Genomic DNA, 57,671 nt, shown 5'->3' with positions numbered 1-57,671 from the left:
TTTTATTGCTGGAATGGCATTACCCATGGCTACTCCTGTTCCAGCTTCACGAATCATGCTTTCATCATTTAAATTATCTCCGATAGCCGCAATTTCGTCACGTTTAATATTTTTTAGTTTGGCGTAATCAAGAAGGGCGATCCCTTTTTGTGCTTGGTGAGCATTGATTTCAATATTAGATGATGAACTAGAAGTAACAACTAAATCCTCAATTTTTGCCACTTCTTTTTTAACATTATCAAAGGCTTCATGACCACGTGAATCAAATGCAATGATTTTCATTACTTCAACATCAGGATCATGTAATAGGTCCTCAAAATGGTCAACTTGTTTCATGTTCATGATAGTCTTATTTCCGGCAGAGATTGCGACTGCTTGTTTAAAATCAAGTAAAGGATTTAGATCGACCATTAAATGCGCTACATTAGAAATACGCTGGTTAAGGTCTTCAGTATAAACTTGATCAGCAGTGATGATTTCAAAATAAAATCCTGCCTGATGTAATAATTCAACAAGTTTTAAAGCCTTAGAAGTTGGGATTTTATGTTTGACCATTAATTTGCCGTCTTCATCGAAAACTAGGGCTCCATTTAAATTGATAAAACCAGTATGTAAACCAGCATCTTTTAGAACTGCGCGAGATTCACGTGGAGCTCGACCGGTAGCAATTAAAAATTCAGTACCGTTATTTTGTGCATTTTTCACAGCTTGAATATTTGCTTCAGAAACGGACATATTAGAATTAAATAATGTACCATCAAGATCGCAAGCCACCAATTTGATCATAAAATTTCCTCCCAATTACTATTAAATTAATGATACCATAAAGGAGATTAGAAAAGAGGGTGTAAGACTTGGCTAAAGAATTAATCGGTAATGACTGGGATAAAATTTTAGATCCAGTTTTTGCAAGTGATAAGTATCACGAATTACATAATTTTTTAAAAGAAGAATATTCTACTAAACGTATTTTTCCAGATATGTATCATATTTTTACTGCTTTTAAATTAACACCGTTTAACAAAACTAAAGTAGTGATTTTGGGCCAAGATCCATATCATAATCCGGGACAAGCAAATGGCATGAGCTTTTCAGTTATGCCAGGTACACCATTGCCACCATCACTTAGAAATATTTATAAGGAACTTTATGATGATGTTGGTGCTCGTCCGGTTAACCATGGCTATTTAAAGAAATGGGCCGACCAAGGCGTCTTGCTTTTAAATGCTGTGCTAACTGTTCCTTATGGTCATGCTAACGGCCATCAAGGTAAGGGATGGGAAGATGTAACAGACACTGCGATTAAGGCTTTAAGTGAACGTGGAAAGATTGTTTTTATTTTATGGGGTAGATTTGCTCAAAATAAAATCCCATTAATTGATCAAAGTAAGAATTTTATTATAAAATCATCTCATCCGAGTCCATTTTCAGCTGATCGAGGATTTTTTGGTTCTCGACCATTTTCACGTTGTAATACGGCATTGCTTGATTTTGGCGAGACGCCTATTGATTGGCAATTGCCAGAAACAGTGAATAAATCTGATTTAGCATAAGAGGTATATATATGAGTGTATTTTCATTATTTAAAAAGCAAGTTGAAGCAGCAAAAGACAAAAAAAGAATTGTTTTTCCTGAAAGTGACGATTTAAGAATTTTGACTGCCGTTTCTAATTTGAATAAAGACGGGATAGTTGAGCCAATTTTAATTGGCAAAAAAGAAAATGTCGCCAAAATAGCGGAAGAAAATAATTTGGATCTTACCGGGGTAAAGATTTATGATCCAAATAATTATGCGGATTTAGATAAAATGGTAAAGGCATTTATAGCAGCTAGAAGAAAAGATACTAGTGCAGCCGAGGCTAAAGCCAAATTAGCTAAGGAAAACTATTTCGGTACAATGTTAGTAAAGATGGACTTAGCAGATGGAATGGTATCCGGTGCAGCTCATTCAACCGCCAATACTGTTTTGCCGGCTTTGCAATTAATCCATGCTGCTGAAGGGATGCATCGTGTATCTGGCGCCTTTGTAATGGAAAAAGGTGATGAAAGATATATTTTTGCTGATTGTGCAATTAATATTGAGCCTGATGAAGAGACTTTGGCTGAAATTGGTTATCAATCAGCACAAACAGCTAAGATGGCTGAAATTGATCCTAAAGTAGCCTTTTTAAGCTTTTCTACTAAAGGTTCAGCTGAAGGACCAATGGTTGATAAGGCTCATGATGCAGCTGCAATGTTCCAAAAGAGTCATCCGGAAATTCCAGCAGATGGTGAATTGCAATTTGATGCCGCATTTGTTCCAGCTGTTGGTGAAAAGAAGGCACCTGGTTCTAAAGTAGCAGGACATGCAAATGTCTTTGTCTTCCCAGAGCTTCAATCAGGAAATATTGCATACAAGATGGTTCAACGTTTGGGCGGCTTCACTGCTGTAGGTCCAATCTTACAAGGTTTGGCTGCACCAGTTAATGACTTATCTCGTGGCTGTAGTGAACAAGATATTTATGATTTAGCAATTGTTACAGCTGCTCAAGCTTTAGCAAAGGATGAAAAATAATGACTAAGTTAGAAATTAATTCTGCAGAGGAGATGCAAAAGTTAGGTGCATCTTTGGCCAAAACGGCTAAGCCGCATGATTTGCTCTTATTAAATGGTGATTTGGGTGCCGGGAAAACCACTCTTACGCAGGGCTTAGGACGCACACTAGGCGTACATCGACCTGTAAAAAGCCCAACTTTTACTATTGTGCGTGAATACCGTGAAGCTAAATTACCGCTTTTCCATATGGACTTTTATCGTTTAGAGAATGATGATTTATCATCAATTGACTTAGATGGCTATTTGGCTGAACCTGGCTTGGTAGTAATTGAATGGCCTCAGTTGGTAATGACCGATTTGCCTGATGAATATTTGCAACTAACTATTACACGAGTAGATGATAGTTGGGATTCAACTAAGCGTGTAGTTGAATTGAATGCACATGGTGAACGCAACGAAGAATGGGTTAAGGATGCTTTAACCGAATACGAAAAATAATATAAAAAATGATCTAGGATTATTCATGTCCTAGATCATTTTTTATATTTGATAAATCAAATTTTTAATTGCTTCGTCACCGAATTTTTTATTTTGATTAATTAAAATTCCTGCACATGCTTCACTATCACTTAGAGCATTGTGATGGTGCCATAGTTCTACATCTAAAGCATCTGAAACTGTATCTAACTTATGATTAGGTAGTTCAGGCTCAAATAACTTGCTTGTAGCTAAAGTATCGATGACCAAATAATGAGGTTCTTCGATGTTATAACGAGCTAGGCTTTGACGCATCACGTTGGTATCAAATCTAGCATTATGAGCAGCGACTAACATACCTGGTTGATATAACCCCTTTATTTTTGGCCAAACCTCAGCCATGGTCGGTGCATTTTTGACATCATCGGCAGTAATTTGATGTACTTGAATATTGCGAGCATCAAAAGACATTTGCGGATTAATCACTGTGTAAAAACGATCTACAATCTTATTGTCTCTAACCATTACTAAAGCTAAAGAACAAGCACTTTCAGGAAAATGATTAGCTGTTTCAAAATCCATTGCAATAAAATTCATAATTTTCTCCTTTGAAAATAAAGTATCACATTATTATGGGTGAAGCTAGGCTCTATATGATGTAAAATAAAACAAGAAACTATAAGGGGGCAAAATTGTGGAATTACTTGATCTGAAAAAACAAGGAATTAATATTAAAGAGCAAATTCCATTAAGTAGATATACTTTTACTAAAACTGGTGGGGAAGCGGAATACTTAGCCTTTCCTAAGAGCACTGATGAAGTAGAAAAATTAGTGAAAGTTACTCGTGAAAATAAGATTCCATTAACGATTATTGGTAATGCCTCAAACCTGATTATTCGCGATGGCGGAATAGATGGTTTAGTTATTATTTTAACGGATTTAAAAGAAATAAAAGTAAAAGATAATAAAGTAACAGCTGATGCAGGCGCAAAAATTGTTGATACTGCTTTTACAGCAGCCCATCATGGACTAAGCGGCATGGAATTTGCTGCAGGAATTCCAGGTAGTATAGGCGGTGGCGTATTTATGAATGCCGGGGCCTATGGCGGTGAAATGCAAGAAGTAGTAGAAAGTGTCAATGTTTTAACAAGAGCCGGAGAATTTAAGACTTATTCCAATAAAGAAATGGAATTCAGTTATCGTCATTCTTTAGTGCAGGATAATGGGGACATCGTACTTAGCGCTACCTTCTCATTAACTCCAGGAGATAGGTTGGAAATCTTAGATCATATGCATTATTTAAATGCATTGCGTCGCTATAAGCAACCGCTTGAGTATCCTTCATGTGGTAGTGTATTTAAACGACCAACAGGTCACTTCGTAGGGCCAATGATTATTAAAGCAGGTTTGCAAGGTAAACAAGTTGGTGGTGCTCAAGATTCAACCAAACACGCTGGCTTTATTGTTAATAAGGGCGGAGCTACTGCCACAGATTATCTTAATTTGATTCATTTGATTCAAAAAGTAATCAAAGAAAAATATGATATTGATTTACATACGGAAGTAAGAATCATCGGTAAAGAAAAATAGAATAGATTAACTAAAACAAACTACAGGCTATCAAACTTGTAGCTGTTTTTCATGTGGGGATGGAAATGGATATTATTAAGTTAAAGCACATTACTAAGCAATATGATGATGGTTTCGTTGCGCTTAAGAATATTAATTTAACAATTGAATCGGGAAAATTTTATTCTTTGCTTGGCCCAAGTGGATCTGGTAAATCAACTATTTTGCGTATTATTGCTGGCTTTTCACAACCAAGTAGTGGGCAAGTCTTTTTCGATGGAAAAGACATTACAGATTTAGATGCAGCTAAGCGACATATTAATACTGTCTTTCAGAATTATGCACTTTTTCCGCATTTAAATGTCTTTGAAAATGTTGCTTTTGGGCTAAAGATTAAAAAGCAACCGATGGATAAAATTAAGCCCGCTGTTAAAGAGGCCCTCCATATGGTGCGCCTGGATGGGTATGCTAATCGTGAGATTTCTGAACTTAGTGGTGGTCAACAACAGCGTGTCGCAATTGCCCGGGCAATTGTTAATGAACCAAAAGTGTTGCTACTTGATGAATCGCTGTCGGCTCTTGATAAGCGTTTACGTAAAGACATGCAATTTGAATTGAGAGCTATTCAAAAGAAGCTTGGGATTACTTTTATTTTTGTTACTCATGATCAAGAGGAAGCTCTTTCGATGAGTGACGAAATTTTTGTTTTAAACGATGGCATGATCCAACAAAGCGGTAGTCCTGTTGCGATCTACGATGAACCGGTTAATGATTTTGTTGCGCGTTTTATTGGCGATTCTAATATCTTATCAGGACGAATGATTAAAGATTATGAAGTTGAATTTGCTAATAATAAGTTTAAATGTGCGGATGGTGGGATTAAACCAAACGAAAAGGTTGAAGTGGTAATTCGGCCTGAAGATTTGGATATTGTTGCACCTGAAAAAGGCAATATTGTAGTTACTGCGCAAACACAATTATTTTTAGGTGATCACTTTGAGATCAAAGCTGTAGATGCTAATGAAAATGAGTGGCTAATTCATTCAACTAATGGAGTGAAATTGGGTGAACGCGTGGGCTTGTTCTTTGATCCCGAAGATATTCACGTTATGCGGCTTAATGAAAGTCAGGAAGACTTTGATGCGCGGATAGAGAAGTATGAGGGGGATGAAAATGAAAACTAAAAAAGCTTTCTTTTTAGTCCCATATTTGGCTTGGATTATTTTATTTGTCATTTTGCCAATTTTGCTTATTTTATGGTATTCGTTCACAGATAGTAGTCATAGCTTTACTTTAAGTAATTACGTTACATTTTTTAAGAACGGTACTTTTCTTAAAATGATGATTAATTCGTTTTGGTATGCCTTTTTAATTACTTTAATTACACTACTGATTTCGTATCCTGCGGCTTATTTTTTAACCAAGATGAAAAATCAACAGTTATGGCTTTTGTTAATTATTTTGCCAACTTGGATTAATTTATTATTGAAAGCATATGCTTTTATTGGGATTTTGGGTAATAACGGTCTAGTAAATAAGTTTTTGCACTTGTTTGGCATCGGCCCCGTAAATATTTTATTTACCGACTTCGCTTTTATTTTTGTTGCAACTTACATTGAAATTCCATTCATGATTTTGCCAATTTTTAATGCAATTAAAGAAATCTCGCCAGCGGTAATCCAAGCATCAGAAGATCTGGGAGCAAGCAAGTGGCAAACATTTCGCTATGTATTATGGCCATTGTCCCGTCCTGGAGTTGAAAGTGGTGTGCAAGCGATCTTTATTCCATCGTTATCACTATTTATGTTGACGCGTTTAATTGGTGGTAACAAAGTTATAACTTTAGGTACCGCAATCGAAGAGTATTTCATGACAACCATGAATTGGAACATGGGTGCCACGATTGGTGTGGTTTTGATCGTATTGATGATATTGGTAATGCTTCTTACCAATAAGAAGACTAAGAGAAAGAAGGTTAATCTATGAGAAACAAGCATTTAATAGCTAGAATCTATCTTTCTTTCACATTGGTTTTATTATATGTGCCTATTTTTTATTTGATTTATTTCTCTTTTTCAAGTGGAAAAAATATGAATAAGTTTGAGCATTTTACTTTTGCTCATTATCAAACTTTATTTCAAGATAATCGTTTACTAGCAATATTTTTAGAGACGATTTTATTGGCACTTCTCTCTAGTTTAATTGCGACGATTATTGGTACTTTTGGTGCGATTGCGATTAGTGCCATGAAAAAAGAAGCACATAAAAATACTACTTTAGCATTAAATAATGTATTGATGGTTTCACCTGACGTGATTATTGGTGCTAGTTTTTTGATTTTCTTTACTGCATTAGGAATAGGATTAAATTTCGGCTCCGTTTTACTTAGTCACATTGCTTTTTCTATTCCAATCGTAGTTTTGATGGTCTTGCCGCGACTTAACGAAATGGACTACTCTCTGATCGATGCCGCACGAGATTTAGGTGCTAATTCATGGCAAGTGTTTAGTCACGTATTGATTCCGACGATCATGCCGGGCATTTTTTCCGGTTTATTCATGGCATTAACATATTCACTAGATGATTTTGCCGTGACATTTTTTGTTACTGGAAATGGCTTTTCAACTTTGTCTGTAGAAATCTATTCAAGAGCACGTCAAGGGATTGATCTAGAAGTTAATGCCTTAAGTACAGTGATGTTTTTGTTCGTCTTACTTTTAGTAGGAATATATTACTTTATTACCACTAAAAAGAGCAGACGCAAGAATCATAGGGTAATAGGAGGATTGGTCAAATGAAAAAAATCATCATTGCCATTGGAGCAATTCTTCTAGCATGTTTAGGACTTGCGTTTTGGGCTCATCAATTAGAAAAGCCGGCTGCTGCAGGTAACGGACAAAACTTAATCATTTACAATTGGGGCGATTATTTAGATCCGCAATTAGTAAAAAAGTTTGAAAAGCAGACTGGTTATCATGTGGTATATGAAACCTTTGATTCTAATGAAGCAATGTATACCAAGATTAAGCAGGGAGGAACAGCTTACGATCTAACTATTCCTTCTGAATATATGGTTACCAAAATGCGCAAGGCTCATTTACTAGATCAACTGGATAAAAAAGAAATCCCTAATATGAAATATATCGGCAAGAGTTTTTTGCACAAATCTTTTGATCAAAACAATGATTACTCAGTCCCTTATTTCTGGGGAACGTTGGGAATTGTTTATAATGATAAATTTGTCAAAAAAGGTGCCATTAAAAATTGGAATGATCTTTGGTCTAAAAAATATCGCAATCAGATCTTATTAGTGGATTCTGCTAGGGATGCGATGGGAATATCTTTAGTTTCATTAGGCTATTCTATGAATACTACGAGCAGTTTAAGATTACGTCTAGCGCAAACAAAGCTAGATAGTTTAGGTACTAATATTAAAGCGATTATATCTGATGAGATGAAGATGTATATGATTCAAAATGAAGCCGCTATTGGGTTAACCTGGTCAGGGGAAGCACATGAAATGATGGAAAATAATCCACATCTACACTATATTGTGCCAGAACAAGGCTCCAACTTGTGGTTTGATAACTTTGTTATTCCTAAAACTGCCAAAAATAAAAAAGCGGCTCTTCAATTTATCAATTTTATGCTTAAACCTGAAAATGCGGCACAAAATGCGGAATATGTAGGATATGCAACGCCAAATATTAAGGCGCAGCATTTGTTGCCAAAGAGAGTAAGAGAAGATAAGCAATTTTATCCTGATGAAAAAACGCTGCGAAACTTGCAAGTCTTTAAAGATTTAGGTCCTAAGAAGACGCAAGAATATAATGACCTGTTTTTAGAATTTAAGATGTATGCCCGTTAAAAGTGGATATATTTTTACAGCCGGTCAGTTATAATCAAGATAGAAAGGAGTCGTAAATGCATTTTAATTTCTCTAACTTATTTACATGGAATAATTTTTCGATTGCTCTCGATATTTTAATCATTTGGTATTTAGTTTATCGCTTGATTATGCTAATTCGGGGTACCAAAGCGGTGCAATTAGCCAAAGGGATAGTTTTTATCTTTATTGTGAGAATTATCGCTGGTTTATTACAATTGCATGCCGTAACGTATATAGTCGATCAAATTGTATCCTGGGCAGTAATTGGAATTATTGTAATATTCCAACCAGAAATTAGACGTGGACTAGAAAGATTAGGTCGGACACCAATTTTTAGTGGGCGTGGTGAAAGTGCTCATGCTAAGTCTGTGAAGATGGTGCAAGAATTGGACAAGGCTATTCAGTATATGTCTAAAAGACGTATCGGTGCATTGATTACTATCCAGCAGGATACGGGTTTGGATGATTATATTGAAACTGGGATTAAGCTTGATGCTGACATTACCGGTGAATTATTAATCAATATTTTCATTCCTAATACGCCACTTCATGACGGTGCGGTTATTATTAATAATAACCGAATTGCAGTAGCAGCAGCTTATTTGCCCTTATCTGATAGCAGCATGATTCCGAAAAGATTGGGAACTAGACACCGTGCAGCCGTCGGAATTTCTGAAGTTACAGATGCTGTGACAATTGTAGTATCAGAAGAAACCGGTGGCGTTACAATTACTAAAAATGGACGCTTCTTACTAGATTTAACTAGAGAAGAGTATCTTAAATATCTTAATGCGCAACTGGTACCTAAAGAAGAAAAGAAAATTCCTTGGATTCGTCGAGTAATTAACAAAGTTTGGAAATGGGGTGCGGGCCGATGAAAGATTTTTGGGATAAACGTTGGTTTATCAGAGTGGTCTCGCTATTATTTGCTATTTTGTTAGTAGTTTATATTGATTCAACCCAAACGGGTTTTGTCACTCAAGGTGAACCAAAGAAAACTCGGCAAACAGCTAGTGAAACTCAGACAATTAGTGTACCCTTGCAAGTATCTGTAGATACTGATAAGTATTACGTAGTTGGCTATCCCGAAAAAGTTAAGATTACTTTAGAGGGATCAAATGCATTGGTGACTTCAACTGTTAATACTCAAAGTTTTAGAGCATATATTGATTTAACTCATAAAAAGACAGGAAAACAAACGGTTAAAGTTCAAGTTACTGGACTCAATAGTCAACTTTCGTATACGATTAACCCGGCTACCGTTAATGTAGACATTGAACGACGAAAATCTAGTACCATGCCAGTGCAAATAGAGTATAATAAAAATGCTGTTGCAGATGGATATGATATTGGAACGGCCAGCGTCGATCCACAAAAAGTTGAAGTCACAGGAGCAAAAGGCGAAGTTAATCAAATTGATCAAATTGTAGCTAAATTAGGTTTGCCTAATGGCATTAATCACTCCTATGAGAGACAAGTGATGTTGGTAGCTGAAGATAATAAGGGGCGTCAGCTAAATGTGGTAATTAATCCATCTACAGTAAGAGCAAGACTTCCTATTTCTTTATCACATAAAAAGGTCAAATTGAATTTGAAACCTAAAAACGAAGATAGGAATAAGGTATATTCGGTGACAGCTAAGAATGATGAAGTTACTCTCTATGGGCAAGAGTCAACATTAGCTAAAATAAAGAAATTGGATGTTGATGTTGATTTGAAGGAGATTCATTCTTCAACAGTGAAGAACTATCCTTTGGTATTGCCTAAGGGTGTTGCTCGAGCTGACCCTTCATATGTACAGATAGTGATTAAAGTGAAGAGCGTAAATAATTAAATTTAGGTAGCAAGAAAGGTTGTTTATTAAATGCTTAAATATTTCGGAACTGATGGTGTTCGTGGCGTAGCTAATCAAGGCTTAACTCCAGAAATGGCTTTTAAATTAGGTCGTGATGGTGGATATGTTTTGACTAAGAACAAAAAGGAAGGCGAACAAGCTAAAGTTTTAGTTTCTCGCGATACTCGTATTTCTGGTCAAATGCTTGAATATGCACTTATTTCAGGTCTTCTTTCAGTGGGTATTGAAGTTCTTGAAGTTGGTGTAATTACTACTCCAGGGCTTTCATACTTGGTTAGAGCACAAGGTGCAGATGCTGGTGTCCAAATTTCAGCATCTCACAACCCTGTTGAAGACAATGGTATTAAATTCTTTGGTAGCGATGGCTTGAAACTTTCAGACGAAATGGAAGAAGAAATTGAAAAGTTAATTGATGCTAAGGAAGATACTTTACCACGTCCTTCTGCAGAAGGCTTAGGTACTGTTACTGACTTCCATGAAGGTAGTGCTAAGTACTTACAATTTATCGAAAATACTATTCCAGAAGATTTAAGTGGTATTAAAGTAGTAATTGATGGTGCTAATGGTGCTTCAAGTGCTCTTATTTCTAGATTGTTTGCTGACTGTGGCGTAGACTTTACTACTATTTACACTCATCCAAATGGTTTAAACATCAATGATCACTGTGGTGCAACTCATACTGAGAACTTACAAAAAGAAGTTGTTAAGCAAGGTGCACAACTTGGCTTGGCATTTGATGGGGATGCCGATCGTTGTATTGCTGTTGACGAAAACGGTAATGAAGTTGACGGTGACCACATTATGTACGTTATCGGTTCATATTTAGCTGAACATGGACGTCTTAAGAAGGATACTATCGTTACAACTGTAATGAGTAACCTCGGATTTACTAAGGCTCTTGAAAAGGAAGGCTTAAAGAATATCCGTACTCAAGTTGGTGACCGTTACGTTTCTGAAGAAATGCGTGCTCATGGTTACAACCTTGGTGGTGAACAATCAGGTCACATTATTATGAGCGACTATCACAATACTGGTGATGGTATGCTTAGTGGTCTTCATTTAATGCTTGTAATGAAGAAGACTGGCAAGTCACTTAGTGAACTTTTAAAGGACTTCAAGGATTACCCACAATGCTTAGTAAATGTTCCAGTTAAGGATAAGAAGAGCTGGAAAGAACATCAACCAATTCTTGATGTAATTGCTGAAGTTGAAAAAGATATGAACGGCAATGGTCGTGTACTTGTTCGTCCTTCAGGTACACAAGATCTTCTTAGAGTAATGGCAGAAGGTCCTACTCAAGAAGAAACTGATGCATATGTTGACCGCATCGTTAAAGTAGTTGAAAAGGAAATGGGTAAGTAATAATTATTTATTCAAACTAAAAGTCGTGAGTTGGCTCACGGCTTTTTGTATAATTAAAAATAGCTTTGTTTTTTAGTCAAGGGAGGAATAAAAATGGCGATAAAATTAATTGCAGTTGATTTGGACGGCACTTTATTATCAAGTAGTAATACAATTTTACCGGAAACGCAAAGAATGCTCAGGGTCGCTTCTGAAAATGGAATAAAAGTAGTACTAGCAACAGGTCGACCACTTTCAGGCGTTTTATCATTTGCAAAGCAATTGGGATTATCAGGTGATGACCAATATGCAATTGTTTTTAATGGAGCGGTTATTCAAACTATTGCTGGTAAAGTATTGATGAGTCAGGAGCTTAATTATCAAGATTTTAACAACATGCTTCGCTTCCAACGTTTAAGTCATGTTAATGTGCACTTTGAGACTACTAAGTATTTCTTGACCTGTGATCACGATTTATCTGTCCAAATGCAAATTAACGCTGCCTTGACTAACAATATTATGAAAGTAAGAGAACGTAAGGATATTCCACAAGATTTTACCTTTAATAAAGTAGGGTTTACTTCGTGGGAAGGCAGTGATCAAGTTGAAAAACTTTGGAATAATTTGCCATCCTGGGCTTTTGACACATATGATATCGTACGTAGTTTTGATAGTATTATCGAGTTAAATGCGTTAGGTGCTTCTAAAGGGAATGCTTTGATGGATTTGGCAAGCAGACTTAAGATTGATCAAAAAGATGTGATGATCTTTGGTGACCAAGGAAACGATATTTCTATGTTTTCAAATCCTAACTTTATGAAAATAGCAATGGGAAATGCGATCAGCACAATTAAAGATAAAGCTGACTATGTGACAGATGATAATGATCACAATGGTATTGCCAAGGCTTTGAAGAAGTTTGTTTTGTAAGGATAAGTAATGATTAAGTTAATTGCAGTTGATATGGATGGCACTCTTTTGCAGTCCAATAATCAAATTGGTGAAGAGACCAAAGAAGTATTAAAAAAAGCAGATCAATTTGGTATAAAAATTGTGCCAGCATCAGGTCGCCCACTTCCAGGTGTAGTTCCGTATATGGAAGATTTGGGAATAATTGGTCAAGATAATTATGCCGTTTTATATAATGGTGGGTTAGTTCAATCTGTTTCTGGAAAAGTTTTAATTAGTCATCAATTTGATTATGCCGAATTTAAGAAAATGCTGAGCATTCAAGAACAAAATCCTGGGATTAATCTTCACTTTATGAGAAAGCATGATTATGTGACTTTAGATCGATTAATTTCTACGCAAATGGCTAAGATGTCGGCGGTTAGTGCTACTCCTTTTGTAGTTAAAGATTTCGCTGAAATACCTCGTGATTTCACGTTTATTAAAGCTGAATTTACTGGAGAAGAAGACAAGCTGGATCGATTAGGTCAGCAATTTACACCAGATTTTAAACAAAATTATAATGTGGCACGAAGCGATCCAAAAATCTGGGAAATTAATAAAAAGGATGCTTCAAAAGGTAATGCAGTGCATGAATTAGCCCAAAAATTAAATATTAACGATAATGAAGTGATGATTTTCGGTGACCAAGGCAATGATATGTCAATGTTTGAAGTTGCCGATTTTAACAAAGTAGCTATGGGTAATGCCATCGATGCAATTAAAGATAAAGCCGATTTTGTTACCAAGTCTAATGACGAAGCTGGAATAGCATATGCAATTAATAAATTGATTTTTGAAAAAGCAGAAAAAAGGTAGATATATGATATGAAAAGTATAGTAAACATACTATTGCGCCTAATCATGGCTGCTTGTACGGCGATTTCCTTTTTCCTACTGTTAACAAGCAATGTTAGTTTAAAAATTAATGATACGCAGGCAATGGGCAAAGAAGTGATTAATCGAGTTGTTCAGGAGTCTGATAATTCTAACTTAAAAATCGGTGTGCAGTTGCTAGAAGATACAGGGCTAGAGCAAACTTTATTAAATCAATTGCCTAAGAAATATCAAATTGAAATGTCTTATGCTGACTTATATCGATTATGTGAAAAGTATAATGAAAAAGGAAAATTATCAACCACAGATTTAGGATTGACCAGTAAAACAAAATTAGAGGAAATAATTAATGAATATCTAGTAAAACAGATTAATAATAAACTGGATGAAAAATCAGAAGAGATTTCTCATGTTATCATTATTTATGAATATTCTATTTTTGGCGTAGGTTTATTATTTTTGTTAGCAGCTATTCTAATTATTTTTGGTCGTGCTTGGGCCTCAATACCGTTGACAATTGCAGCACTAGGATCATTTGCCGTTTTATGGATTTTCTCTAATGAAGCAATGACATCACTTCAAAGCAGAGTTTATAGTGGTATTTTGGTAACCTTGTCCTCTAATATATGGTTAGGGCTAATAATTGCAATAGGTACTGCTATTGGATGGTCATTTATCGTTAGTCTAATGAAAAGGATAAAATAAAAGATGAAAAAGATTTTGTTTATTTGCCATGGTAATATTTGTCGTTCACCTATGGCGGAAGCAATTATGCAACATTTAATTAAAGAAAATGGATTAGAAAATTCATATTTGGCAGAATCTAAAGCTACAACGCAAGATGCATTAGGTAGATCAATTGATACTAGAGCTCAAAGAGAATTAGAGAAGAATAGGATTCCATACGATCGTAGTCATCGAGCAAGTCAAATGACTGCTGCTGATTATGATAAATATGAATATTTGATTTGTATGGATGAAGAAAATTTTGCAGATATGAATCGCATTACAGGTGGGGATCCTCAACATAAGGAACATAAATTACTAGAGTTTGCAGGCTCGTACCAAGATGTGGATGATCCATGGTATACGAATGATTTTGATACTGCGTATAATGAAATTTATAAGGGATGCGACGCATTAGTTAAAAAATTAGCAAATGAAAAGGATGAGTAAAAGCTCATCCTTTTTTCGTACTTATGATTAAACGCACGATATTTTCGGTAGTACGCTCAATATTTTTGGGTCCGTCTTTTAGTGCTTGACGTATATCTTCAGCTTTATCAAGAATGCCGAAGATAGCGGTAAAACCTTCATCATATAGTTGTTCGATCCCTTCACCCAAATAACCTGCTAGTGAAATAGCGGGAATATTATCTTTTTTAGCGATTTGAGCAACACCATAAGGGGTCTTACCAAATTTAGTTTGAAAATCAGTTCCACCTTCACCGGTGAAAACAAAATCTGCACCTTTAATTTTGACAGCTAAATGAGTTTCGTGAGCGATAAGCTCTACACCATGATGAATTGTGGCATTTGTAAAGGCGAGAAGACCAGCACCAAGGCCGCCCGCAGCTCCGCTTCCCGGAATTGCGGCAACGTCTTTTTTGCAGGTTTGTTGAATGAGTGCGGCATAGTGTGATAAGTTTTGATCTAATTTTTTCACTGCCTGAGCATCTGCACCTTTTTGTGGACCGAAGACGGCAGAAGCACCATTTTGTCCGGTAAGCGGATTAGTAACATCACTAGCTATTAAAACTTGAACGTCTTTTAGTCGAGGATTAATGGCAGAAAGATCTATTTTAGCTATTTGGTTTAAATCACCACCACCAAGTTTTTTAGTTATTTCATGATTATTTTGATCAAAAAATTTTACACCAATTGCTTGTGCCATGCCGGCGCCGCCATCATTAGTACTACTGCCGCCTAAACCAATGATAATTTTATTTACGTTATGCTTTAATGCATCATTAATTAATTCACCAGTACCGTAGGTAGTAGTCTTCATAATAGTTTCAGGAGTTCTATTATTTTTGTCAACGTACGTTAGGCCACTAGCTTGTGCCATTTCGATGATTGCAGTTTTTTGATCACCTAAAATGCCATAATAGGCATTAACTTTTTTGCCTAATGGATCAGTCACATTAAGAAAATGTTTTTGACCATTAGTTGCATCAATTAAAGAATCGGTTGTACCTTCACCGCCGTCAGCCATTGGTACAGAAACTACTTCTGCATCGGGAATGGCTTTTTTTATTCCTTTTTTCATTGCCTGACATACTTCTGAAGCTGTCATGCTTTCTTTGAAAGAGTCAGGCGCTAAGACAAATTTCATTTGAATACCTCGCTTTTCATATATTTTAAAATAATTTGCCCTTTTTTACAAAGTTCTATTGACACCGCTTACAATTTTGGCTATTATAATAACTGTAAGTGAGCGGATTACTGATACGATCAGGTCTTAGCTACTACGAATAGTTATAGTATACTTAGAGTATATTATTTTCGTAGTAGCTTTTTTGTTTATATCAGGGTGGTGAGGAGTATCCGTGAAATTTCTTAAAACATTTAATAATAGTGCTGCTTTAGCCATGAATGATCAAGGTCAAGAAGAGATTGTTTTAGGCAAGGGCGTGGGATTTGGCCTCAAGAAGGGCGATCCGATAGATGAAAGTAAAATTGAGCGTCGTTTTGTTACTAAAGACGAAGTTGACCAAGTTAAGAGGTTTAACCCCAAGACAATGGAAGTCACTGATAAAATAATTCAGTTGGTTGAGCCGCTGCTTCAGGTTAAGTTTAATGACTTTCAATACCTTGCTTTAGCAGATCACATTGACTTTGCAGCTACCAGGGTTAAGGATCATATCGATATTGATCCAGCCAATAATAATTGGGAAGTTAAAAATTTATACCCCAAAGAATATGTGGTAGCTAAAAAGGTGGTAAAGCTAATTAATCAAAACATGCAAATTGAATTACCTGAAAGTGAATCTATTTTTATGACATATCACTTAGTCAATGCTAAAAGTGATGTGGCACAAGTACAGGAAACTGTTCAGATTACTAATTTGATTAATGGAATTATTGATATTATTCAACTGCAATATTCGATGCAGCTCGATACAAGTTCTTTTAATTACAGTCGCTTTATTTCACATTTGCGTATTCTATTGGTTAGATTTTTAAGAAATAAGCATAAGGATGAGGCACCGCTTGATCCAGCGATGCTTGGTTTCATGAAGATCAAATACAGCAGAGCTTATGAAACCGCAGAACGAATCGCAACTTACTTACAAGCCAAGATGAATTGGACATTAGATACAGATGACAAATTTTACTTGGTTTTACATATTTGGCGAGTAACTAGTCGCCAAGAAAACTAAATATCTAAGTTACTTAGGTATGTTACTAAGAGAATTAGGCATTAACCCAAGTTACTGAAAGACGTTGAGCATGATTTATGTTCTTTAGTTTTTGAGTAGCTTGGGTTTTTATTTTGAGGGGGGAAAGACTAATGGCTAAGAATTATGACAATTTGGCCAAAAGCATCATTCAAGATGTTGGTAGTAAAGACAATGTCAATAGTGTTGTTCACTGTGCAACACGTTTACGTTTTAAATTAAAGGATGAAAAAAAGGCAAACGATGATGCCTTAAAAGATACTGACGGTGTTGTTACTGTCGTAAAGGCCGGTGGACAATATCAAGTTGTTATCGGTAATGAGGTTGCTGATGTCTACGATGCTGTATTAAAGGAAGGAGGCTTCCCAGGCGGTGGTCAAGTTCCTGATGACGATGTTGCAGATGATAATTCAAGTTTCATTGATAAAGCTGTTGCCTTAATTTCAGGAATCTTTACTGATATCCTAGCACCACTTAGTGCCGGCGGTATTATCAAAGGTTTAGTTGTTTTAGCAGCTGCAATGGGCTGGCTTTCAAAAACTTCTGGTGCATATCAAATTTTATACGCCGTTGGTGATAGTATCTTCTACTTCTTACCAATATTCTTGGGTGTAACTACTGCTAGAAGATTCCACATGAATCAATTTATTGGTTTAGCCATTGGTGCTGTATTAACTTACCCAACGATGGTTGGTTTAGCTTCAAGTAAAACAGTATTAGGTACTTTGTTCCAAGGTACGCCATTTGCTTCTGAAATTCATACAACTTTCTTTGGCATTCCAGTGGTTACTATGAACTATACTTCAACTGTTTTGCCAGTTATCTTTGCTGTTTGGTTTGGTTCCGTTATCGAACACTGGGCAAAGAAATGGATTCCAACGGTTGTGCAAATGTTCCTTGTACCTGCGCTTACTATTATTATTACTTTACCAGTTGCATTTATTGTTATCGGTCCTGTAATGACTTGGGTTGGTGATGCCATTGGTGCAGTCATGGCCGGTATCTACAACTTTAGTCCAATTGTTGCCGGTGTGGTTGTTGGTGCATTGTGGCAAGTACTTGTTATCTTCGGTGTTCACTGGGGCTTGGTTGCTGTATCAACAACTAATATTGCAGCTTTAGGCTATGATCCAATTTTGGCTCTTACTTGTATGGTTTGTTACGCACAGATTGGTGTTGTATTGGCAATTATTAAACAAACTAAGGACAAGAAGTTAAAAGATACAGCAATAGGTGCCTTCTTCTCAGGACTCTTCGGTGTTACTGAACCAGCAATTTATGGTGTAACTTTACCAAGAAAAACTCCATTTGTTTTAAGTTGTATTGGTGGTGCCGTTTCTGGTGCAATTATGGGTATCTTCCATTCAGTACTTTACATGATGCCTTCAATGGGATTCTTTGCAATTCCTGCCTACATTAATCCAAAAGGTGGTTCAATGATCCCAGTTATTGGTGTTATTGTATCCGCAGTCGTAGCATTTATCGTTGGTTTTATTTTGCAATTAATCTTCGGTAAGAAATCAGTTGATGCTGAATACAACAAGAAACAAGCTCAAAAGGTTGCTGAAGCAGCTAACGAAGCAACAGAAGTTGCTAATAATCCAATTGTTGCTGCAAGTGAAAATGAAGAAAAATTAAATCCATCTACAAAATTAGTTTCACCATTAAACGGTGACGTAAAACCTTTATCAGAAATTAAAGACGAAGTATTCTCAAGTGGTGCCATGGGTCAAGGTGTAGCTATTGAACCAAACGAAGGTGTTCTTCACGCCCCAGCTGATGGTAAGATTGCTCTTGTTTTCCCAACTGGTCACGCTGTTGGAATTAACACTACTGACGGTGCAGAAGTTTTGATGCACATCGGTATGGATACAGTTAACTTACAAGGAAAAGGCTTTAAGACTCTTGTACAAAAAGGCCAAGAAGTTAAGGCTGGCGATCCATTAGTTGAATTTAATATTAAAGATATCAAGGCGGCTGGTTATGAAGTAACTACTCCAGTTGTAGTAACCAATTCAAAGAAATATGAAAGTGTTAACCAAGTTGCTAACGGTGCAGTTAAAGTTGGTCAAGAAATCTTATCTTTGCAAGGTGAAGATGAAGGAGCTAAAGTATCTGGTCAAGTTCAAATTAATTAGGCTATAATGAACTGTAACTGCTTACAATAATAGAAAGAGAGATAAAGATGTCATTTCCAAAGAATTTTTTATGGGGTGGTGCTACCGCTGCTAACCAAATTGAAGGTGCATATGATGTTGATGGTAAGGGTTTATCAGTAACTGATATAACAACTGCCGGTAGTCTTGATGCACCAAGAATGTTGACTTATAAGTTGAATGGTAAGTTAGAAAAAACACCAGCTATGCCAGGTGCGGGGTTGCCTGAAGGAGCTGTTGGTGCGATTGATCCTGATAGTTATTACCCTAACCATGTAGCGATTGATTTTTACCACCACTATAAGGAAGACATTAAGATGTTTGCTGACATGGGTTTTAAAGTTTTCCGTCTTTCAATTGCTTGGACTAGAATTTTCCCAAAGGGCGATGAAGAAAAGCCAAATCAAGCTGGACTTGATTTTTATCGTAATGTCTTTGAAGAATGTAAAAAGTATGGCATTGAACCATTAGTTACTATTTCTCACTATGAAGATCCACTTTACCTCAGTGAAAAGTACCATGACTGGGGCGATCGTAAGATGATCGACATGTACGTTAAATATGCCAAGACTTTGTTTAATGAATACAAGGGATTGGTTAAGTACTGGTTAACTTTCAACGAAATTAATACTACTTTATTAATGCTTAACTCATTCGGAAATAAAGTAGATGATGATAAGGTTTACCAACACGCATATCAAAAGTTGCACTATCAATTTGTAGCAAGTGCTCGTGCAGTTAAGCTGGCTCACGAAATTGATCCAAACTATGTAATAGGTAACATGATTTGTGGTATCGTTGATTATCCACTTACTCCAGATCCAAAGGATATTTTGCTTAACCGTCATATGTGGGAACAAGATATCTTCTATTGTGGGGATGCACAATGTAAGGGTAAGTATCCAACGTTCGCTAAGCGTCTTTGGAAGGAACATAACGTACATCTTGATATTACTGAACAAGACAAGAAAGATATGCTTGAAGGTACTGTCGATATGTACACCTTCTCTTACTACATGAGTAATGTGGTGACTACGCACAAGATTGAAGATAAAGTTGGTGGTAACTTCGCAGCCGGTGCTAAGAACCCATACCTTAAGTATTCTGAATGGGGCTGGGCAACTGATCCAGATGGTTTGCAATATTACCTCGAAGTAATGTACGATCATTACGAATTGCCATTGATGGTTGTAGAAAATGGTCTTGGCGCTGTTGATAAGATTAGCGATGACAGCAAGATTCATGATGATTACAGAATCGACTACTTGAGAATGCATATTGAAGCCATGAATCGTGCGATCGAAGATGGCGTTGATGTTCGTGCTTACACTACTTGGGGCTGTATCGATGAAGTCTCAGCTGGTACTGGTCAAATGTCTAAGCGTTACGGCTTTATCTATGTTGATCGTGATGATAACGGTGAAGGAACTTTAAAGAGAATGCCTAAGGATTCCTTTGATTGGTATAAGAAGGTTATTGCTTCAAACGGTGAAGATTTAGGCTAATTGCATAAAATATGGGTATAAGAAAGAGAGATGATTTGCTCATCTCTCTTTTTGTATATATAGACAGAGTACTTATTTTTAATAAATGTCAATATTCCATACAAAACTAAAGAGTGTATAATAAACTCTATCGATTTTGTATAGGAGTTGACATTTTGAATAGGAATGAGAAAAAGCACAAAAAAGTTTGGCTAACGATAGGGATAGTAGTAGCCGTACTTGTAGCACTAATTGGAGCAGGTGAAGCATACTTTTTTAACGTTGCTTTTACGCCTGGTGAAAAAAGTGTATTAAATAAATATTCGCACAATACGAAAAAAGATCCATTGGCTGCCAAAAAGAAATGGTATGCCAAGGTAAAGAAGCAACACTGGTATATGAAGTCGGCTACAAGTGATTATCGCTTAGATGCAAATTATATTCCAGCTAAGAACTCGCATAAGACTGTAGTGATTCTTCATGGTTTGGGCAACAATAAAGATACCATGGGGCCATATGCAGGCATGTTTCATGAATTAGGCTATAACGTTTTGCTTCCTGATGCTCGTGCACATGGTCAAAGCCAAGGTAAGTACATTGGTTATGGCTGGCCTGAAAAGTATGACGTTCGTAAATGGGTAGAAAAAGATATAGCTAAAGAAGGCAAGAATCAAAAAATAGTAATCTTTGGCGTCAGCATGGGTGGTGCTACTACTATGATGACTAGTGGTATTAAGATGCCTAAGCAGGTTAAGGCTTATATTGAAGATTGTGGTTATACCAGTGTTAAAGATGAATTCTTGCATGAAGCACAAGATCTATACCATATGCCAAAACCTGTAGCTACAGCAGCCGTTGACTTATTGAGCGTTGTTAGCAAGGCAAATCTAGGCTTTTATTTAGGGGATGCATCATCTGTTAAATCAGTGAAAAAGAATAATAAGCCGATGTTCTTTATTCATGGTGGCAACGATCCATTTGTACCAACCAAGATGGTTTATGCAAACTATGCTGCGGCCAAAGGACCCAAGCAGCTGTGGGTAGCCAAAAAGGCAACGCATGCTCGTTCATTTGAAACTTACCCTAAAGAATATGAAAAACGTGTAGATCAATTTTTAAGTAAATATTTGTAAAAAAAGAAGCTAGATCAAATTCTAGCTTCTTTTTGTTGTATTATTTTGTCGCATTAGCAGGTTTTCTGCGTCCAACAATCCAAGTAATGATTAATGCAGCGATAGCTTCAACTATAATCATTGTGATTCTTGCTGGAATCTTGGTACTACCAAGCCATACGTCAAGAATAATAGAACCGATAATGATAATTCCCATCCAAATCCATTGAGATTTGTCAAAGGCAATACCGTATTCTTCTTCACGTCGTCTAATGCCTGGTAAGACTGCACCTAAGCCGATCAAAACGACTACGGCAACAATGTTGATGATTAATTCGTACCACCAAAGCCCTGTACCTTGTTTAACATCTTGTGGTGCAAAACCAAGGATGGTTGCTACGGCAGTAACAACTAACAAGGCAAGACCAACAATCCAAGCAAGTTTATCGTTTTTAATGTAGACATATTTTGATGGGTACTTCTTTGAGTTCTTTCTTACTCTCATGAATGAGTAGAAGATCCAGCAGGTAACACCTGGTGAAACGATTGAGTTCAAGTTAAGCAACCAGTTGAAGATATCGTTCATGTCAGGTAAGAAGATACCTAAGATCATGATGAATGATGAAAGGGCAACAGTTAAGATGTAACCGTTAATTGGTAAGCCGTTTTTGTCCTTCTTACGTAAGAACTTAGGCATGTACTTATCACCAGTGTCGGAGATAAGCATTCTAGTCATGGCATCAAGCAATACGGCAACCAAGGCACAGTTGAACAATAATGATGTCCAAGCCCAGAGGTAAAGCAAGAATTTACCCATGCCGAATTGTTTACCAACCATGTCGAATACGTAGTAAGCACCGTTCATCTTCAAGTCGTTTGGAATGTGGTATGCGTCAAAGTAGATACCAAGTGCAAATGAACCAAGGATAGTTAAGAAAGCAGTCATGATAGCTAAAGTAATCATTGCCTTAGGGAAGTCTGACTTAGGTTTCTTCATCTTAGTTACATATGGTGCAACCAGTTCACACCCGTTCATGGCATAGATTAACATTCCGACGGTTGACCAGTAGTGCAAGTCGAATTTAGGAATGATTGTGTGCCAAGTAAATGGTTGGGTAGCCATGTGACCGCCTGATTTTGCCAAACCAACAAAGGCAAGGAAAACAAACAAGACAGTCATAATGACCATCAAACCACCACCAATACTGGAAAGGAATTCCATTGAGTTGGCAAAGTGGTGTTCAACGACAATGAAAACAATGAACACAACGAAAGTCAAAGCAGCAAACATGGTAGTAGGAATTTTATCTTGGAATCCCTTTGAACCGGTCAATGCCCAACCTAGGTCGACAATGATTTCGTTAGCGGAGTCTACAGCATAAGGAATTGAGGCTGCCCAGTATGTCCAAGCAGTGAAGTAACCTAAAAATTCTCCGTCAGTACCGCGGACCCATGATGAAAGTCCACCACCTTCTTCACTAAACGTAGAACCTAATTGTCCTACCATTAATGAGTAAGGTGTTACATAAAGCAAACACATGATAATCCAAGAGGTGATAACTGGCATCCCTTGGTTTTGGAAGTTGTACATGATATCGTCCAAGCCGATAACAGTACAAAGTGCCATCAAGGTCAAAACTGGCCATGTGATGGCTTTCATTTTTTTAGTTGAAGTTAAATCGTCCAAGTAATTCTCATCCTTTTCTACTTAATAAAATAGTTTACATAAGTTAAGTAGAATTCCTGGCGATTTATTTTTACATTTCTCGTTCATAAATATCCTTTTCATACAATCCCTATTTATTCTACCCGTTGATACTTAACATGACCAGTAGTAAAACGGTTACTATTTTGTACAAAGCACTTTACTTATTTTATGTAAGTATGTATAATACTAATTAAAAGTAAGTAGCACTACAAAAAAAGGAGTGATTTGAATGACAGCACAACTTGTAGCAATTGAAATTATTATTTTGGGATTGAACTTTTTAACCAGAGAAAAAAAGCCTGTCCCTGAGAGAGTTAGAAAGCATAGGTAATTTATATATGGCAAAAACATCACAAATTATTCGTAATAAAAAAGTAGCAAAGTTTTCAACTAGAGAATATACGCGTTGTGAACGCTGTGGACGTCCGCATTCTGTTTACCGGAAGTTTGGACTTTGTAGAGAATGCATGCGTGATTTAGCACATCAAGGTCAACTTCCAGGCGTAAAGAAAGCTAGTTGGTAAAAATAATTATAAAATACATGAAAAAGTTAAACGTAGTCCGCTTTTTTTGTTAAAGTAAAAAGAAGTTATTCAAATCAAACTAAGGGAAAGAGTTATGGAGAAATTTCATTTTACGAAACGAGAAAAGCTTTTTTTGTTGTTAGCTTTATTGGTATTGGTATTTTTATTTATTTCTAGTTCAATGACATATCATGAACAGGAATTGCATGATGGCACAGTTAGTAAATATTTTGGCTGGCTTGAAAATATTGTAGCTGGCTGGAATTTTACATATGGTGGGCGCCTTCATAATGCACAACTAGATGGTAGAGCAGGACTTGCTCAATTTGTTCTGCGTAAGATGGCCCATTTTGGCTCATACTTTTTATTAGGTGGCTTTGGCTATTTAGGCTTGCGCCGCATTTTTAAAATTAAATGGCTAGCTCCAATTTTGACCTGGTTTGCGGCTATTGCTTTTGCGGCTTTTGATGAATATCATCAGTTTTTGACTGGAGATAGAACACCGAGCGTACATGACGTAATATTGGATGCATCTGGTGCCTTAACGGCGATTATTTTAGTAATGTTAATTCTATTTTTGAAAAATAAGTATTCGACGAAGAAAAAATAGTTTTAAATATTTGACACCATTGAATTTTGAGGTGCTGTGAGTTAAGATAATATCGTTAATTAATATTAGAAAAAAGAAAGAAGGATCCTTATGTCAGGACATTCAAAATGGCACAATATTCAAGGCCGCAAGAATGCGCAAGACGCAAAGAGAGGTAAAATTTTCCAAAAGTTATCTCGTGAAATTTATATGGCTGCAAAGAGTGGTGGTCCTGATCCTGATGGGAATCCTACCTTACGTATGGTAATTGATAAGGCACGTTCAAACAACATGCCTAAGGACAACATCAAGCGGGCAATCAAAAAAGCTGAAGGTGGTTCAGAAGAACACTACGATGAAATCACTTATGAAGGTTACGCTCCAGGTGGTGTTGCTGTTTTTGTAGAAGCTTTGACTGATAACAAGAACCGTACTGCTTCAGATGTTCGTGTTGCCTTCACTCGTAATGGTGGTTCACTTGGCGCTACTGGTTCTGTTGCCTACATGTTTGATCGTAAAGGCTACATCGTAATTGACCGTTCAACTACTGATGCTGATGAAGATCAAGTATTGCTTGATGTAATGGATGCTGGTGGTGAAGATCTTCAAACCAGTGATGATGCATTTGAAATCTACACTGATCCAAAGCAATTTGCAGATGTTCGTGACGCACTTATTAAAGATGGTTACAAGCTTGCAGATGCTGAATTGACTATGATTCCACAAAACACCACTCCAGTTCCAGCAGACAAGAAGGAACAATTTGAACACTTAGTTGATGCTCTTGAAGATAGTGACGATGTTCAAAATGTTTACACTGCAGCAGCTGATGAAGACTAATTATTAAATAGATAAATGACTCAACCAATTTGGTTGGGTTATTTTTTTGCTCTTTTTTCTAAAAAAATAAAATTTTTTAAATTTCTCAGAAAAAAATCGCCTTTTTTTGCGTATTAAATAGTGTGAGGCAAAAAAGGGGGATTTTTATGAAAACAAAGGAATTTATCAATGAATTACTCACTTCCGCAATTTCAAGTAAGGCGAGTGATATTTTCTTTTTTCCGAAAAAAGAAACGATGGTTGTACAGTTTCGAACTAACCAAGGTGTAATTACCCAAACCGACCTTTCCTTGAATGAGGGACAAGAAACTATTAACTTCTTTAAATATAGCGCTCAGATGGACATTGCAGAACATCGTAGACCTCAAGTAGGAGCAATGGCTTACGAGGTTGATCAAAAAGAATATTATTTGCGTCTTTCTAGTTTGGGTGACTTTTCAGATCAAGAATCACTGGTCATTAGAATAATTTATGAGATTAAGCAAAGTAAATATTTCTTTCCTCAGCAAATAGAATCGTTAGAAAGATCAGCTTTGCATCGAGGATTGATCGTGACTAGTGGACCCACTGGGTCAGGCAAAACAACTACGATGTATGAAGTCGCAAAAAAATTAAGTCCCAATAAAGTAGTAATGACTATTGAAGATCCAGTTGAAGTTCATGAACCTACTTTTTTGCAGTCACAGGTCAATAATGAAGCCGGAATTGACTATCAAAGTTTATTAAAAGCAGCTTTGAGACACCGTCCAGATATTTTGATTATTGGAGAAATTCGTGATCAAGGTACGGCAAGATTAGCAGTTGATGCAGCTTTGAGTGGACACTTAGTTTTTGCGACGGTTCACGCTAAAAGTACTTTGCAGACTATCTCACGTTTGGAGAGTTTAGGCATCAAAAATGATGAATTAGCTAATTGCTTGACTGCTGTGTCTTACCAAAGGCTGTTGCCTAGTGCAGTAGGGATGCAGTGTCTAATGGATATTGCTAAAGGCGAACTTTTAAATCAGGAATTGCAGCTAAGCGTGCGCAGTGACTTCGTTAATTGGCAAGAGAATATGCAGTTGTTGCGGAAAGGAGGGAAAATCGATGATGAAATATATGAGCAATTCAAAGAAGGATAGGCTAAATAGCGAAGAACAACTCGTTTTTTTAGATTATTTAAAACATAGTTTAGAAAATGGTTTTTCATTGATTAATTCGATAGAGCTGATGCCTGTTTTGTGGCCAAAGAAAAAGAAACTAATGCAAAAACTGGTTAAGCGAATGAAAGATGGGAATAGTTTTAGTGCTGAATTAATTCAACTAGGTTTCTCAAAAACAACGGTGACGCAGGTTAATTTGGCATTGCAGCAAGGAAACTTAATTGAATGTTTGAATCAATTATCTATTCTTAGTCGACTCAAGCAAGAACAAGTTAAAAAATTGCGAGCAGAGTTATCCTATCCATTTGTCCTAGCAATTATGATGGTGATTTTACTTGCTTTTATGCAGTCATTTATTTCTACTCAATTTAGCGATGGTAATGAGCATTCTGGTGATTTGGTAATGCTAGGATTGATTGGAGTTGTACTTGCTGGAATATATTTTTTAGCAAGAATAATTGTTTTACTCAACAAACAGGATTACGACTCAATGCAAAGATTAACTAAATATCCCATTATTGGACCAGTGATTTTGCTATATGTGAATTATTTGCTCGTGTATGACATTGGGATGCTTTTAGCCAGTGGTTTTTCATTGCAAAAAATGTGTGAATACGCATCAAAGCAGGAAAAAGGATCCTTGCAGCAAGCCTTGGGACAAAAAATAGGGCATCAATTAGCTGAAGGAACAAATTTGGAAGAGATCGTAGAACAAGAAGTCTTTTTACCGAATAGCTTGTTAGTTTTGCTTAAAACAGGTTCGGAAAGAAAAAACTTAAGTCAAAGCTGCTTAATGTTAGGGCGTAGCTTATTTATTGATTTAACTCAAAAAATAGAAAAATTAGTTGTTAACGTACAGCCATTTTGTTTTATCTTGATTGGCTTTTGCGTGATTGGCATGTATTTGAAATTATTAATGCCAATGTATTCAATGATGCAAGGACTTTAAGGAGAAAAATATGAAAAAGAAAATGAAGAAATATTTGTTAAATATTTTAGCTAAAAGCCGTAGACAAGAAGGCTTTACTCTAATTGAAATGGTGGTTGTGATTGCTATTATCGTCATTTTGATGGTGTTGATTGTGCCAAATATGTTGAATCAAAAGGAAAAGGCAGAAACGAGAACTTCAGATGCCTTTAAGACTACTTTGCAAACACAGGTGGAAATGTATAAAGATGATGGACACGATACACCTAGCAAATTTGAAGATTTACAGGGTGAATTTTTAACTAAAGATCAAGTAAAAAAGGCAAATAAGAGTTTTAAATTAGAAAATGGCAAAGTTACTGATATTAATAAGAAATAAATATAGAGCTTTTACTTTGATTGAAACGATGATTACTTTAGCTATTTGTTGCGGGATGCTGTTAATTGGCAGTTTACAACTGCAAAAATATCAACACCGTTTAATTTTTGATAATACAGTAAGAGAAGTAAATGCTGCTCTTGATCAAGCATCTCGAATTAGCACGATAAAGGGACATGCCGTTACCGTCATTTTTTCCGAGGATCAACATTATATAAAATTAATCGGTGGTGGTCATGAAAAGCAAGTAAATATTGATAAAAATATTGATATTAAAGGTTTGAACAAATTTGTTTTTACTAAAACTGGACGCTCTGTTCCTGGGACAATAACGTTTAGCGGTTATGGGATGAAAAAAGCTGTGAAATATCAAATGCTATGGGGACGAATGGCAAAATGAAAAAAGTAAAGGGATTTTTTATATTCGAAAGCGCCATTGCCATTATCATTTCACTATTTGCTGTAAGTTGCCTTTACTTAACTGTTGCTGAAAGTCAAAAAAATGGTCGTGAAATGGAATTAAAAACTGATCGTGTCTATGCCTATCATGTGTTAAAGGCCAACAATCTGGATCAGATAACGGTACATGATCACGTTTATGAAAGGATAGGGCAGCATTATCTTAATGATAAAAATACTAACCAAAAATACAAGATTGCAGACTAAAGGATTCATGTTAGCAGAAGTCATCTTTTCTCTTTTTATTACTATCCTGGTCCTTTCCATTTTGCAAAATCTGCTGTTAAGTATTAAAAGAGCCAACATGCATGAAAATCAGCATGTAAATGATATTGCTTATGCATATGTGCAGTTGAATAATTTTATGCATACTGAGGATACGAAAACTGTTTATCCGATCGTGAAAGATTCCAAAAGCAATAGGATAGTTTTTATGCGAGTTAATAAAAATGATGAAAAAGAACAGTATGCGATTGAATATTATTTAAAAAATCATGTTTTAAAGGTATCAAAAGCAGGAGCTGGGCGGGGCGGATATATGCCGCTTATTTTCAATATAAAATCGGCTCAGTTTGTCACTAAAAAAGATCAAATTATCATTCATGTAGTAGAAGAAAATAAAGGAAAATCAGATTTAGTTTTCAAGCTTGATGAAGAACCTAAACCAGAAAGAGAGAAAAAGATTGTTAAAAATAAAAGGAAGCGCATTGCTTAGCAGCATTTTAGTTTTAATTACGACTTTGCTTTTTATCAAAATGTATCAAGAAGTCTATTGCGCAAGCATGGAGAATAATTTGATGATTATCAAATATTTGTCTGGTAAATAACTTTCCTTGCACCTCTTCTTTCCTTTCTTTAAAATAATGAAGGTAATGGAGGGACGTTATGGGAAAATTTGAGAAACTTTTTAATCAATTTTTAGATTGCGTACAAACTTTGCAAAAAGCCCTGAATGTTTCATTTACAGAAGCCTTAGTTGAAACATTTGATAATTTAGAGCAAGGTAAAATCAAAGTCGAAAATGGTGCACCAGATGAACAAACTGTTGCAGAATTAAGTGAAAAATATCAGTCACTTGATTATGATGAGATTAGTCAAAAAGATAAGGCGCAAGTTTTTACTTTTTTAACTTTAAAAGCAATTAATGATGATGGCTTTGATGTTAATAAGATGCCAACACCACCAGCAATTTCAACTGTAATTGCAATGTTAATGCATAAATTGGTGAAGAATGAAAAGGTTGAAATAGTTGATCCTACAATTGGTACTGGAATTCTGCTGTTTTCAATCATTTCACAATTAAAGGCCTTAAACCATTCTAAAGATAACTATCAATTAGTCGGAATTGATAATGATGAAGAAATGCTTAACTTAGCAGATGTGGCAGCACACTTGAATGACTTTGACATTGAACTTTATTGTCAAGATGCATTAATGCCATGGATGTGTTCTAATCCGGATGTAGTAGTAAGCGATTTGCCGATTGGCTATTATCCAGTTGATGAAAATGCTAAAAAATTTGAAAATCGAGCAGAAAAAGGTCATTCATTTGCACACTTACTATTAATTGAACAAATAATTAAGAACTTAAAACCTGCGGGTTATGCATTTTTAGTTGTTCCTAAATCAATTTTATCAGGCAAGATTGGTGCTGATTTTATGCCATGGTTAACGAAAAAGGTATATTTGAAAGCCATTGTCGAATTGCCTGATGATATGTTTAAAAATAAATTTAATCAAAAGTCGATCCTTGTTTTCCAAAATCATGGAGAAGATGCCAAGGCTAGTGAAGTTTTGTTAACTAAACTAGATTCTTTGAAGAAAGAAGAGGCTTTGATTCGTTTTAATGTCAAATTGAACGAGTGGTATACTAAAATCAATCATTAATTCGGGATTACTTAACTTTTATTGAAAGAGGAGGAAATTATTTTTATGAAAAAGGTTTTGGCAATTAACTCTGGTAGTTCATCTTTTAAATATAAATTATTCTCATTGCCAGATGAAAAAGTTATTGCAAGTGGTATGGCTGATCGTGTTGGATTAGACAATGCTTCCTTTGAAATTAAATTGGCTGATGGCAATAAGCATGTAGAAAAAACAGAAATTGCCGATCAAGAAGCTGCAGTTAACTTATTAATTAAATTCTTGAAGCAATTCAATGTAGTAGATGATTTACATGAAATCGTTGGTGTGGGTCACCGTGTAGTTAATGGTGGTGAATACTTTACTGATTCTACTATTATCACTAAGGAAAACTTGCCTAAGATTTATGAATTAGAAGATTACGCTCCACTTCATAACCCAGCTGAAGGCCGTGGAATTGAAGCATTTATGAACGTATTGCCAGAGGTGCCACAAGTAGCTGTATTTGATACTACTTACCACCGCGCTCTTGATCCAGTACATTACTTGTATTCTCTTCCATATGAATATTATGAAAAGTACGGTGTACGTAAATATGGTGCACATGGTACTTCTGTTCGTTATGTTGCTCCACGTGCAGCTGATATGATGGGCAAAGATCTTAAAGACTTAAAATTGATTGTTTGCCACTTAGGTTCAGGTGCTTCAATTACTGCCGTTAAAGATGGAAAATCATATGATACTTCAATGGGCTTTAGTCCACTTGCAGGTATTACTATGGCTACACGCTCAGGTGATATCGATCCATCACTTATCCAACATTTAATGCATGTTGAACATAAATCAATGGATGAAATGATTCATATCTTGAATCACAAATCTGGTTTACTTGGTTTGTCAGGTATTTCTCCAGATATGCGTGATGTTCGTGAAAGCGACACAGATCGTGCTAAGTTAGCTAGAAAAATCTTCATTAATAGAATTGTGCGTTACGTTGGTTCATATATTGCTGAAATGGGCGGCGTTGATGCTATTATCTTTACTGCTGGTATTGGTGAACATGATATGGGCGTACGCAAAGAAGTAATGGATGCTTTCAAATACATGGGCGTTGAACCAGATTACGAAGCAAATGAAGAAAACGGCGAACATTTCATTACTAAGCCAGATTCTAAGGTAAAGGCAATGGTTATTCCAACTAACGAAGAATTAATCATTGAACGTGATGTAGTTCGTTTAACTGATATTAATTAAGCTTTTTATTCGCAGGATTCATTTGTCTATGCTACAATAGTAGAGTCTCAAGGGGATGTTTTGGGATTCGACAGGCGTAGATTCGCATTGACTGCGATTCGTAGGTTACGTCTACGTAAAAACGTTACAGTTAAATATAACTGCAAATAACAAAAATTCTTACGCATTAGCTGCTTAATTTAGCGCATGCGTTGCTCTTTGTCGGTTTACTCGTGGCTGACACTGAGTATCAACTTTAACGAGTTACGTTTAACTACCTCACCTGAATAGTTGAAAAGAGTCTTAACAGGTTAGCTAGCTCATCCTAGCCCTGTTATATGGCGTTTTGGGCTAGTGAAGTTCAAGTAATATAACTATGATCGTAGAGGTCAGTGACGGAATGCGTTTGGACAGGGGTTCAATTCCCCTCATCTCCATACAATAGTAAAAGTCTTGCTAGGATATGATTCCTAGCAAGACTTTTATTTTTATTTATTAATAATAATTAGTTATAGCTTTGCCCTAAAAATAAGTATTAAACATTATAAAAGCTGCTATTTATAATGGAACCTAAAGAAAACTGTTTTTACAGATAATAGGTGAGCGAATGATTAAATACAAAAATAAATACTTTGAAGGGGAAAGGATACTTTATGGCATTAATGATGCATTACCTTTGGTCATGGTGAATCTCCTTTAAAGGAGGTAAATAATGTCAGATTAAAAGATTCAATTTTTACATGGAAGTATCCATTATGGTATGACGATCATGTAGAAGTAGAAAATACTACCTTTGAAATAATGTCTAGGAGTAGAATTTGGTATACTAAAAACATTTCTATTAAGAATAGTGCTTTACAAGCGCCTAAACTATTTAGAAGAGCAAGTCATATTAGATTGGACAATGTTCATTTTGCCAATGCAGAAGAAACGATGTGAACTTGTAATGATATTAGAATTACTAATTCACAAATTAATGGCGACTATTTTGGCAAGGATAGCAAGAATATATATCTAGATCACGTGAGTGTAGTTGGTAATTATGTTTTTGATGGTGCTGAAAATATTGAGGTTCACAATTCAACTTTTGTCTCTAAAGCTGCTTTTTGGAATTGTAAAAATGTGACTATTTATGATTCAACAATTGATGGTGAGTATCTAACTTGGAATACTGAGAATATTAAATTCATTAATTGTAAAATCGAAAGTGATCAAGGATTAAATTATATTGATCATCTTGAAATTAAAAATAGTTCACTTATTAATACTGATTTAGATTTTGAATATGTTTCAGATATGGATGTAGAAGTGACTAGTAAAATTGATAGTGTTAAAAATCCCGTGTCAGGTAAAATTGTAGCGCCAGAAATTGGAATTTTAACTATGGATTCAAATAAGATTGATCCTGAAAAAACGAAAATCAATTGTCCAAAGATAATTTCAAAGGTAAAGCATTCAGATAATAATCAAAAACCAAAGGATTAGTGATAATAATGGAATATGATTTTAAAAATGCACCTGATCGTAGTCATACGGATTCAGTAAAGTGGGATGTTAAGCCAGGTGGAATTAACGATATGGATTGCCGACATGGATTTTAAAACAGCACCGGAAATCATTAAGGCAATGAAAGAAAAAGTTTCATTAGGTGCCTTTGGCTATGAGTGGCCACAAGCTGATTATTTTAATGCGGTAGCGGATTGGTATGAAATAGAACATGGATATCGTCCGCAAACCAATTGGATGATCTTTACCACGGGAGTTGTGCCCGCGATTTCATCGATTGTGCGGCGTGTTTCGCATATTGGCGATAATGTTCTAGTTCAAGAACCTGTTTACAATATTTTTTACAACTCTATTTTGAATAATGGGCGCCATGCTTTATCAAGTAATTTAGTGTTTGATGGTGAACATTACAGCATTGATTGGACAGATTTAGAAGAAAAATTAGCTGATCCACTCACTACGTTAATGATTTTCTGTAATCCTCACAATCCTATTGGTAAGGTTTGGACTAAAGCAGAAGTTCAAAAAATTGCACAATTATGTCAAAAACACCATGTAGTTTTGCTTTCGGATGAGATTCATAGTGACTTAGTCGGAAAAGGACAGGGCTATACACCAGCATTTTCAATTGAAGCTAAAAGCAATGTAATTTCTTTGGTTTCACCAAGCAAGACTTTTAATGTGGCTGCACTTCATGCTGCTTATGAAGAGGGGCATGATTGGCTGAAGAAGTTAAAGCAACAGTTAAATGAGAATTTTGATTATATCAGTCAGTTCATTCAAGAAAATGTTCCTGAGGTAAAAGTTGTCTCTGGGGATGCCACTTATTTGATGTAGATTAATGTACAGAAAGTGACTGATAATTCTGCAGATTTTGCTGCTTTTTTGAGAAAAGAGACAGGTCTAATTGTTTCAGCAGGTAGTGTTTATCGCGGTAACGGACAAGATTTCATTTGGATAAATTTAGCCTGCCCATTAGCAATGGTAAAAGATGGAATGAAGCGATTGGTAGAAGGAATCCGTAAGTATAGCAAATAGGTTTACATGTAAACAAAAAGGTAGATATATAATTAAGAAAAGGGTTTCATTTTTATAGCCTCAAAGTATATACTTTATGTGAGGTGATTTAAATGGAACCATTATTTTTAACCCCGTATTTTAGACCAAAGATTTGGGGTGGACGCAAATTAGATGATATTTTTCACTATGATATTCCAGAAGGAAAAGTCGGTGAGGCTTGGATTATTTCTGGCTATAAGGATGATGCTTCAGTAGTAACTGAAGGTCCACTTAAGGGCATGTCTTTAAGAGATGTTTATTTAAAACATCCAGAATTATTTGGTAATCCTAAGGCTAAGGAATTTCCACTTTTGGTTAAGTTCTTGGATGCCAATGATAATTTATCAGTGCAAGTACACCCAGATGATGATTATGCTAGAAAAGTAGAAAATGATTCCGGCAAGACTGAAAGCTGGTACGTCATGCAAGCAGACCCAGGTGCCTACATTATTTATGGTCATTATGCTAAGACTCGTGAAGAATTAGCTGATATGATCCATAAGGGTGAATGGGACAAGTTGCTCAGAAAAGTTCCAGTTAAGGCTGGCGACTTTTTCTACGTTCCAGCAGGTACAATCCATGCTTTGACTAAGGGTTGCTTGGTAATTGAAACTCAACAATCAAGTGATGTTACTTACCGTCTTTACGATTATGATCGAGTAGACAAGAAGACCGGTAAAAAGCGTGAACTTCATACGCAAAAATCAATTGATGTAACTACTGTACCTCATGTTGATCCTAAGCTAGATATTAAGACCAGCAAGGATCAAGATGCAGAAATTAAGACTTTGGTAGAACCACCAATTTCACCACACTTCTACTTATGGCAAATTGACCTTGATGGTACTTGGAAAACAGGGTTAAAGGATCATCCATATCTTTTAGTTTCAGTCATTAAAGGCGAAGGAAAACTTGAAGCTGATGACAAAACATATGATTTGAAATTAGGAACTAATTTAATTATTCCAAATGAGATGAAGAAATTCACTTTCACTGGTAAAATGAGAATAGTTATGTCTGCACCTGGTGAGGAATAACCGTTTATTTTATCAGATTTAGGAGTGAGAAATTGTGATCTATGTCGCTTGTGGTTCAATAATGGCAGTGATTGGAATTATTTGGTTGATTTCACCAGCCAAGAAGCCTAATCGGATTTATGGCTATTTATCTTATCTAGCGCAAGTTAACAAGGATAGTTTTAAGTTTGCTCAAAGAAGGGCAAGTTTATATTGTATTTTATTCGGCTTGATTCAAGTCGTAATAGGGTTAATTATTCACTATTTGAATTGGGATCGCTATTTTCTCATTTGGCTATTAACTTTTTATTTATTTATCTTATTGCCAATTGTCTTTACTGAAAAAAGTCTCAAATCTTTTTTAAGTAAAAGACATGAATTGCCACATGACTATGTCGATCCCGATCAAGTAAAACGTCAAAGAACAAAAGGATTTAGGGATCGATAATGAGTTTGAGAATCTTAATGGTTGAAGATGACAGTTCTGTCGCTGAAATGATGGGAATGTTTTTTAAAAAAGAAGGTTGGCAGCAAGATATCGCTGTCGACGGTGTCGAAGCCGTCGATATGTTTAAAGAAAATGCAGATAAGTATGATTTGATTACATTAGATCTGAATTTGCCAAAAAAAGATGGGATTCAGGTTGCTAAGGAAGTAAGGGCTATTTCTCCTACTGTTCCAATTATCATGCTTACTGCTAGGGGCAGTGAATCAGATCAAGTTCTGGGATTAGGAATTGGTGCTGATGAATATGTGACTAAGCCATTTAGTCCAATTGCCCTGATTGCACGAATTAAGGCCCTTCATCGTCGTGTGATGATGGAAGAAGATGTTCAAACGCAAGAAAATACTAATCAGGAATATGAAATTCAAACACCTCATCTAAAAATTTCTAAGGATAGACGAGAAGTTTTGTTTGATGATCAACCGGTAGTTGATTTAACACCTAAGGAATTTGATTTACTGTATACGATGGCTCAAAAGCCTAAGCAAGTATTTTCACGTGATCAGCTATTAGAGTTAGTATGGGGATATGAGTATTATGGTGAGGAGCGAACCGTTGATGCTCATATTAAAAAATTGCGGCAAAAATTAGAAAAAGTTGGCGCCAAAGTTATTCAAACAGTCTGGGGTGTCGGCTATAAGTTTGACGATTCGCAGGTCAAATAATGAAATTAATTTATCAGAACATGCTGGGCTTTCTTTTGATTATCGTAACCACGATTTCCATTATTGGTTATTCAGAAATCGGATATGCCCGTAATCAGGCTTACATGCAAAATTATCAACGAATGGAAAGTTATGCTAATTCGTTGGGAGAATTAGCTGAAACGGATGGCAAAAACGGCACAGCTTTACTAAATGATAATTTCTTGAATCAATTAGAATTTGTATTGCGTGGAGATGACGTTCATTTACGTATTTTTGATGATAAAAATACGCAAATTTATCCTCGGGTCAATGCCAAAGTTCAATTGTCTGATAAGATTTTTTCTACTTTGCAAAATGGACAAGAGATTTGCATCCAGAATAACCATACTGAAAATTCCCCAATTGGTTCAACTAAGGACGCATATACTGGTGTCTTAGTCCCCTGGATGAATGGAAAAAATTTGGTTGGTATAGCGTGGATTAGTTCTAGGGTAAAACATGTTGAGCGACCAATATATATGGCTAAGCGCAATTTATTGCGGGCTTTGTTAATCACTGTAGCAGTTGGACTTATTCTTAGCTTTATCATTTCATATTATTCAACTAAACGAATCAAACGGTTGTCTCGGGCAACGCAAAAAGTTGCCTCAGGAAACTTCAATGTACAGATCGCTCATAAAGACAGTGATGAAATTGATCAGCTGGCTGAAAACTTTAATAAAATGGTTAAGGCACTTAAGCAATCAAATGAAGAAGTTAGGGCACAAGAAAAGCGGCGTGATCAATTTATGGCTGATGCAGCTCATGAAATGCGAACACCTTTGACAACTATTAATGGCATTCTGGAGGGCTTGCAGTATGACGCCATTCCGGAAGAATCTAAGCCTAAGTCTATTGATTTAATGCAACGTGAGACTAAACGTTTAATTAGGTTAGTTAATGAAAATTTGGATTATGAAAAAATCCGTAATAATCAGATCATGTTGATTAAAACAGATTTTGATGCAATGCCAATTCTGCATGACTTAAAGTCGCAGTTAAAACAAAATGCTCAAAAGGCTAAAGACGAAATTAGTGTTGCTGGTCCAGAAAAATTGCCAATTTATGCAGATCGTGATCGATTTACGCAGGTGATGGTCAACTTGGTTCAAAATGCCATTCAATTTACGCATGATGGTCACATTCAAATTTCTGGTAAAAGATTGGAACATGCTAGTGAAATATCTGTCAAGGATGATGGTATCGGCATGAGTAAAGACCAAACTAAGTTTATCTTTGAACGCTTTTTCAAGGCTGATCCATCAAGAGCGAGGATGGGCACAGGCGAATCTGGGTTAGGATTGGCCATTGTTTCCTCATTGATTAAACAGCACGGTGGTAAAGTAAAAGTGGCTTCTGCACCTGGCAAAGGATCAACATTTACGGTTATCTTTTATGATAAAGGCTATGAACAATTTATAAGCAAAGATGAATAGAAAAAGGCATTCAGCTGCAATTTTATACAGCTGAATGCCTTTTAATTTTCTTTAGTTTTTATCACTTTTTTCTGTGCTACTTTTATTTTGCTCGGTTAATTGATTCTTAAGTACTTCTTCTGGCACTTTAGTAATATCTTTTTCACGATTGTGCAATTCAGAAGCATCAGTCTTATAGAGCTTGGTTGTAGAACGGTTATGATTTTCACTGTAAAGTGAAGTAGAACTATCTGCTAGGTCTTGTCTGATTGAGATCATCTTTTGATAATTAGTAGAGTAATTAAACTGAGTTGGATCAACCGGTACAAAACCTGTTGGAGTGTAAAACCGTAGTAAATTATGATTATTAAACAAATCAGAATAATGAAGAGAATCTTTAGCTTTTTTAGCTAAAGCGGTAATTTCTTTCTTTTCCTGCGGGCTAAAATTAATAATTTGTCTACCGTTAATTCGATTGTAAACTGTTCCTTTTATTCCCTTGCCTCCAACGATAATATATTTGGAGCTGACAATAGTACCATTTCTAAAGACGATCCAATCTTGTCTATGAGGAGAAAGCATGTCGCTACCAAATTGAACATAGCCCTTATTACTGATTCCAAGTAGGTGAAGCAAGGTTGGAAGAACGTCGATTTCGCCAGCAATTTCGTGACTGATTTTTCCTTTTAAATTATCAGCGTGAATCATGAATGGAACTTTTTGCATTTGCACATTGTTATATGTGTTCCAAGTATCAGCACTTTCATTAATAATTGGAGCTAAGGTTTCATTTTCGGAATTACTTAATCCATAGTGATCACCATAGATTACTATCATACTATTTTTATAGAGGCCAGAAGCTTTTAGATAGTTGAAAAATTCATGAACTGCTTCGTCTAAGTAATGAGCAGTTTCAAAATAGTTGTTAATAGTTTGATCGCTCGTTTTAGTGGTCTTAAAGTTAGGATCGCGATCATCCTTATCTAGATCAAATGGAATATGGTTAGTAACAGTAATGAATTTTGCATAAAATGGCTGTTGCATTTGTTCTAGGTACTTGATGCTCTCGGCAAACAACAGCTTATCTTTTAAACCGTAACCAATATTGTCTTTATTTTGTGTACTGAAATAATTCTTATCAAAGAAATAGTTATAGCCCATATTTTTATAGACATCATTTCTATTCCAGAAAGTACCGACATTCCCATGGAATACAGCAGAAGTATACCCATCTTGACGCAGAATTTGGGGAGCTGCCTGGAACGTATTCTCAGAACCAAGTGAAGTGAATAATGATCCATCTGCAATCCCATATGTACTGGTTTCTAACATGTTTTCAGCATCACTAGTTCTACCTAAACCAACTTGATGATAAAAGTTATCAAAACTCAAAGTATGTTTATTTCGATAAAGTGAATTTAAAAACGGTGTCACTTCTTTGCCATTAACCTTAAGGTTAATTAAAAACTGTTGAAAACTTTCCAAGTGAATGACAATTACGTTTTTATTTTTCTCTACGCCAAAATATGCGGATGAGGGAGCAGAATGAATCTTATTGGTAAAATTCAAAATCTCATTTAGATCTGAAGCATTAGCATTTTGGGTTACCTGAACGTTTTGTGCGCTCTTGAAACCATCATAAGCAGTAAAAGTATCAATTCCCAAATATTTCACTACATAAGAACGGTCAAAGGTATTTCTTAAAAGGCGTGGACGGGAAGTCTCAGCCAGAAAGATGTTCAAAGTAGTAATCAATGCTCCAACTGAAGTAATAGCGATGGGAGTTGACAGCCCGTATGATTTTTGATCGATTCGTATTTTATGAATAACCAAAAGGATGATGATAATGATAAGGTCAATCCAAATTAAGATGTCGGTAGGGTGGAGTAAAGCAACAGTACTTTTACCCAAGCCTTGGGAGACCTTGCCAGCATTAGTCATTGTTTTAATGGTTAAAAAATCAGTAAATTGCCGGTAATAGATAATGTTTGCAAATAGCAAAGCAGTATTTGCAAAATCCATGATTAACATGGCGATATAGGAAATAATAGGTTTAGGGATGTAAAAGCCAATACTAATCAAAATTACAGCAGTCCCAATCGGGCTGAGCCACATGATAACGTGCTGGTAAGGATCCGATAAACCTAAATTAAAGTCGAAATAAGCGGCAAAAATGTATTTTATCCAAAACCAAAATACCAAAAGAACCAAAAATCCAGTTCTTGTTTGAATAAAATTGCTAATTTTCTTTTTCATATTTTTCTCCTTTAACATCTTTTAATTTTAAAGGTTCCTTCTGCTTAAAACAACGATTTATCAAGAGTTATGCATTTTTTAATAATTACCTTTTGAAAAAATGGTTATAATCTAGAAGGAATAATTTAGAAAGAGGCAAAGCATGCTGTTTTTCGGCCCACTTTATAATTTTTTAGCAGAACGTTATGCGACTAGTATTAATCATTTTGCATTAGTTAAATTATCTTTTTTAGCATTAGATAAAACCTTCTTTTACTTTCTTATTTTTGCGGTTTTACGGTTGATCTGGCTTCTTTTTGTTAGAAGAAGACGATCAATTAAATCGGAAGTTGGTGTTTGGATTTTTGCATTTTATCTAATTTTGATTTTAATGTTGACAACGTTCAGAGATACTTATTTTCCATGGCAACTTGTGTTTAATTTTAATAGGCCGTTGAGTGATGTTAATTTAGTTTTTATGAAGGAAACGTGGAAATTAGTTTATGCGCCAAGCAGGTTAGATTTCTTTTACAATTCACTGGGCAATATTATGTGTTTTGTGCCGTTTGGAATATTATTTCCAATTGTTTTTTCAAAGAAGCAATCATTTTTTAAAACTATTTTGATGGGGATGCTGTTTTCAATTGTCATTGAAACATTGCAATTTTTATTATCAACTGGTGTTAGTGACATTGATGATGTCTTCTTTAATACGTGTGGTGCGATCTTAGGCTATTTGATTTATCTCTTTTTCAAAAAATTATGTATGCGCTTGTAAAATGATACTGGTATTCGATAAATAAGATTGTTAAAATAAGGATGTGAAATTTTTATAATAGTTAGGAAGCAGATTTATGAGTTTAATTAATTTTGATAGTAGTAAGTTAACGCCATTTGTTCATGAAAATGAATTAGGCGAAATGCAAGCTATGGTAAATGCTGCTAACACTGAACTCCGTGATGGTACTGGTGCTGGCAATGATTTCCGTGGTTGGCTTGACTTGCCAGTAGATTACGACAAAGACGAATTTGCTCGTATCAAGAAGGCTGCCAAGAAGATCCAAAATGATTCAGAAGTTTTGGTCTGCATCGGTATTGGTGGTTCATACCTTGGTGCTCAAGCTGCAATTGAATTTTTGAACAGCAACTTCTACGGCAAGGAAAAGACAGACATGCCAACTGTTGTTTTCTGTGGTAACTCACTTTCAGGTTCATACCTTTACGACTTGATTGAATGGGTAGGCGACAAGGACTTTAGTATTAACGTAATTTCTAAGTCAGGTACTACTACTGAACCATCAGTAGCATTCAGAATCTTCAAGGATAAGTTGATCAAGAAGTACGGTAAGGAAGAAGCTGCTAAGCGTATTTACGCAACTACTGACCGTCAAAAGGGTGCTTTGAAGACTGAAGCTGACGCAGAAGGTTACGAAGAATTCGTAGTTCCAGATGATATTGGTGGTCGTTACAGTGTTCTTACTGCTGTTGGTTTACTTCCAATTGCTGCTGCAGGTGCTGACATCGATGCTTTGATGAAGGGTGCTGCAGATGCTCGTGCAGATTACACTGATACTGATGTTCACAAGAACTCACCATACCAATACGCTGCTCTTCGTAACATCCTTTACCGCAAGGGTTACACTACTGAAATTGTTGAAAACTATGAACCAAACCTTAGAATGTTCGGTGAATGGTGCAAGCAATTGATGGGTGAATCAGAAGGTAAGGACAACAAGGGTATTTGGCCATCAAGTGCTAACTTCACTACTGACTTACACTCACTTGGTCAATACATTCAAGAAGGTCTTCGTAACTTATTTGAAACTGTTATCCGTGTTGAAAACCCACGTCACGATGTTAAGATTCCTGGCGATGAAAAGAACTTGGATCAACTTAACTTCTTGGAAGGCAAGAGCTTGAACTACGTAAACGATCGTGCTTACGAAGGTGTTGTTTTAGCCCACACTGACGGTGGCGTACCAGTTATGACTGTTAACATTCCAGATCAAACTGAACACACTCTTGGTTACATGATCTACTTCTTCGAATTAGCAATTGCTATTTCAGGTTACTTGAATGGTATTAACCCATTCAACCAACCAGGTGTTGAAGAATACAAGCGTAACATGTTTGGTCTTCTTAACAAGCCAGGTTACGAAAACTTACACGACGACTTAACTAAGCGTCTTAAATAATTAATTTTACTCAGCATATTTGATAGTATGCGGTTGAATATAGTTAGCATTAGCTAATTAAAGAAAGAGTAGAAACTTTTTTGAGGTTTCTACTCTTTTTGTTTGGAAGATTAAATTAGGGATCTGTATGAAAGAAAAAACTAAAAATATTTTAGCTGTTTTATCGGCAGCGTTTATGTCATTCGTGGGAATTTTGACAGAAACTAGTTTAAATGTAACTTTCCCTACAATGATGAAACAATTTAATGTAGCTCTAGATACTGTTCAATGGACTACTACAGGCTACCTTTTAACCATTGCAATTATTATGATCTGTTCATCGTATTTAAATGAACGCTTTACTGCTAAACAACTATTTGTAGTAGCTTGTGGTGGTTTTATGGTCGGCAGCGTAATTAGTGCGTTTGCGTCTAATTTTTCAATTTTGCTTTTAGGACGTTTAATCTCTGCATTAGGTGCAGGAATTAGTACACCGTTAATGTTTAATTTGGTTACCGAGATTATTCCACGCGACAAGTGGGGCGTTTATATGGGAATTGCTGGGTTAGTAGTCGCTATGGCTCCAACTTTAGGTCCTGCTTTTGGTGGAATTACTAATTTTTATCTATCTTGGCGCTGGATTTTTATTTTTGCGACTATCATTGCTTTGATTGTTTTCATCGCAGGTGTTCTAGTGATTGGCAAATATCATGAACAAGTTAAAAGCGATTTTGATTGGCTAGCGTTTATAATTTTAGCCAGCGCTTTTATTACGTTAACTGTGGGCGTTAATCAAATTAGTAAGGGAATCCCCAATCCTCTATTTTGGCTTTTATTAATTGCAACGGCTATTTTGGTTTTGTTTTTTGTTAAATTATCTCAGAAATCAACCAAGAAGTTGCTTGATCTAGCTGTTTTTAAACAAAAGGCCTTTGTGTGGGGTGCCTTGGCATATTTCCTTTTACAGTTTAATAATATTGGTATCAGTTTTGTATTGCCAAATTACGTTCAAATTGTTGGGCATCAAAACTCTTTAATTGGTGGATTGATATTACTCCCCGGTAGTATTATCGCTGGTTTACTCAATCCTTATTTTGGCAGCTTGTATGATAAAAAGGGCGCTAAATTGCCACTTTACTTAGGTGGCAGTTTTATGATGCTTGGGTGCTTATTATTCATGATTTTTGGCTTGAATTTAAGTGTATTGATGATTGTCATTTTTTACGGCATCATGATGTTAGGGCATAGAATGTCCTTTAGCAATACTTTAGCAGAATCGCTTAAGGTAGAAAAAGGGGAATTGCGTGCGGATGCTACGGCTGTTTGTCAAACTAGTCAACAATTAGTTGGCTCCGTTGGAACAACTATCTTGGCCGCGATTATATCTATCTGGCAAAAAAAAGCCTAATATAACTTATTCATTAGGAACGGCTCAGGGAAGTCAAGCAGCATTTATTTTTACAGTGATCATTAGTTTAATTATTATCTTTAGTGATTGGAAAATGTTTAAAGCAGAAAATAATAATTAAGTAAGACAATTACTTTAAAATAAGTTATAATAGTATACGGATGATGAAATTTAGTGAGAGATAAAAAGGACGGCTGACACACAGTCGTCCTTTTTTCTTATATCTTGTTATTTTCTTTTAAAAAGCTACGGATAATTTTTTCTCGCATTGCAAGAAAAACCGTATTATGACCTGTAGGATGAATTCGATTGGTTAATAAAATTAAGCCTGATCGTTTAACGCGATCCAAAATCATTAATGTACCGGTAAAACCGGTGTGTAAAATGATTGGATAATGATTTTTAGGATCAAAGCGTAGATCCCAGCCCCAAGAGCGGGGCTTTACACCAGTTGGATTTTTATTATCAAAAAGTAGGCTAACAGTTTTTTGACTGTAAGGTAATATCTCTTTTTTTAGTCCGAGATAACCTTGACTGAAGGTGATTAAATCTTGCATGGTTGAGAAAAGTCCGGCGGAGCCGCAATCTGCACCTAATTGTCGTGCCTTAGGATCATGTGGGATGCCCTGTAAGACCTGTCCATCAACGATTGCAGTTGGTACACAAGCATCTTTTTTAGGTGAAAATGTGGTGTGAGTCAGCGGCATTTGGCTGAATACTTCTTGCGTGGCAACGTCTTGTACAGGTTGATTGAAAATCTTTTTGATAACCAAGCCTAATAAAATGAAGTTGGTATCTGCATAGCGCATTTTATGTTCAAACTCGTCAGTTACGGGTAAATTGATAATTGCTTTTAGTAATTCATCATGATCCAGTTCATCACGATGCGGAATCCAACCGCGAATACCACTGGTGTGAGTTAAAAGATGATAAAGACGAATACGCGAATCTTTAAATTCTGGAACAAACTCTTTTAAAGGCTCGGTAAAATTAAGCTTGCCTTGATCATAAAGCTTTAAAAGTACATTTTCAGTAGCTAAGACTTTAGTTAGACTAGCCAAGTCATATTCAGCAAATGGACTAAGTTGAGTCACGGTAGGGTAGATACTAGCAAATCCTGTCGTTGAGGTAAAGATTTGTTTATCTTTAATGAAAGTGTAGTTTACGCCCGGTACAACTCTTTCAAAGACCATTGATTCAATTAAATGTTGTGTTTTATTATAGTCGATCATTTTTCACCATCCACTCAATTATTATAGACAAAATGACTTGACAAGCATAGAAGAAAAAAGCATAATTATTAATGTTGACTCGCCCGTTGGTCAAATGGTTAAGACGCTACCCTCTCAAGGTGGAGTTATGAGTTCAATTCTCGTACGGGTGATTAATTGAGATATAGCCAAATTGGTAAGGCACAGGATTCTGGTTCCTGGATGTTTGGGTTCGAGCCCCAATATCTCAATAATAAAGAAAAGGTTTAAGCTATTTCAGCTTAGACCTTTTTATTTTTCTCTAAAATAAAAAGATTCACTTTGCGTGAATCTTTATCGTTACATACCAGCTTTAATAATTTTCTTTTCGGCCATTTTCTTTCTAAGGGCAAGCATAGCAGTATAAGTAGAAAGAATATAAACCTTCTTAGTTGGTAATTTTTTAATTTCTTCGATTAAACTATCATAATCTGGATTGGTGCTCATTGTACCTGGATCAAAGCCAGCAATTTCTAATCTGAAGCCCATGTCATGCCAACGTTGTCCACCAACCAGAACTTTCTTAATCTTGTCTTTATTTAATCCTTCAAAATCAGCATCCCAAATCCATGATGTATCAATACCATCTGCGTGGTTAGCATTAAGCAGTGCAACTAAAGAATAATCATCCTTTTCGGTGTTGAGCATGTGTAACACTTCATCAAGTCCAACAGGATTTTTGACCAAGATTAAATCAATATCTTTATTACCGTAATGAATTAATTCTTGACGGCCAAAAATACGCTTGTTTTCTGCAAATGCTTGAGCAACTTCAGCTTCAGTTAAGCCAAAATGACGTGCTACTGAGTAAGCAGCCAAAGCATTATAAATGTTGTAAGTACCACCGATGTTAATAGAGTAATCCTTGTTGCCCATTTGGAATTTCAAACTATTAGGCGTTTGTTCAAGAATGTTATTGACTGTAAAAGTCAAGTCAGGACGGTCGTAGCCACAATTAGGGCAGAAGAAGTCACCTAAGTTTGCGTAAATTCTGCTATGGTAATGCAAAATATGATCACACTTAGGGCAGAGCACACCATCAGTATTAACAGGGGCCTTAAGATCGTTTTCTGGTTTATCATCAGGTAATTTGAAACCGTAGAAAATTTTCTTATTAGGGAACTCAACTGATGAAAAGATGCTTGCATCGCCGTTAGCAATAATGGTCGCATCAGGTGCTAATTTGATACCATCAACGATTTTGTCGTAGGTCGTATAAATCTCACCGTATCGATCCATCTGATCACGGAAAATATTTGTTAAAACAAATACGCTAGGATGAAGCAACTTAGTTACCATTTTTACGTTAGCTTCATCAACTTCTAGCACCGCAATCTTTCGCTTAACATGTTTATGTTTGTGAGCCAAAAAAGCCGTTACAATTCCTTGCTGCATGTTTGAACCTGATGGGTTAGTTAAAACATCACCGTATTTTTTCTTTAAGGCTTCAACTATTAATGCAGTAGTCATGGTTTTCCCATTAGTACCAGTAACGATTACGGTTTCGTAGCCTTTGGCTAAAGAATTAAGAACGTTTGGATCAATTTTCATAGCAAACTTGCCAGGAAAACTAGTACCACCTTTTAAAACGTTATGTAAAAACCAGTAACTAGACTTTCCCGCAACTTTGGCGATTCCTGATTTAAAACTCATGTTATAATCCCTCACTTTAAAACTATGTTTTAGTTTAGCATAGAGCAGGAATGAAAACGAGGTTTTACTGTTCATTTAGCTACACAAATTTATTTTTTCCTCTATACTATGTTAGGCGAATACTTTTTAAGTAAAAGGGAGGGCCCGGAATGTCGCAATTATTTTTTCGTTATGGTGCAATGAGTAGTGGTAAAACAATAGAAATTTTAAAGGTGGCTCACAATTATGAGGCACAAGGACGAAAAATTGCTTTAATGACGAGCGGACTTGATAATCGTAGTGGTGTTGGTACGGTTGCTTCTAGGATTGGCTTACATCGAAAGGCAATTCCAATTACTGAAGATATGAATTTATTTACATACATCAAAAAGATGAATAGCCATGATCTAGCTGATGGAAAAGGAAAATTGGCTTGTGTTTTAATTGATGAAGCACAGTTTTTGAAAAGACATCATGTTTTGGAATGTGCCAAAATTGTAGATGATTTTAATATCCCAGTAATGGCGTTTGGCTTAAAAAATGATTTTCAGAATCATTTATTTGAAGGCAGTGAAAATTTATTGATTTTTGCTGATAAAATAGAAGAGATGAAAACTATTTGTCATTATTGTGGTCATAAAGCAATAATGAATTTAAGAGTTAATAATGGCAAACCTGTATATGAAGGTGAGCAGGTACAAATTGGTGGCGATGAGAGTTACTATCCAGTTTGTCGCTATCATTATTTTCACCCAGGTATTCAGAGATAGAGAGGACTTTTAATTTATGGATAAAGTAATGGCTCAATTAGAGGGCTTAGTAGCTCATTATGAAGAACTTCAAGAAATGATGGCAGACCCTGAAGTTATTAATGATACTAAGCGTTACATGGAAATTTCTAAAGAAGAAGCCGATTTGCGTGAAGTTGTACAAAAGTACAAGAAATACAAAAAGGATAAGCAAGAAATTGCTGACAATAAAGAAATTATTGCCAGTGAAACAGATTCTGATTTGATCGAAATGGCTAAAGAAGAAAACGCTGAAATTGAAAAGGAAATTCCAGAACTCGAAGATCAAATTAAAATCTTGATGTTGCCAAAGGACCCTAATGATGACAAAGACATCATCATGGAAATTCGTGGTGCTGCTGGTGGTGATGAAGCTTCACTTTTTGCTGGCGATTTGCTTAGAATGTATGAAAAATACGCTGAACGTCAAAACTGGAAGGTTTCGATGATTGATTCAGAACCAACAGAAGTTGGTGGTTATAAGCGTGTTGCCATTATGATTACTGGGGACAAGGTTTATTCAAAATTGAAATATGAAAATGGTGCTCACCGTGTTCAACGTATCCCAGTAACTGAATCCCAAGGTCGTGTTCATACCTCAACTGCTACTGTTGCCGTTATGCCAGAATATGAGCAAGTTGATATTGATATTGATCCTAAAGATATTCGTGTTGATGTTTACCGTTCAAGTGGTGCCGGTGGTCAGCACATCAACAAGACTTCTAGTGCCGTACGTATGACTCACTTACCAACGGGTATCGTAGTTGCTATGCAGGATCAACGTAGTCAACAACAAAACCGTGAAAAAGCTATGCAAATTTTGAAATCTCGTGTTTACGATTATTACGAAAGTCAAAATCAAGCTCAATATGATGCCAAGCGTAAGAGCGCTGTTGGTACAGGGGATCGTTCAGAAAGAATTAGAACCTACAACTATCCTCAAAACCGTGTAACTGATCACCGTATTGGTTTAACTATTAACAAGCTTGATCGAGTAATGAACGGTGAACTTGACGAAATTATTGATGCATTGATTCTTTATAACCAAACTAAGCAATTAGAGGAGTTGGCTGATCAAAATGCCTAAAACTTTAAAGGAAATTAGAATTAAGGCAGGCGAAACTGCTGAAAATGCTCGTCCCGAAGATATTGACTATGTTTTAGCTGAACGTCTTAATTTGACTCCAAGTGAATTTGAGTTAAAACAGGATATGGTCTTGTCCGATGCTCAGTTAAAACAAGCCAATAAAGATATTAAAAAGCTAGCTAAGGGTGTTTCTCCGCAGTATATTTTGGGTTACGCCTGGTTTTTGGGATATAAGATCATGGTACAGCGCGGAGTTTTGATTCCTCGTTTTGAAACCGAAGAACTAGTAGAGTGGGCACTTAAGTCGTTAAAGAGCGGCGATAAGGTGCTTGATCTTGGTACTGGTTCGGGATGCATCACTGTTGCTCTTGCTAAAGAGGCAGAAAAAAATGGAATTAAAGATTTGATCCTTTATGCTAGTGATATTACCGATTCTGCATTAAGAACTAGTGAAGAGAATTTCTTGACTTATGACTTGGATGTAGTAACGCGCAAAGCGAATGTCTTAATTGGATTAGAGAAGTTCGACAAGATTATTTCTAACCCGCCATATATTAAGACAACTGAAAAAAAGGAGATGGATGATAATGTCCTGCAGAATGAACCTAAAGAGGCTCTTTTTGCAGGTAGTGACGGTTTAGATTTTTATAAAAAATTTGCTAAACAGGTTCGTGATCATTTAAATAGTCATGGTGAATTTTTCTTGGAATTTGGTTTCAGTGAAGAAGATCAATTAAAAGAATTATTTGCTAAAGAATTGCCTGATTTTGATATTGAATTTAGAAAAGACATGGCCGGCAAGCCACGCATGGTTCATGGAAGGTGGCAAAAATAAAAATTATGGAAACCAAAATTTTTAAAAAAGATCAACTTGATGAAGCTGTTAAATTATTAGCTGAAGGGGAGCTTGTAGCATTTCCTACTGAAACAGTTTATGGTTTAGGCGCTATTGCAACTAAAGAAAAGTCTGTCAAGGGCGTTTATGCCGCAAAAGGTCGCCCTAGTGATAATCCATTGATCGTTACGGTTTCTGATGAAAAAATGATGGAGCGTTATGCCAAGGAAGTGCCTGAAAGAGCTAAGAAATTAATCAAGCATTTTTGGCCAGGTCCATTGACTTTGCTTTTGTTTGTCAAGCCTGGTACGCTTCCAGATGCTGTTACAGGTGGTCTTGATACAGTTGCATTTCGTTGTCCTGACGATCAGTTAACTCATGATTTGATTGCAAAATTGGGTTATCCAATCGTAGGTCCATCTGCTAATACCTCAACTAAGCCAAGTCCAACAACAGCTGAGCATGTTTACCACGATTTGAAAGGTAAGATTGCAGGTATTATTGATGGTGGTCCAACTCGCGTGGGCCTTGAATCAACTATTATTGATTTATCAGTCAAAACTCCAATTGTTCTTCGTCCAGGTGAGATTACGCCAGAAGAACTTAGTGAAGTTTTAGGCGAAAAAGTTTTAATTAATACTGGTAAGGTTGCAGATAAAGATGTGCCGAAGGCTCCAGGTATGAAGTATCGCCACTATGCTCCAAGTGAACCAGTGATCGTAGTAGATGATCCCGCTGACTTTAGTCAAATTGACTTTAATGATAAAACGGGTGTTGCCGCACTGGGTTCAGTTTTGGATCAAATTGATTTGCCAGATGAAAACAAGTTTAATTTAGGTAAGAACTTAGTTGATGCCGATCATAATTTATTTGGCGGATTACGTTATTTTGACGATAAAGACGACATCGCTACAATTTATGTTCAAGGTTTTGATGAAGGCGAAGAAAGTTTGGCTTACATGAATCGTTTGAACAAAGCTGCTGGTGGACATCATTTTAATAAATAAAAAATAAACGCAAAGGGGTTTAAACCCTTTGCGTTTTTGATTAAAATATTTATGATCAGATTATTTGTTATAGGAGGCACATATGGGAAAGTTTGTAGTTTTGGATCATCCATTGATTCAACACAAGTTAACTATCATTCGTCGTAAGGACACAGGTTCAAATGAATTTCGTAGAATTGTTGGCGAAATTGGTGGGTTAATGACCTATGAAATTACGAGAGATTTACCACTTGAAGATGTTGAAATTGAAACACCAATGGGTAAAACTGTCCAAAAAGAAATTGCTGGTAAGAAATTGACAATTGTGCCAATTTTACGTGCTGGTATCGGGATGCTTAATGGTGTTCTTGATATGGTACCATCAGCTAAAATTGCGGTCATCGGCATGTATCGTGATGAAAAAACTTTGAAGCCACATGAATACTTCTTCAAGGCTCCAAAGGATATTGCTGAACGTGAATGTTTAGTTGTTGACCCAATGCTTGCAACTGGTGGTTCAGCAAATGATGCCATTGCTGCATTAAAGAAGCGCGGCGTTAAAGAAATCAAGTTAGCAGTTTTAGTAGCAGCTCCAGAAGGAATCAAGGCTGTTCAAGAAGCTAACCCAGATGTTGATATTTACGCAGCTGCTGAAGATGAAAAGTTGATGGATAACGGCTACATCTTCCCAGGTTTGGGTGATGCTGGTGACCGATTATTCGGAACTAAGTAATCCCTTTTTCGTAAAAATATTTATTAGAATACGTTTTCATGTTACACAAAGGGATTTTTTGGTGTTAAGATGATTTACGTGTTCGAGTTTAATTCAACACGAGAAGGGAGGTCACGAAGTAATGGAGAAATCATTTGTTTTTAAATTCATGGGCTTGAATTTTGATCTTACTGGGATCATCGGTTCAACGCTAATGGCTTTAGCAGTTTTTCTTATCTGCCTTTGGCTTGCAAGAAAAGTTGAAATGAAACCTAATAAAAGACAAAATGTTTTTGAATATTTACTCGATTTTACTAACGGTATCGTCAAAGATAATGTTAGTGATGTAGATGCGCAAAAACACCTATCTTTATATGCACTTGTTTTATTTCTTTTCATTTGGTTTATGAACCAATTGGGTATGTTTATGGAAGTCAAAGTTGATGATTGGGTCTTTATCAAGTCACCAACTGCTGATCCAGTAGCGACAATGTCGTTTGCAATGATGACCTTGCTTCTATCGTTCACATTCGGCGTACAAAGATTTGGTGTTGGCGGCTATTTAAAGAATTATACGCAGCCAGTTGGTTTTATGCTCCCAATTAACATTATTGAAGAGTTTACCAATTTCTTAACCTTATCATTACGTTTATATGGGAACATTTATGCTGGTGAAGTTTTGCTTACATTAATTGGTAATGATCTAGCACATGCTGGTGGACCATTTACATTGATTCTAGCAGCTCCATTAGCCATGATTTGGCAAGGTTTCTCTGTCTTCATTGGCTCTATCCAGGCATATGTTTTCGTAACTTTATCAATGGTTTACATTGGTAAGAAAGTTACTACAGAATAAATTTTGGAGGTATAAATTTATGTCAGAAGCTTTTAAATACCTTGCTGCATCCATCGCAGCTGGTTTGGCAGCTTTAGCTGCTTCATTGGGTAACGGTAAAGTTATTTCAAAAACTCTTGAAGGTATGGCTCGTCAACCTGAAAGTGCAGGTAACTTAAGAGCAACAATGTTTATCGGTGTTGGTTTGATCGAAGCCGTTCCTATTTTGGCTATCGTTGTTGCCTTCTTGATTCTTTTCCTTTAATAAAATTTTTAAAACTAAAGGATTTAAGTATTAAAGAGAGAAGGGCAGTAAATGACTATTCAAACATTATTTGCAGCCTCACATCATATTTACCTAGGTAATGCACTTTGGTATTTAATTTGTTTTGCCATCTTGATGTTATTGGTCAAGCACTTTGCTTGGGGTCCAGTATCAGAAATGATGGAAAAGCGGCGGCAAAAAGTTATTAATGACTTGGATTCAGCTGCAAGTGATCGCAAAAAGGCTGAAACGCTTGCTAACGAGCGTGAAGCTGCCTTGAAGAACTCAAGACAAGAAGCAACACAGATTCTCTCTGACGCTAAAGCTAATGCGCAAAAAACTGGCAAAGAAATCGTAGCAAGTGCGAATGAAGATGCTGCAGCAATTCGGAAGAAGGCAAATGAAGAAGCCACTAAGGCTAAATCAGATGCATTGAATTCTGCACGTGATCAAGTTGCTGATATTTCTGTAGCTATTGCTGAAAAGGTAATTGCTAAGAATTTATCTGCTGAAGACCAAAAAGATTTAGTCGACCAATTTATTAAGGGGTTGGATGATTAATGGCTTTAAGTAGAGAAGAAGTAGCTGCACGCTACGGTGCCGCTTTGTTCGGCTATGCGCAAGATAATAAAGTACTTGATAGCGTTTATGATGAAATGGTGGAGTTGAAAAAGGCAGTAGTTGCCACTCCTCAAGTCATCAACGTTTTAAGTGATCCTATCTTAAACAGTAAGGATAAAAAAGATTTTTTAACTGCTATTGAAAAAGATTTTTCAAAAGAAGTACAAGGCTTTTTAAATTTGCTGCTTGAATATGATCGTTTTGCATACTTGGTCGATATTATTGATCAATTTGTTGTACTTTATGATGATAAAAACAAGATCGCATCTGGTACTGCAACTACAGCAGTGAAGTTGGATGATGATCAACTTAAGCGTTTAGGTGATGGTTTCGCTAAGAAATATAACTTAAATGCTGTGCGTCTTGAGAATAAAGTTGATCCAAGTATTTTAGGCGGCGTGATTCTTCAAGTGAAGGATCGCGTGATTGATGGATCAGTTAAAAATAAGCTGAAGAAGATCCGTGCGCAAATAATTGATGAAAATTAAAAGAGGTGAAACCATTGAGCATTAAAGCGGAAGAAATTAGCTCCTTGATCAAGCAGCAACTTGAACATTACGACGACAAGCTCGACATTAACGAAGTTGGTGTTGTAACTTACGTTGGTGATGGTATCGCCCGGGCTCACGGACTTAATAATGCATTAGCCGGTGAGTTGTTAAAATTTGATAACGGTTCATACGGTATTGCTCAAAACCTTGATGCTAGTGATGTTGGTATCATTATCCTAGGTAAATTTGACGATATTCGTGAAGGCGACCGTGTTCAAAGAACTGGTCGAATTATGTCAGTTCCTGTTGGTGACGCCCTAATCGGTAGAGTAGTTAACCCATTGGGTCAACCTGTTGACGGTTTAGGTGAAATTAAGGCTGATAAGACGCGTCCTATTGAAGAAAAAGCTCCAGGGGTTATGGACCGTCAATCAGTTAATCAACCACTTCAAACTGGTATTAAGGCTATCGATGCCTTAGTTCCAATTGGTCGTGGACAGCGTGAATTGATTATTGGTGACCGTAAAACTGGTAAGACTAGTTTAGCCATCGATACAATTCTTAACCAAAAGAACCAAGATGTAATTTGTATTTATGTTGCTATTGGTCAAAAGGAATCAACCGTTAGAACTCAAGTAGAAACTTTAAAGCGTTTCGGAGCAATGGATTATACCATTGTTGTTGAAGCGGGCCCAAGTGAACCAGCACCAATGCTTTACATTGCACCATATGCTGGTACTGCTATGGGTGAGGAATTTATGTACAATGGCAAGGATGTATTAATCGTATTTGACGACCTATCAAAACAAGCCGTCGCTTATCGTGAACTTTCCTTGCTTCTCCGTCGTCCGCCTGGTCGTGAAGCTTACCCAGGTGACGTCTTCTACTTACACTCACGTTTGCTAGAACGTAGTGCTAAGTTGAGTGACAAGCTTGGCGGTGGATCTTTGACTGCATTGCCAATTATCCAAACCGAAGCGGGAGACATTTCTGCATATATTCCAACCAACGTAATTTCTATTACTGATGGTCAGATTTTCTTACAAAGTGATTTGTTCTTTGCTGGTACTCGTCCAGCCATTGATGCTGGTAACTCAGTTTCTCGTGTTGGTGGTAACGCCCAGATTAAGGCTATGAAGAAAGTTGCTGGTACTTTACGTACTGACCTTGCTGCTTTCCGTGAACTTGAAAGTTTCGCTCAATTTGGTAGCGATCTTGATCAAGCCACTCAAGCTAAGTTGAATAGAGGTCAAAGAACTGTTGAAGTATTGAAGCAACCACTTCATGATCCTATTCCAGTTGAGAAACAAGTTTTGATTCTTTATGCTTTGACTCACGGCTATCTTGATTCTATTCCAGTTGAAGACATTAGTCGCTTCCAAAATGAATTGTTTGATAACTTTGACAGCAGCCATGCTGACTTGCTCAAGATAATTCGTGAAACTGGTAAATTACCAGATGACAAGAAGTTGTCAGCAGCTATTGAGGAATTTAGTGAGAGCTTTGCACCAAGTGAGAAATAGGAGGTAGAATATGCCTGCATCTTTACTTGAGTTGAAGAAGAAAATTGCTTCAGTTAAGCAAACTGGTAAAATCACAGAAGCTATGCGAATGGTTTCTGCATCAAAGTTAAACCAAACTGAAGATCGTGATAAAGGTTACACTATTTATAACGATCATGTTCGTAAGACTATTTCTCGCTTGATTAGTTCACAGGTGGTAGATAGCTTGCGCGATCAAGACGTATCAATTGATAAGAGAAATATTGCCAAGATCGATTACACTGATGTATTCGGTTTAGGTATTACAGCTGATATGATTCAACCACGAAAGAATATTAAGTCTACTGGCTTTTTAGTAGTAAGTGGTGATCGTGGTTTGGTAGGTTCTTATAATAGTAATGTTATTAAGAACATGATGGGAATCTTTGAAGATGAACGTGCACAAGGTCATGAAGTTAAAGTCTTGGCTGTAGGTTCAGTTGGAGCCCAATTTTTCAAGAAGAACAACGTTAATGTTGTTTACGAGAAAAATGGTGTGTCCGATGTCCCAACTTTTGATGAAGTTTTGCCAATCGTTTCAACAGCAATCAAGATGTTTTTGAACGGTGTGTTTGATCAACTTTATGTATGTTATACGCACCATGTAAACTCATTATCATCTGCATTTCGTGTTGAAAAGATGTTACCAATTGTCGATTTAGATATTGGTGTTAAAGAAGCTGAAGCACATAAAGAATTAGAATATGATATTGAACCAGATCCTAATAGAGTGTTAATGAAGTTGTTACCACAGTATGCGCGTTCAACCATTTATGGTGCTATTTTGGATGCAAAGACTGCAGAGCATGCTAGTTCAATGACAGCTATGCAGAGTGCAACTGATAATGCTAAGGATTTAGTTTCAAATTTAACTATGAAATTAAATCGTGCTAGACAGGCACAAATTACTACTGAAATTACTGAAATTATCAGTGGTGCAAATGCCTTAGAGTAATAAAGAAAAGGAGGTAGATGTTTTGAGTGAAGGTGAAATCGTTCAAGTAATCGGCCCAGTTGTCGATGTAAAATTCCCAATCGATAAGAATTTGCCTGATATTAACAATGCCTTGCGTGTAATTAAATCCGAGAATGAAAGTATTGTTCTTGAAGTTACAGTTGAGCTTGGTGATGGTGTCTTAAGAACGATTGCCATGGAATCTACCGATGGTCTTCGACGTGGTATGAAAGTTGAAGATACTGGTGGCCCAATCTCAGTTCCTGTTGGGGAAGATACTTTAGGTCGTGTATTCAACGTTTTAGGTCAACCAATTGATGGTGGCCCAGAATTCTCAAAGGATCACCCTCGTGAAAGCATCCATAAGGAAGCACCTAAGTATGAAGATTTGACTACTAGTCGTGAAATTCTTGAAACTGGTATCAAGGTTATCGACTTGCTTGAACCATACGTTCGTGGTGGTAAAGTTGGTTTGTTCGGTGGTGCCGGTGTTGGTAAGACCACTATTATTCAGGAATTGATTCACAACATCGCTCAAGAACACGGTGGTATTTCCGTATTTACTGGTGTTGGTGAAAGAACTCGTGAAGGTAACGACCTTTACTTCGAAATGAAAGCTTCAGGCGTTTTAAGTAAAACTGCCATGGTATTTGGTCAGATGAACGAGCCGCCTGGTGCCAGAATGCGTGTTGCGTTAACTGGTTTGACTCTTGCTGAGTACTTTAGAGATGTTGAAGGTCAAGATGTTTTGCTCTTTATCGACAATATTTTCCGGTTTACTCAGGCCGGTTCAGAAGTTTCAGCTTTGCTTGGTCGTATGCCAAGTGCCGTTGGTTACCAGCCAACTTTGGCAACTGAAATGGGACAATTGCAGGAAAGAATTACTTCTACTAAGAAGGGTTCAATTACTTCAATTCAAGCCGTTTATGTTCCTGCTGATGACTATACCGACCCAGCTCCATCAACCACATTCGCACACTTGGATGCTACTACTAACTTGGAACGTAGTTTGGTTGAACAAGGTATTTATCCAGCCGTTGACCCGCTTGAATCATCATCAAGTGCTCTTGATCCAGAAGTTGTTGGTAAGGAACACTATGAAGTTGCTACGCGAGTACAGCATGTTTTGCAACGTTACCATGAATTGCAAGATATTATTTCTGTTTTAGGTATGGATGAATTATCTGATGAAGAAAAATTGATCGTTGCACGTGCACGTAAAGTTCAATTCTTCTTGTCACAAAACTTCTTTGTTGCTGAACAGTTTACTGGTGTGCCAGGTTCATATGTTCCAATTAAGGAAACCATTAAGGGCTTTAAGCTTATCTTAGATGGTCATCTTGATGACTTACCAGAAGATTCGTTCCGTGGTGTTGGTCCAATTGAAGATGTTTTGAAGAAAGCACAAGAAATGGGCGTAACTCCAAGTGATCCAGAAGCTAAAGCATTACTAGAAAAGTAGGGTGATGTCCAATGGCAGATCCAGAAAAGCTTTTTAGAGTAAATGTTGTAACTCCTAATGGAATGGTTTATTCACATCGTGGAAGCATCGTTGATGTACGTGCTATAGATGGTGAACGTTCAATAATGTATAATCACGTACCCTTGCTTACCCCATTAGTAATTAGTGAGGTCAAGGTTAAACGTAGTCGTGAAATGAATTCAAGAATTGATCACATCGCTATTAGTGGTGGGTATATTGAATTTTCTAATAACGTGGCTACAATTATTGCGGATAGTGCTGAACGTGCTAGAAACATTGATGTATCTCGTGCTCAAGCCGCTAAGGAAAGAGCCGAGAAGCGTTTGAAGGAAGCACGTGAAAAGCATGATGAGCGTACTCTCGAACGTGCTGAAGTTGCTTTAAGACGAGCAATGAACAGAATTAGTGTTTACAACACTAAAGGTCACTAAAAGAGATAAAAAGACGAATGCAGATTTTGCATCCGTCTTTTTTATTAATAAAGGAAAAGAATATGTTTCAATTAGGCGTTCATGCCATTATTAGTATAATAATTTATTTGATTGCAATTGGATTATCTTTTCAGGCAATGAAGGCTGTGCAGCTAGAAAAAATAATTCGTAAAGGACATGTGTTTGAAACGCAATTATTATATTTATTTCTTGCTATTGCATTGGGCTTTTTAGTTGGTAATTTTGTAATTACATTTATCGATACTTCGATGCAATTAAGTAATTTGTTTTAAAGATTGTGTTAAAACAGGGACAGTAAAGGAAACTCTTATTTATTTATGGTAAAATGGACGATGAATAATTATGGAGGGTTATTGTGGCACGAGATATAGGAATTGATTTAGGAACAGCTAATGTACTAATCAATGTCTCTGGAAAAGGGATTGTTTTAAATGAACCATCTGTAGTTGCTGTTAATACTGATA

At 36.3% G+C, this 57,671-nt stretch carries 58 protein-coding genes, 2 tRNA genes, 1 other RNA gene and 3 pseudogenes (1 of these 64 running past the window's edge); 57 read left to right on the top strand and 7 right to left on the bottom strand.

Annotation, left to right across the window (positions count from 1 at the left end):
* Positions 1 to 786 carry the 5' portion of a Cof-type HAD-IIB family hydrolase gene (locus FC37_RS01225; protein WP_025005143.1) on the bottom strand. 96 nt of this gene lie to the left of the window's left edge, so only the first 786 of its 882 coding nucleotides appear in the window; the start codon lies at positions 784 to 786; its stop codon lies beyond the left edge, outside the window.
* Between the two features lie 68 nt (positions 787 to 854).
* On the opposite strand from FC37_RS01225, the gene FC37_RS01220 reads away from it, so the two are divergent.
* Genes FC37_RS01220 through tsaE form a run of 3 tightly spaced genes read left to right on the top strand, consistent with a single transcriptional unit; the run spans position 855 to position 3,033 of the window.
* Positions 855 to 1,553, top strand: a complete 699-nt coding sequence (locus tag FC37_RS01220) for a uracil-DNA glycosylase (RefSeq protein WP_025005142.1) — start codon at positions 855 to 857, stop codon at positions 1,551 to 1,553.
* An 11-nt stretch (positions 1,554 to 1,564) separates the two neighbouring features.
* The gene (gene pta / locus FC37_RS01215) at positions 1,565 to 2,554 is read left to right on the top strand and encodes a phosphate acetyltransferase (RefSeq protein ID WP_025005141.1); all 990 of its coding nucleotides are present in this window, start codon (positions 1,565 to 1,567) and stop codon (positions 2,552 to 2,554) included.
* On the top strand, positions 2,554 to 3,033 hold the full coding sequence (gene tsaE / locus FC37_RS01210) for a tRNA (adenosine(37)-N6)-threonylcarbamoyltransferase complex ATPase subunit type 1 TsaE (RefSeq protein ID WP_025005140.1): 480 nt from the start codon (positions 2,554 to 2,556) through the stop codon (positions 3,031 to 3,033). The genes pta and tsaE overlap by 1 nt, the downstream gene beginning before the upstream one ends.
* Positions 3,034 to 3,075: 42 nt before the next feature.
* Here tsaE and FC37_RS01205 read toward each other — a convergent pair whose 3' ends face one another.
* The gene (locus FC37_RS01205; protein WP_012211636.1) at positions 3,076 to 3,609 is read right to left on the bottom strand and encodes a 3'-5' exonuclease; all 534 of its coding nucleotides are present in this window, start codon (positions 3,607 to 3,609) and stop codon (positions 3,076 to 3,078) included.
* Between the two features lie 97 nt (positions 3,610 to 3,706).
* Between FC37_RS01205 and murB the strand changes: the two genes are divergently transcribed.
* The 12 genes from murB to FC37_RS01145 all read left to right on the top strand — a co-directional run bounded on the left by murB (position 3,707) and on the right by FC37_RS01145 (position 14,628).
* Complete coding sequence (murB, locus tag FC37_RS01200; protein WP_025005139.1) at positions 3,707 to 4,603, top strand: UDP-N-acetylmuramate dehydrogenase; 897 nt, start codon at positions 3,707 to 3,709, stop codon at positions 4,601 to 4,603.
* A gap of 65 nt (positions 4,604 to 4,668) precedes the next feature.
* Positions 4,669 to 5,766: an ABC transporter ATP-binding protein gene (locus FC37_RS01195; RefSeq protein ID WP_081776548.1), complete on the top strand. Its 1,098-nt coding sequence runs from the start codon at positions 4,669 to 4,671 to the stop codon at positions 5,764 to 5,766.
* A complete protein-coding gene (locus tag FC37_RS01190; protein WP_025005137.1) occupies positions 5,756 to 6,568 on the top strand; it encodes an ABC transporter permease in 813 nt (270 codons plus the stop codon). The genes FC37_RS01195 and FC37_RS01190 overlap by 11 nt, the downstream gene beginning before the upstream one ends.
* The gene (locus FC37_RS01185; RefSeq protein WP_025005136.1) at positions 6,565 to 7,380 is read left to right on the top strand and encodes an ABC transporter permease; all 816 of its coding nucleotides are present in this window, start codon (positions 6,565 to 6,567) and stop codon (positions 7,378 to 7,380) included. Before FC37_RS01190 ends, FC37_RS01185 begins: the two co-directional genes overlap by 4 nt.
* Positions 7,377 to 8,450 (top strand): ABC transporter substrate-binding protein, encoded by a 1,074-nt coding sequence (locus tag FC37_RS01180; protein ID WP_025005135.1) that lies wholly within the window; start codon positions 7,377 to 7,379, stop codon positions 8,448 to 8,450. Before FC37_RS01185 ends, FC37_RS01180 begins: the two co-directional genes overlap by 4 nt.
* Before the next feature lie 56 nt (positions 8,451 to 8,506).
* The gene (gene cdaA / locus FC37_RS01175) at positions 8,507 to 9,349 is read left to right on the top strand and encodes a diadenylate cyclase CdaA (RefSeq protein ID WP_025005134.1); all 843 of its coding nucleotides are present in this window, start codon (positions 8,507 to 8,509) and stop codon (positions 9,347 to 9,349) included.
* The gene (locus FC37_RS01170) at positions 9,346 to 10,305 is read left to right on the top strand and encodes a CdaR family protein (protein WP_025005133.1); all 960 of its coding nucleotides are present in this window, start codon (positions 9,346 to 9,348) and stop codon (positions 10,303 to 10,305) included. Before cdaA ends, FC37_RS01170 begins: the two co-directional genes overlap by 4 nt.
* A 30-nt stretch (positions 10,306 to 10,335) precedes the next feature.
* Entirely contained in the window at positions 10,336 to 11,688 is a 1,353-nt protein-coding gene (gene glmM, locus FC37_RS01165; protein ID WP_025005132.1) for a phosphoglucosamine mutase, read from the top strand.
* A 93-nt stretch (positions 11,689 to 11,781) separates the two neighbouring features.
* The gene (locus FC37_RS01160) at positions 11,782 to 12,597 is read left to right on the top strand and encodes a Cof-type HAD-IIB family hydrolase (protein WP_025005131.1); all 816 of its coding nucleotides are present in this window, start codon (positions 11,782 to 11,784) and stop codon (positions 12,595 to 12,597) included.
* 9 nt (positions 12,598 to 12,606) lie between these two features.
* Positions 12,607 to 13,434, top strand: coding sequence for a Cof-type HAD-IIB family hydrolase (locus FC37_RS01155; RefSeq protein ID WP_025005130.1), 828 nt, complete (start codon positions 12,607 to 12,609; stop codon positions 13,432 to 13,434).
* Between the two features lie 9 nt (positions 13,435 to 13,443).
* Positions 13,444 to 14,157, top strand: coding sequence for a hypothetical protein (locus FC37_RS01150; RefSeq protein WP_025005129.1), 714 nt, complete (start codon positions 13,444 to 13,446; stop codon positions 14,155 to 14,157).
* Between the two features lie 3 nt (positions 14,158 to 14,160).
* Entirely contained in the window at positions 14,161 to 14,628 is a 468-nt protein-coding gene (locus tag FC37_RS01145) for a low molecular weight protein-tyrosine-phosphatase (protein ID WP_025005128.1), read from the top strand.
* A gap of 4 nt (positions 14,629 to 14,632) precedes the next feature.
* Here the strand turns inward: FC37_RS01145 and FC37_RS01140 are convergent, their stop codons facing one another.
* A complete protein-coding gene (locus tag FC37_RS01140; RefSeq protein ID WP_056945448.1) occupies positions 14,633 to 15,787 on the bottom strand; it encodes a glycerate kinase family protein in 1,155 nt (384 codons plus the stop codon).
* Between the two features lie 214 nt (positions 15,788 to 16,001).
* Here FC37_RS01140 and FC37_RS01135 point away from each other — a divergent pair, with 214 nt between their 5' ends.
* The 4 genes from FC37_RS01135 (at position 16,002) to FC37_RS01120 (ending at position 21,626) form a co-directional block, all read left to right on the top strand.
* Entirely contained in the window at positions 16,002 to 16,835 is an 834-nt protein-coding gene (locus tag FC37_RS01135; protein WP_025005127.1) for a PRD domain-containing protein, read from the top strand.
* A 131-nt stretch (positions 16,836 to 16,966) separates the two neighbouring features.
* Positions 16,967 to 18,991, top strand: coding sequence for a beta-glucoside-specific PTS transporter subunit IIABC (locus tag FC37_RS01130; RefSeq protein WP_025005126.1), 2,025 nt, complete (start codon positions 16,967 to 16,969; stop codon positions 18,989 to 18,991).
* 47 nt (positions 18,992 to 19,038) lie between these two features.
* Positions 19,039 to 20,514, top strand: a complete 1,476-nt coding sequence (locus tag FC37_RS01125; RefSeq protein ID WP_025005125.1) for a glycoside hydrolase family 1 protein — start codon at positions 19,039 to 19,041, stop codon at positions 20,512 to 20,514.
* A 155-nt stretch (positions 20,515 to 20,669) separates the two neighbouring features.
* Positions 20,670 to 21,626 carry an alpha/beta hydrolase gene (locus tag FC37_RS01120; RefSeq protein ID WP_025005124.1) on the top strand — a complete coding sequence of 319 codons (957 nt, stop codon included), beginning with the start codon at positions 20,670 to 20,672 and terminating at the stop codon, positions 21,624 to 21,626.
* Positions 21,627 to 21,666: 40 nt separating this feature from the next.
* Here the strand turns inward: FC37_RS01120 and FC37_RS01115 are convergent, their stop codons facing one another.
* Positions 21,667 to 23,292, bottom strand: a complete 1,626-nt coding sequence (locus tag FC37_RS01115) for an APC family permease (protein WP_025005123.1) — start codon at positions 23,290 to 23,292, stop codon at positions 21,667 to 21,669.
* Between the two features lie 359 nt (positions 23,293 to 23,651).
* Between FC37_RS01115 and FC37_RS01110 the strand changes: the two genes are divergently transcribed.
* From FC37_RS01110 to FC37_RS01025, 18 genes and pseudogenes are all read left to right on the top strand, one after another.
* On the top strand, positions 23,652 to 23,837 hold the full coding sequence (locus FC37_RS01110) for a type Z 30S ribosomal protein S14 (RefSeq protein ID WP_025005122.1): 186 nt from the start codon (positions 23,652 to 23,654) through the stop codon (positions 23,835 to 23,837).
* Positions 23,838 to 23,931: 94 nt separating this feature from the next.
* Positions 23,932 to 24,447, top strand: coding sequence for a VanZ family protein (locus FC37_RS01105; RefSeq protein ID WP_056945447.1), 516 nt, complete (start codon positions 23,932 to 23,934; stop codon positions 24,445 to 24,447).
* Between the two features lie 90 nt (positions 24,448 to 24,537).
* Positions 24,538 to 25,266 carry a YebC/PmpR family DNA-binding transcriptional regulator gene (locus FC37_RS01100; RefSeq protein WP_025005121.1) on the top strand — a complete coding sequence of 243 codons (729 nt, stop codon included), beginning with the start codon at positions 24,538 to 24,540 and terminating at the stop codon, positions 25,264 to 25,266.
* Between the two features lie 146 nt (positions 25,267 to 25,412).
* Positions 25,413 to 26,387: a competence type IV pilus ATPase ComGA gene (comGA, locus tag FC37_RS01095; RefSeq protein WP_025005120.1), complete on the top strand. Its 975-nt coding sequence runs from the start codon at positions 25,413 to 25,415 to the stop codon at positions 26,385 to 26,387.
* The gene (locus FC37_RS01090; protein ID WP_025005119.1) at positions 26,356 to 27,357 is read left to right on the top strand and encodes a type II secretion system F family protein; all 1,002 of its coding nucleotides are present in this window, start codon (positions 26,356 to 26,358) and stop codon (positions 27,355 to 27,357) included. Before comGA ends, FC37_RS01090 begins: the two co-directional genes overlap by 32 nt.
* A 10-nt stretch (positions 27,358 to 27,367) precedes the next feature.
* Positions 27,368 to 27,715, top strand: coding sequence for a prepilin-type N-terminal cleavage/methylation domain-containing protein (locus tag FC37_RS01085; RefSeq protein ID WP_025005118.1), 348 nt, complete (start codon positions 27,368 to 27,370; stop codon positions 27,713 to 27,715).
* On the top strand, positions 27,684 to 28,115 hold the full coding sequence (locus tag FC37_RS01080) for a prepilin-type N-terminal cleavage/methylation domain-containing protein (RefSeq protein WP_025005117.1): 432 nt from the start codon (positions 27,684 to 27,686) through the stop codon (positions 28,113 to 28,115). The genes FC37_RS01085 and FC37_RS01080 overlap by 32 nt, the downstream gene beginning before the upstream one ends.
* Positions 28,112 to 28,381: a hypothetical protein gene (locus tag FC37_RS01075; protein WP_025005116.1), complete on the top strand. Its 270-nt coding sequence runs from the start codon at positions 28,112 to 28,114 to the stop codon at positions 28,379 to 28,381. Before FC37_RS01080 ends, FC37_RS01075 begins: the two co-directional genes overlap by 4 nt.
* A 7-nt stretch (positions 28,382 to 28,388) precedes the next feature.
* Positions 28,389 to 28,889 carry a ComGF family competence protein gene (locus FC37_RS01070; protein ID WP_035434033.1) on the top strand — a complete coding sequence of 167 codons (501 nt, stop codon included), beginning with the start codon at positions 28,389 to 28,391 and terminating at the stop codon, positions 28,887 to 28,889.
* 170 nt (positions 28,890 to 29,059) lie between these two features.
* A complete protein-coding gene (locus tag FC37_RS01065; protein ID WP_025005114.1) occupies positions 29,060 to 30,061 on the top strand; it encodes a class I SAM-dependent methyltransferase in 1,002 nt (333 codons plus the stop codon).
* Between the two features lie 45 nt (positions 30,062 to 30,106).
* Positions 30,107 to 31,291 carry an acetate/propionate family kinase gene (locus FC37_RS01060; protein ID WP_025005113.1) on the top strand — a complete coding sequence of 395 codons (1,185 nt, stop codon included), beginning with the start codon at positions 30,107 to 30,109 and terminating at the stop codon, positions 31,289 to 31,291.
* Positions 31,292 to 31,342: 51 nt separating this feature from the next.
* Positions 31,343 to 31,710, top strand: a transfer-messenger RNA (tmRNA) gene (gene ssrA / locus FC37_RS09930).
* 167 nt (positions 31,711 to 31,877) lie between these two features.
* Positions 31,878 to 32,755, top strand: a pseudogene (locus FC37_RS01055) (DUF3737 family protein).
* An 8-nt stretch (positions 32,756 to 32,763) separates the two neighbouring features.
* Positions 32,764 to 33,814, top strand: a pseudogene (locus FC37_RS01050) (MalY/PatB family protein).
* A 92-nt stretch (positions 33,815 to 33,906) separates the two neighbouring features.
* Entirely contained in the window at positions 33,907 to 34,872 is a 966-nt protein-coding gene (gene manA, locus FC37_RS01040; protein WP_025005112.1) for a mannose-6-phosphate isomerase, class I, read from the top strand.
* Between the two features lie 34 nt (positions 34,873 to 34,906).
* Entirely contained in the window at positions 34,907 to 35,299 is a 393-nt protein-coding gene (locus FC37_RS01035; RefSeq protein ID WP_025005111.1) for an SdpI family protein, read from the top strand.
* Positions 35,299 to 36,021 carry a response regulator transcription factor gene (locus FC37_RS01030; protein WP_025005110.1) on the top strand — a complete coding sequence of 241 codons (723 nt, stop codon included), beginning with the start codon at positions 35,299 to 35,301 and terminating at the stop codon, positions 36,019 to 36,021. The genes FC37_RS01035 and FC37_RS01030 overlap by 1 nt, the downstream gene beginning before the upstream one ends.
* Complete coding sequence (locus tag FC37_RS01025) at positions 36,021 to 37,478, top strand: sensor histidine kinase (RefSeq protein ID WP_025005109.1); 1,458 nt, start codon at positions 36,021 to 36,023, stop codon at positions 37,476 to 37,478. The genes FC37_RS01030 and FC37_RS01025 overlap by 1 nt, the downstream gene beginning before the upstream one ends.
* 51 nt (positions 37,479 to 37,529) lie before the next feature.
* Here the strand turns inward: FC37_RS01025 and FC37_RS01020 are convergent, their stop codons facing one another.
* Positions 37,530 to 39,731 carry an LTA synthase family protein gene (locus tag FC37_RS01020; protein WP_035434000.1) on the bottom strand — a complete coding sequence of 734 codons (2,202 nt, stop codon included), beginning with the start codon at positions 39,729 to 39,731 and terminating at the stop codon, positions 37,530 to 37,532.
* 124 nt (positions 39,732 to 39,855) lie between these two features.
* Here FC37_RS01020 and FC37_RS01015 point away from each other — a divergent pair, with 124 nt between their 5' ends.
* The 3 genes and pseudogenes from FC37_RS01015 to FC37_RS01005 all read left to right on the top strand — a co-directional run bounded on the left by FC37_RS01015 (position 39,856) and on the right by FC37_RS01005 (position 43,395).
* The gene (locus FC37_RS01015; RefSeq protein WP_025005107.1) at positions 39,856 to 40,470 is read left to right on the top strand and encodes a VanZ family protein; all 615 of its coding nucleotides are present in this window, start codon (positions 39,856 to 39,858) and stop codon (positions 40,468 to 40,470) included.
* A 76-nt stretch (positions 40,471 to 40,546) separates the two neighbouring features.
* Positions 40,547 to 41,887: a glucose-6-phosphate isomerase gene (locus tag FC37_RS01010; protein WP_025005106.1), complete on the top strand. Its 1,341-nt coding sequence runs from the start codon at positions 40,547 to 40,549 to the stop codon at positions 41,885 to 41,887.
* A gap of 127 nt (positions 41,888 to 42,014) precedes the next feature.
* Positions 42,015 to 43,395: pseudogene (locus tag FC37_RS01005) on the top strand (MFS transporter).
* Between the two features lie 97 nt (positions 43,396 to 43,492).
* On the opposite strand, the gene FC37_RS01000 reads toward FC37_RS01005, so the two are convergent.
* Complete coding sequence (locus FC37_RS01000; RefSeq protein ID WP_025005105.1) at positions 43,493 to 44,506, bottom strand: serine hydrolase domain-containing protein; 1,014 nt, start codon at positions 44,504 to 44,506, stop codon at positions 43,493 to 43,495.
* Between the two features lie 80 nt (positions 44,507 to 44,586).
* Here FC37_RS01000 and FC37_RS00995 point away from each other — a divergent pair.
* Together FC37_RS00995 and FC37_RS00990 are read left to right on the top strand one after the other, a co-directional pair.
* Positions 44,587 to 44,658, top strand: a tRNA-Glu gene (locus FC37_RS00995).
* A gap of 5 nt (positions 44,659 to 44,663) precedes the next feature.
* Positions 44,664 to 44,736 (top strand) — tRNA-Gln (locus FC37_RS00990).
* Between the two features lie 88 nt (positions 44,737 to 44,824).
* Here the strand turns inward: FC37_RS00990 and FC37_RS00985 are convergent.
* Positions 44,825 to 46,177, bottom strand: coding sequence for a Mur ligase family protein (locus FC37_RS00985; protein WP_056945446.1), 1,353 nt, complete (start codon positions 46,175 to 46,177; stop codon positions 44,825 to 44,827).
* Between the two features lie 149 nt (positions 46,178 to 46,326).
* Between FC37_RS00985 and FC37_RS00980 the strand changes: the two genes are divergently transcribed.
* The 15 genes from FC37_RS00980 to FC37_RS09925 form a co-directional block, all read left to right on the top strand.
* A complete protein-coding gene (locus tag FC37_RS00980) occupies positions 46,327 to 46,926 on the top strand; it encodes a thymidine kinase (protein ID WP_025005104.1) in 600 nt (199 codons plus the stop codon).
* Between the two features lie 16 nt (positions 46,927 to 46,942).
* Positions 46,943 to 48,031: a peptide chain release factor 1 gene (gene prfA, locus FC37_RS00975; RefSeq protein ID WP_025005103.1), complete on the top strand. Its 1,089-nt coding sequence runs from the start codon at positions 46,943 to 46,945 to the stop codon at positions 48,029 to 48,031.
* Positions 48,024 to 48,866 (top strand): peptide chain release factor N(5)-glutamine methyltransferase, encoded by an 843-nt coding sequence (prmC, locus tag FC37_RS00970; RefSeq protein WP_025005102.1) that lies wholly within the window; start codon positions 48,024 to 48,026, stop codon positions 48,864 to 48,866. The genes prfA and prmC overlap by 8 nt, the downstream gene beginning before the upstream one ends.
* Before the next feature lie 5 nt (positions 48,867 to 48,871).
* Complete coding sequence (locus FC37_RS00965) at positions 48,872 to 49,873, top strand: L-threonylcarbamoyladenylate synthase (protein ID WP_025005101.1); 1,002 nt, start codon at positions 48,872 to 48,874, stop codon at positions 49,871 to 49,873.
* An 82-nt stretch (positions 49,874 to 49,955) separates the two neighbouring features.
* Positions 49,956 to 50,585, top strand: a complete 630-nt coding sequence (gene upp / locus FC37_RS00960) for a uracil phosphoribosyltransferase (RefSeq protein ID WP_025005100.1) — start codon at positions 49,956 to 49,958, stop codon at positions 50,583 to 50,585.
* 121 nt (positions 50,586 to 50,706) lie between these two features.
* Positions 50,707 to 51,420, top strand: a complete 714-nt coding sequence (gene atpB, locus FC37_RS00955; RefSeq protein ID WP_025005099.1) for a F0F1 ATP synthase subunit A — start codon at positions 50,707 to 50,709, stop codon at positions 51,418 to 51,420.
* Between the two features lie 19 nt (positions 51,421 to 51,439).
* Positions 51,440 to 51,664, top strand: a complete 225-nt coding sequence (gene atpE / locus FC37_RS00950) for a F0F1 ATP synthase subunit C (RefSeq protein ID WP_005718768.1) — start codon at positions 51,440 to 51,442, stop codon at positions 51,662 to 51,664.
* Positions 51,665 to 51,715: 51 nt separating this feature from the next.
* On the top strand, positions 51,716 to 52,225 hold the full coding sequence (atpF, locus tag FC37_RS00945; RefSeq protein ID WP_025005098.1) for a F0F1 ATP synthase subunit B: 510 nt from the start codon (positions 51,716 to 51,718) through the stop codon (positions 52,223 to 52,225).
* Entirely contained in the window at positions 52,225 to 52,773 is a 549-nt protein-coding gene (locus FC37_RS00940; protein WP_025005097.1) for a F0F1 ATP synthase subunit delta, read from the top strand. Before atpF ends, FC37_RS00940 begins: the two co-directional genes overlap by 1 nt.
* Positions 52,774 to 52,787: 14 nt before the next feature.
* Positions 52,788 to 54,299: a F0F1 ATP synthase subunit alpha gene (gene atpA, locus FC37_RS00935; RefSeq protein ID WP_025005096.1), complete on the top strand. Its 1,512-nt coding sequence runs from the start codon at positions 52,788 to 52,790 to the stop codon at positions 54,297 to 54,299.
* Between the two features lie 10 nt (positions 54,300 to 54,309).
* Positions 54,310 to 55,272 (top strand): F0F1 ATP synthase subunit gamma, encoded by a 963-nt coding sequence (locus FC37_RS00930; RefSeq protein WP_025005095.1) that lies wholly within the window; start codon positions 54,310 to 54,312, stop codon positions 55,270 to 55,272.
* A 22-nt stretch (positions 55,273 to 55,294) separates the two neighbouring features.
* Complete coding sequence (gene atpD / locus FC37_RS00925) at positions 55,295 to 56,734, top strand: F0F1 ATP synthase subunit beta (protein ID WP_056945445.1); 1,440 nt, start codon at positions 55,295 to 55,297, stop codon at positions 56,732 to 56,734.
* An 11-nt stretch (positions 56,735 to 56,745) separates the two neighbouring features.
* On the top strand, positions 56,746 to 57,186 hold the full coding sequence (locus FC37_RS00920) for a F0F1 ATP synthase subunit epsilon (RefSeq protein ID WP_025005094.1): 441 nt from the start codon (positions 56,746 to 56,748) through the stop codon (positions 57,184 to 57,186).
* Between the two features lie 62 nt (positions 57,187 to 57,248).
* Positions 57,249 to 57,479: a DUF1146 family protein gene (locus tag FC37_RS00915; RefSeq protein WP_025005093.1), complete on the top strand. Its 231-nt coding sequence runs from the start codon at positions 57,249 to 57,251 to the stop codon at positions 57,477 to 57,479.
* A gap of 80 nt (positions 57,480 to 57,559) precedes the next feature.
* Positions 57,560 to 57,671, top strand: a 112-nt coding sequence (locus FC37_RS09925) for a rod shape-determining protein (RefSeq protein ID WP_201779641.1), incomplete at its 3' end; no start/stop codon positions are given.

Source organism: Lactobacillus gallinarum DSM 10532 = JCM 2011, assembly GCF_001434975.1.
In the GTDB taxonomy this organism is placed as follows: domain Bacteria; phylum Bacillota; class Bacilli; order Lactobacillales; family Lactobacillaceae; genus Lactobacillus; species Lactobacillus gallinarum.
The sequence above is the reverse complement of the archived record's forward strand: the minus strand, read 5'-3'. Positions and strand labels throughout refer to the sequence as shown.

Coding starts and splice junctions, on each gene's coding strand:
- tsaE (WP_025005140.1), top strand. CDS start 2,554: ATGACTAAGTTAGAAATTAATTCTGCAGAGGAGATGCAAAAGTTAGGT.
- FC37_RS01060 (WP_025005113.1), top strand. CDS start 30,107: ATGAAAAAGGTTTTGGCAATTAACTCTGGTAGTTCATCTTTTAAATAT.
- FC37_RS01205 (WP_012211636.1), bottom strand. CDS start 3,609: ATGAATTTTATTGCAATGGATTTTGAAACAGCTAATCATTTTCCTGAA.
- FC37_RS01000 (WP_025005105.1), bottom strand. CDS start 44,506: ATGATCGACTATAATAAAACACAACATTTAATTGAATCAATGGTCTTT.
- FC37_RS01065 (WP_025005114.1), top strand. CDS start 29,060: ATGGGAAAATTTGAGAAACTTTTTAATCAATTTTTAGATTGCGTACAA.
- FC37_RS01150 (WP_025005129.1), top strand. CDS start 13,444: ATGAAAAGTATAGTAAACATACTATTGCGCCTAATCATGGCTGCTTGT.
- FC37_RS00940 (WP_025005097.1), top strand. CDS start 52,225: ATGGCTTTAAGTAGAGAAGAAGTAGCTGCACGCTACGGTGCCGCTTTG.
- FC37_RS01010 (WP_025005106.1), top strand. CDS start 40,547: ATGAGTTTAATTAATTTTGATAGTAGTAAGTTAACGCCATTTGTTCAT.
- FC37_RS01145 (WP_025005128.1), top strand. CDS start 14,161: ATGAAAAAGATTTTGTTTATTTGCCATGGTAATATTTGTCGTTCACCT.
- upp (WP_025005100.1), top strand. CDS start 49,956: ATGGGAAAGTTTGTAGTTTTGGATCATCCATTGATTCAACACAAGTTA.
- FC37_RS01030 (WP_025005110.1), top strand. CDS start 35,299: ATGAGTTTGAGAATCTTAATGGTTGAAGATGACAGTTCTGTCGCTGAA.
- FC37_RS00980 (WP_025005104.1), top strand. CDS start 46,327: ATGTCGCAATTATTTTTTCGTTATGGTGCAATGAGTAGTGGTAAAACA.
- FC37_RS00985 (WP_056945446.1), bottom strand. CDS start 46,177: ATGAGTTTTAAATCAGGAATCGCCAAAGTTGCGGGAAAGTCTAGTTAC.
- atpE (WP_005718768.1), top strand. CDS start 51,440: ATGTCAGAAGCTTTTAAATACCTTGCTGCATCCATCGCAGCTGGTTTG.
- FC37_RS01190 (WP_025005137.1), top strand. CDS start 5,756: ATGAAAACTAAAAAAGCTTTCTTTTTAGTCCCATATTTGGCTTGGATT.
- FC37_RS00915 (WP_025005093.1), top strand. CDS start 57,249: ATGTTTCAATTAGGCGTTCATGCCATTATTAGTATAATAATTTATTTG.
- FC37_RS00920 (WP_025005094.1), top strand. CDS start 56,746: ATGGCAGATCCAGAAAAGCTTTTTAGAGTAAATGTTGTAACTCCTAAT.
- FC37_RS01110 (WP_025005122.1), top strand. CDS start 23,652: ATGGCAAAAACATCACAAATTATTCGTAATAAAAAAGTAGCAAAGTTT.
- FC37_RS01090 (WP_025005119.1), top strand. CDS start 26,356: ATGAAATATATGAGCAATTCAAAGAAGGATAGGCTAAATAGCGAAGAA.
- FC37_RS01015 (WP_025005107.1), top strand. CDS start 39,856: ATGCTGTTTTTCGGCCCACTTTATAATTTTTTAGCAGAACGTTATGCG.
- FC37_RS01080 (WP_025005117.1), top strand. CDS start 27,684: ATGGCAAAGTTACTGATATTAATAAGAAATAAATATAGAGCTTTTACT.
- comGA (WP_025005120.1), top strand. CDS start 25,413: ATGAAAACAAAGGAATTTATCAATGAATTACTCACTTCCGCAATTTCA.
- FC37_RS01100 (WP_025005121.1), top strand. CDS start 24,538: ATGTCAGGACATTCAAAATGGCACAATATTCAAGGCCGCAAGAATGCG.
- manA (WP_025005112.1), top strand. CDS start 33,907: ATGGAACCATTATTTTTAACCCCGTATTTTAGACCAAAGATTTGGGGT.
- FC37_RS01085 (WP_025005118.1), top strand. CDS start 27,368: ATGAAAAAGAAAATGAAGAAATATTTGTTAAATATTTTAGCTAAAAGC.
- glmM (WP_025005132.1), top strand. CDS start 10,336: ATGCTTAAATATTTCGGAACTGATGGTGTTCGTGGCGTAGCTAATCAA.
- cdaA (WP_025005134.1), top strand. CDS start 8,507: ATGCATTTTAATTTCTCTAACTTATTTACATGGAATAATTTTTCGATT.
- FC37_RS01075 (WP_025005116.1), top strand. CDS start 28,112: ATGAAAAAAGTAAAGGGATTTTTTATATTCGAAAGCGCCATTGCCATT.
- FC37_RS01180 (WP_025005135.1), top strand. CDS start 7,377: ATGAAAAAAATCATCATTGCCATTGGAGCAATTCTTCTAGCATGTTTA.
- FC37_RS01020 (WP_035434000.1), bottom strand. CDS start 39,731: ATGTTAAAGGAGAAAAATATGAAAAAGAAAATTAGCAATTTTATTCAA.
- FC37_RS01130 (WP_025005126.1), top strand. CDS start 16,967: ATGGCTAAGAATTATGACAATTTGGCCAAAAGCATCATTCAAGATGTT.
- FC37_RS01160 (WP_025005131.1), top strand. CDS start 11,782: ATGGCGATAAAATTAATTGCAGTTGATTTGGACGGCACTTTATTATCA.
- FC37_RS01105 (WP_056945447.1), top strand. CDS start 23,932: ATGGAGAAATTTCATTTTACGAAACGAGAAAAGCTTTTTTTGTTGTTA.
- pta (WP_025005141.1), top strand. CDS start 1,565: ATGAGTGTATTTTCATTATTTAAAAAGCAAGTTGAAGCAGCAAAAGAC.
- FC37_RS01195 (WP_081776548.1), top strand. CDS start 4,669: ATGGATATTATTAAGTTAAAGCACATTACTAAGCAATATGATGATGGT.
- prfA (WP_025005103.1), top strand. CDS start 46,943: ATGGATAAAGTAATGGCTCAATTAGAGGGCTTAGTAGCTCATTATGAA.
- FC37_RS00930 (WP_025005095.1), top strand. CDS start 54,310: ATGCCTGCATCTTTACTTGAGTTGAAGAAGAAAATTGCTTCAGTTAAG.
- FC37_RS01140 (WP_056945448.1), bottom strand. CDS start 15,787: ATGAAATTTGTCTTAGCGCCTGACTCTTTCAAAGAAAGCATGACAGCT.
- FC37_RS01025 (WP_025005109.1), top strand. CDS start 36,021: ATGAAATTAATTTATCAGAACATGCTGGGCTTTCTTTTGATTATCGTA.
- FC37_RS01170 (WP_025005133.1), top strand. CDS start 9,346: ATGAAAGATTTTTGGGATAAACGTTGGTTTATCAGAGTGGTCTCGCTA.
- prmC (WP_025005102.1), top strand. CDS start 48,024: ATGCCTAAAACTTTAAAGGAAATTAGAATTAAGGCAGGCGAAACTGCT.
- atpB (WP_025005099.1), top strand. CDS start 50,707: ATGGAGAAATCATTTGTTTTTAAATTCATGGGCTTGAATTTTGATCTT.
- FC37_RS00965 (WP_025005101.1), top strand. CDS start 48,872: ATGGAAACCAAAATTTTTAAAAAAGATCAACTTGATGAAGCTGTTAAA.
- FC37_RS01185 (WP_025005136.1), top strand. CDS start 6,565: ATGAGAAACAAGCATTTAATAGCTAGAATCTATCTTTCTTTCACATTG.
- FC37_RS01125 (WP_025005125.1), top strand. CDS start 19,039: ATGTCATTTCCAAAGAATTTTTTATGGGGTGGTGCTACCGCTGCTAAC.
- FC37_RS01155 (WP_025005130.1), top strand. CDS start 12,607: ATGATTAAGTTAATTGCAGTTGATATGGATGGCACTCTTTTGCAGTCC.
- FC37_RS01070 (WP_035434033.1), top strand. CDS start 28,389: ATGTTAGCAGAAGTCATCTTTTCTCTTTTTATTACTATCCTGGTCCTT.
- atpF (WP_025005098.1), top strand. CDS start 51,716: ATGACTATTCAAACATTATTTGCAGCCTCACATCATATTTACCTAGGT.